General features: G+C 74.6%; 52 protein-coding genes (1 of these 52 only partly in view). 15 read left to right on the plus strand and 37 right to left on the minus strand.

Annotated features, from left to right (window positions below; genetic code table 11):
* Positions 1-84 precede the first annotated feature (84 nt).
* Positions 85-1,215, plus strand: coding sequence for an FAD-dependent oxidoreductase (locus tag QWY29_RS12615; protein WP_300961371.1), 1,131 nt, complete (start codon positions 85-87; stop codon positions 1,213-1,215).
* On the opposite strand, the gene QWY29_RS12620 is transcribed toward QWY29_RS12615, so the two are convergent.
* Together QWY29_RS12620 and QWY29_RS12625 are read right to left on the minus strand one after the other, a co-directional pair.
* Positions 1,167-4,478 (minus strand): ATP-dependent helicase, encoded by a 3,312-nt coding sequence (locus QWY29_RS12620; protein WP_300961372.1) that lies wholly within the window; start codon positions 4,476-4,478, stop codon positions 1,167-1,169. The genes QWY29_RS12615 and QWY29_RS12620 overlap by 49 nt on opposite strands.
* A complete protein-coding gene (locus tag QWY29_RS12625; RefSeq protein ID WP_300961373.1) occupies positions 4,475-7,714 on the minus strand; it encodes an ATP-dependent helicase in 3,240 nt (1,079 codons plus the stop codon). Before QWY29_RS12625 ends, QWY29_RS12620 begins: the two co-directional genes overlap by 4 nt.
* Before the next feature lie 49 nt (positions 7,715-7,763).
* Here QWY29_RS12625 and QWY29_RS12630 point away from each other — a divergent pair, with 49 nt between their 5' ends.
* Positions 7,764-8,360, plus strand: a complete 597-nt coding sequence (locus QWY29_RS12630; protein WP_439117426.1) for a DJ-1/PfpI family protein — start codon at positions 7,764-7,766, stop codon at positions 8,358-8,360.
* Here QWY29_RS12630 and QWY29_RS12635 read toward each other — a convergent pair.
* On the minus strand, positions 8,326-9,906 hold the full coding sequence (locus QWY29_RS12635) for a potassium/proton antiporter (protein WP_300961375.1): 1,581 nt from the start codon (positions 9,904-9,906) through the stop codon (positions 8,326-8,328). The two genes, QWY29_RS12630 and QWY29_RS12635, sit on opposite strands and share 35 nt — an antisense overlap.
* Complete coding sequence (locus QWY29_RS12640; protein WP_300961376.1) at positions 9,893-10,375, minus strand: hypothetical protein; 483 nt, start codon at positions 10,373-10,375, stop codon at positions 9,893-9,895. Before QWY29_RS12640 ends, QWY29_RS12635 begins: the two co-directional genes overlap by 14 nt.
* A gap of 98 nt (positions 10,376-10,473) precedes the next feature.
* Between QWY29_RS12640 and QWY29_RS12645 the strand changes: the two genes are divergently transcribed.
* On the plus strand, positions 10,474-11,430 hold the full coding sequence (locus tag QWY29_RS12645) for a sensor histidine kinase (protein WP_300961377.1): 957 nt from the start codon (positions 10,474-10,476) through the stop codon (positions 11,428-11,430).
* The gene (locus tag QWY29_RS12650) at positions 11,427-12,098 is read left to right on the plus strand and encodes a response regulator (RefSeq protein ID WP_300961378.1); all 672 of its coding nucleotides are present in this window, start codon (positions 11,427-11,429) and stop codon (positions 12,096-12,098) included. Before QWY29_RS12645 ends, QWY29_RS12650 begins: the two co-directional genes overlap by 4 nt.
* Before the next feature lie 134 nt (positions 12,099-12,232).
* On the opposite strand, the gene QWY29_RS12655 is transcribed toward QWY29_RS12650, so the two are convergent.
* The 3 genes from QWY29_RS12655 to QWY29_RS12665 form a co-directional block, all read right to left on the minus strand.
* The gene (locus QWY29_RS12655; RefSeq protein ID WP_300961379.1) at positions 12,233-12,985 is read right to left on the minus strand and encodes an SDR family NAD(P)-dependent oxidoreductase; all 753 of its coding nucleotides are present in this window, start codon (positions 12,983-12,985) and stop codon (positions 12,233-12,235) included.
* Positions 12,986-13,021: 36 nt separating this feature from the next.
* Entirely contained in the window at positions 13,022-14,572 is a 1,551-nt protein-coding gene (locus QWY29_RS12660; protein WP_300961380.1) for a metallophosphoesterase family protein, read from the minus strand.
* A gap of 188 nt (positions 14,573-14,760) precedes the next feature.
* The gene (locus QWY29_RS12665; RefSeq protein WP_300961381.1) at positions 14,761-15,444 is read right to left on the minus strand and encodes a lysophospholipid acyltransferase family protein; all 684 of its coding nucleotides are present in this window, start codon (positions 15,442-15,444) and stop codon (positions 14,761-14,763) included.
* Positions 15,445-15,676: 232 nt separating this feature from the next.
* Between QWY29_RS12665 and QWY29_RS12670 the strand changes: the two genes are divergently transcribed.
* Positions 15,677-17,950, plus strand: coding sequence for an SCO7613 C-terminal domain-containing membrane protein (locus QWY29_RS12670; protein WP_300961382.1), 2,274 nt, complete (start codon positions 15,677-15,679; stop codon positions 17,948-17,950).
* 131 nt (positions 17,951-18,081) lie between these two features.
* On the opposite strand, the gene QWY29_RS12675 is transcribed toward QWY29_RS12670, so the two are convergent.
* The 3 genes from QWY29_RS12675 to moeZ form a co-directional block, all read right to left on the minus strand.
* On the minus strand, positions 18,082-18,393 hold the full coding sequence (locus QWY29_RS12675) for an MGMT family protein (RefSeq protein WP_300961383.1): 312 nt from the start codon (positions 18,391-18,393) through the stop codon (positions 18,082-18,084).
* A 64-nt stretch (positions 18,394-18,457) separates the two neighbouring features.
* On the minus strand, positions 18,458-19,348 hold the full coding sequence (locus tag QWY29_RS12680) for a hypothetical protein (protein WP_300961384.1): 891 nt from the start codon (positions 19,346-19,348) through the stop codon (positions 18,458-18,460).
* Between the two features lie 173 nt (positions 19,349-19,521).
* Positions 19,522-20,730, minus strand: coding sequence for an adenylyltransferase/sulfurtransferase MoeZ (gene moeZ, locus QWY29_RS12685; protein ID WP_300961385.1), 1,209 nt, complete (start codon positions 20,728-20,730; stop codon positions 19,522-19,524).
* 200 nt (positions 20,731-20,930) lie between these two features.
* Between moeZ and QWY29_RS12690 the strand changes: the two genes are divergently transcribed.
* Positions 20,931-21,560, plus strand: a complete 630-nt coding sequence (locus QWY29_RS12690; protein ID WP_439117427.1) for a TetR/AcrR family transcriptional regulator — start codon at positions 20,931-20,933, stop codon at positions 21,558-21,560.
* Between the two features lie 56 nt (positions 21,561-21,616).
* Positions 21,617-21,838 carry a DUF3107 domain-containing protein gene (locus QWY29_RS12695; RefSeq protein ID WP_300961386.1) on the plus strand — a complete coding sequence of 74 codons (222 nt, stop codon included), beginning with the start codon at positions 21,617-21,619 and terminating at the stop codon, positions 21,836-21,838.
* Between the two features lie 123 nt (positions 21,839-21,961).
* On the opposite strand, the gene QWY29_RS12700 is transcribed toward QWY29_RS12695, so the two are convergent.
* On the minus strand, positions 21,962-22,639 hold the full coding sequence (locus QWY29_RS12700) for a ferritin-like fold-containing protein (RefSeq protein WP_439117433.1): 678 nt from the start codon (positions 22,637-22,639) through the stop codon (positions 21,962-21,964).
* Between the two features lie 271 nt (positions 22,640-22,910).
* On the opposite strand from QWY29_RS12700, the gene QWY29_RS12705 reads away from it, so the two are divergent.
* Positions 22,911-24,434, plus strand: coding sequence for a DEAD/DEAH box helicase (locus QWY29_RS12705; RefSeq protein WP_300961388.1), 1,524 nt, complete (start codon positions 22,911-22,913; stop codon positions 24,432-24,434).
* Positions 24,435-24,708: 274 nt separating this feature from the next.
* On the opposite strand, the gene QWY29_RS12710 is transcribed toward QWY29_RS12705, so the two are convergent.
* A complete protein-coding gene (locus QWY29_RS12710; protein WP_300961389.1) occupies positions 24,709-25,407 on the minus strand; it encodes a L,D-transpeptidase in 699 nt (232 codons plus the stop codon).
* A 1-nt stretch (position 25,408) separates the two neighbouring features.
* A complete protein-coding gene (locus QWY29_RS12715; RefSeq protein ID WP_300961390.1) occupies positions 25,409-26,212 on the minus strand; it encodes a ParA family protein in 804 nt (267 codons plus the stop codon).
* Positions 26,213-26,289: 77 nt separating this feature from the next.
* On the opposite strand from QWY29_RS12715, the gene QWY29_RS12720 reads away from it, so the two are divergent.
* Complete coding sequence (locus QWY29_RS12720; RefSeq protein WP_300961391.1) at positions 26,290-27,048, plus strand: SDR family NAD(P)-dependent oxidoreductase; 759 nt, start codon at positions 26,290-26,292, stop codon at positions 27,046-27,048.
* A 10-nt stretch (positions 27,049-27,058) separates the two neighbouring features.
* Here the strand turns inward: QWY29_RS12720 and QWY29_RS12725 are convergent, their stop codons facing one another.
* From QWY29_RS12725 to QWY29_RS12740, 4 genes are read right to left on the minus strand one after another with little or no spacing between them, the layout of a single operon-like run.
* Positions 27,059-27,946, minus strand: coding sequence for a PHP domain-containing protein (locus QWY29_RS12725; protein WP_300961392.1), 888 nt, complete (start codon positions 27,944-27,946; stop codon positions 27,059-27,061).
* 35 nt (positions 27,947-27,981) lie between these two features.
* Positions 27,982-28,167: a hypothetical protein gene (locus tag QWY29_RS12730; protein WP_300961393.1), complete on the minus strand. Its 186-nt coding sequence runs from the start codon at positions 28,165-28,167 to the stop codon at positions 27,982-27,984.
* A gap of 32 nt (positions 28,168-28,199) precedes the next feature.
* Entirely contained in the window at positions 28,200-28,841 is a 642-nt protein-coding gene (locus QWY29_RS12735) for a DUF6758 family protein (RefSeq protein WP_300961394.1), read from the minus strand.
* A 31-nt stretch (positions 28,842-28,872) separates the two neighbouring features.
* Positions 28,873-29,430, minus strand: coding sequence for a histidine phosphatase family protein (locus tag QWY29_RS12740; protein ID WP_300961395.1), 558 nt, complete (start codon positions 29,428-29,430; stop codon positions 28,873-28,875).
* Between the two features lie 109 nt (positions 29,431-29,539).
* Here QWY29_RS12740 and QWY29_RS12745 point away from each other — a divergent pair, with 109 nt between their 5' ends.
* Positions 29,540-30,793 (plus strand): MFS transporter, encoded by a 1,254-nt coding sequence (locus QWY29_RS12745; protein ID WP_300961396.1) that lies wholly within the window; start codon positions 29,540-29,542, stop codon positions 30,791-30,793.
* Here the strand turns inward: QWY29_RS12745 and QWY29_RS12750 are convergent.
* The 14 genes from QWY29_RS12750 to QWY29_RS12815 all read right to left on the minus strand — a co-directional run bounded on the left by QWY29_RS12750 (position 30,708) and on the right by QWY29_RS12815 (position 45,513).
* Positions 30,708-32,171, minus strand: a complete 1,464-nt coding sequence (locus QWY29_RS12750) for a peptide MFS transporter (RefSeq protein WP_300961397.1) — start codon at positions 32,169-32,171, stop codon at positions 30,708-30,710. The two genes, QWY29_RS12745 and QWY29_RS12750, sit on opposite strands and share 86 nt — an antisense overlap.
* A gap of 62 nt (positions 32,172-32,233) precedes the next feature.
* Positions 32,234-32,770, minus strand: a complete 537-nt coding sequence (locus QWY29_RS12755) for a MaoC family dehydratase (RefSeq protein ID WP_300961398.1) — start codon at positions 32,768-32,770, stop codon at positions 32,234-32,236.
* Between the two features lie 98 nt (positions 32,771-32,868).
* The gene (locus tag QWY29_RS12760) at positions 32,869-33,051 is read right to left on the minus strand and encodes a DUF5302 domain-containing protein (RefSeq protein ID WP_300961399.1); all 183 of its coding nucleotides are present in this window, start codon (positions 33,049-33,051) and stop codon (positions 32,869-32,871) included.
* A gap of 276 nt (positions 33,052-33,327) precedes the next feature.
* The gene (locus QWY29_RS12765) at positions 33,328-33,474 is read right to left on the minus strand and encodes a DUF1059 domain-containing protein (protein ID WP_166195053.1); all 147 of its coding nucleotides are present in this window, start codon (positions 33,472-33,474) and stop codon (positions 33,328-33,330) included.
* Entirely contained in the window at positions 33,471-34,496 is a 1,026-nt protein-coding gene (locus QWY29_RS12770) for a hypothetical protein (protein ID WP_300961400.1), read from the minus strand. Before QWY29_RS12770 ends, QWY29_RS12765 begins: the two co-directional genes overlap by 4 nt.
* Before the next feature lie 64 nt (positions 34,497-34,560).
* On the minus strand, positions 34,561-35,760 hold the full coding sequence (locus QWY29_RS12775) for an acyl-CoA dehydrogenase family protein (RefSeq protein WP_300961401.1): 1,200 nt from the start codon (positions 35,758-35,760) through the stop codon (positions 34,561-34,563).
* Between the two features lie 128 nt (positions 35,761-35,888).
* Positions 35,889-36,119, minus strand: coding sequence for a hypothetical protein (locus tag QWY29_RS12780; protein WP_300961402.1), 231 nt, complete (start codon positions 36,117-36,119; stop codon positions 35,889-35,891).
* A 10-nt stretch (positions 36,120-36,129) separates the two neighbouring features.
* Positions 36,130-37,437 (minus strand): DUF6752 domain-containing protein, encoded by a 1,308-nt coding sequence (locus tag QWY29_RS12785; RefSeq protein ID WP_300961403.1) that lies wholly within the window; start codon positions 37,435-37,437, stop codon positions 36,130-36,132.
* On the minus strand, positions 37,434-39,020 hold the full coding sequence (locus tag QWY29_RS12790) for a LicD family protein (protein ID WP_300961404.1): 1,587 nt from the start codon (positions 39,018-39,020) through the stop codon (positions 37,434-37,436). The genes QWY29_RS12785 and QWY29_RS12790 overlap by 4 nt, the downstream gene beginning before the upstream one ends.
* Positions 39,021-39,031: 11 nt before the next feature.
* The gene (locus QWY29_RS12795; RefSeq protein ID WP_300961405.1) at positions 39,032-40,147 is read right to left on the minus strand and encodes an endonuclease/exonuclease/phosphatase family protein; all 1,116 of its coding nucleotides are present in this window, start codon (positions 40,145-40,147) and stop codon (positions 39,032-39,034) included.
* Positions 40,144-42,330 (minus strand): RCC1 domain-containing protein, encoded by a 2,187-nt coding sequence (locus tag QWY29_RS12800; RefSeq protein ID WP_300961406.1) that lies wholly within the window; start codon positions 42,328-42,330, stop codon positions 40,144-40,146. Before QWY29_RS12800 ends, QWY29_RS12795 begins: the two co-directional genes overlap by 4 nt.
* A 141-nt stretch (positions 42,331-42,471) precedes the next feature.
* Positions 42,472-43,875 carry a phospholipase D-like domain-containing protein gene (locus QWY29_RS12805; protein WP_300961407.1) on the minus strand — a complete coding sequence of 468 codons (1,404 nt, stop codon included), beginning with the start codon at positions 43,873-43,875 and terminating at the stop codon, positions 42,472-42,474.
* A gap of 88 nt (positions 43,876-43,963) precedes the next feature.
* Positions 43,964-44,398 carry a hypothetical protein gene (locus QWY29_RS12810; protein WP_300961408.1) on the minus strand — a complete coding sequence of 145 codons (435 nt, stop codon included), beginning with the start codon at positions 44,396-44,398 and terminating at the stop codon, positions 43,964-43,966.
* Positions 44,395-45,513 (minus strand): hypothetical protein, encoded by a 1,119-nt coding sequence (locus QWY29_RS12815; protein WP_300961409.1) that lies wholly within the window; start codon positions 45,511-45,513, stop codon positions 44,395-44,397. Before QWY29_RS12815 ends, QWY29_RS12810 begins: the two co-directional genes overlap by 4 nt.
* Before the next feature lie 58 nt (positions 45,514-45,571).
* Between QWY29_RS12815 and QWY29_RS12820 the strand changes: the two genes are divergently transcribed.
* Genes QWY29_RS12820 through QWY29_RS12835 form a run of 4 tightly spaced genes read left to right on the plus strand, consistent with a single transcriptional unit; the run spans position 45,572 to position 48,925 of the window.
* The gene (locus QWY29_RS12820; RefSeq protein WP_300961410.1) at positions 45,572-46,819 is read left to right on the plus strand and encodes a magnesium transporter MgtE N-terminal domain-containing protein; all 1,248 of its coding nucleotides are present in this window, start codon (positions 45,572-45,574) and stop codon (positions 46,817-46,819) included.
* The gene (locus QWY29_RS12825) at positions 46,812-47,411 is read left to right on the plus strand and encodes a DUF1003 domain-containing protein (RefSeq protein WP_300961411.1); all 600 of its coding nucleotides are present in this window, start codon (positions 46,812-46,814) and stop codon (positions 47,409-47,411) included. The genes QWY29_RS12820 and QWY29_RS12825 overlap by 8 nt, the downstream gene beginning before the upstream one ends.
* An 11-nt stretch (positions 47,412-47,422) precedes the next feature.
* On the plus strand, positions 47,423-48,586 hold the full coding sequence (locus QWY29_RS12830) for an Mrp/NBP35 family ATP-binding protein (protein WP_300961412.1): 1,164 nt from the start codon (positions 47,423-47,425) through the stop codon (positions 48,584-48,586).
* A gap of 3 nt (positions 48,587-48,589) precedes the next feature.
* Positions 48,590-48,925, plus strand: a complete 336-nt coding sequence (locus QWY29_RS12835) for a sec-independent translocase (protein ID WP_300961413.1) — start codon at positions 48,590-48,592, stop codon at positions 48,923-48,925.
* Between the two features lie 13 nt (positions 48,926-48,938).
* Here QWY29_RS12835 and QWY29_RS12840 read toward each other — a convergent pair whose 3' ends face one another.
* The 3 genes from QWY29_RS12840 to QWY29_RS12850 all read right to left on the minus strand — a co-directional run bounded on the left by QWY29_RS12840 (position 48,939) and on the right by QWY29_RS12850 (position 51,982).
* Positions 48,939-49,478: a hypothetical protein gene (locus QWY29_RS12840; protein WP_300961414.1), complete on the minus strand. Its 540-nt coding sequence runs from the start codon at positions 49,476-49,478 to the stop codon at positions 48,939-48,941.
* Positions 49,479-49,559: 81 nt separating this feature from the next.
* Positions 49,560-50,564 carry a cytochrome d ubiquinol oxidase subunit II gene (locus tag QWY29_RS12845; protein WP_300961415.1) on the minus strand — a complete coding sequence of 335 codons (1,005 nt, stop codon included), beginning with the start codon at positions 50,562-50,564 and terminating at the stop codon, positions 49,560-49,562.
* Positions 50,564-51,982, minus strand: coding sequence for a cytochrome ubiquinol oxidase subunit I (locus QWY29_RS12850; protein ID WP_300961416.1), 1,419 nt, complete (start codon positions 51,980-51,982; stop codon positions 50,564-50,566). The genes QWY29_RS12845 and QWY29_RS12850 overlap by 1 nt, the downstream gene beginning before the upstream one ends.
* Before the next feature lie 163 nt (positions 51,983-52,145).
* Here QWY29_RS12850 and QWY29_RS12855 point away from each other — a divergent pair, with 163 nt between their 5' ends.
* Positions 52,146-53,966 (plus strand): N-acetylmuramoyl-L-alanine amidase, encoded by a 1,821-nt coding sequence (locus tag QWY29_RS12855; RefSeq protein WP_300961417.1) that lies wholly within the window; start codon positions 52,146-52,148, stop codon positions 53,964-53,966.
* 52 nt (positions 53,967-54,018) lie between these two features.
* Here the strand turns inward: QWY29_RS12855 and QWY29_RS12860 are convergent, their stop codons facing one another.
* The 3 genes in view from QWY29_RS12860 to QWY29_RS12870 are tightly spaced (at most 60 nt apart) and all read right to left on the minus strand, a layout consistent with a single transcriptional unit that may run on beyond the window.
* A complete protein-coding gene (locus tag QWY29_RS12860; RefSeq protein WP_300961418.1) occupies positions 54,019-55,182 on the minus strand; it encodes a Kelch repeat-containing protein in 1,164 nt (387 codons plus the stop codon).
* Between the two features lie 60 nt (positions 55,183-55,242).
* Positions 55,243-55,728 carry a universal stress protein gene (locus QWY29_RS12865; RefSeq protein ID WP_300961419.1) on the minus strand — a complete coding sequence of 162 codons (486 nt, stop codon included), beginning with the start codon at positions 55,726-55,728 and terminating at the stop codon, positions 55,243-55,245.
* Positions 55,728-57,066, minus strand: the 3' portion of a protein-coding gene (locus tag QWY29_RS12870; protein ID WP_300961420.1) for an APC family permease. 101 nt of this gene lie beyond the right edge of the window; only the last 1,339 of its 1,440 coding nucleotides appear in the window; its start codon lies off the right edge, out of view; its stop codon occupies positions 55,728-55,730. The genes QWY29_RS12865 and QWY29_RS12870 overlap by 1 nt, the downstream gene beginning before the upstream one ends.

Raw genomic sequence — 57,066 nt, forward strand, 5'->3', positions numbered from 1 at the left:
CACCGGCTGCCGCACACCCCCGACGAGGTCGTCGCGACCGAGGGCTGACGGACTAACCGGCCTCCCCCGGGCGTTGAGGACGACGTGGAGACCTACGACGCGGTGGTGGTCGGCGCCGGCCAGGCCGGCCTGTCGGCGTCGTACCACCTGCGCCGGCTCGGCCTGCGCCACGTCGTCCTCGACGCCGACCGCACGCCGGGCGGCGCGTGGCAGCACCGCTGGGACTCGCTGACCATGCACGACGTCCACGGCGTCGCCGCGCTGCCGGACTCCGCCCCTCCCACCGACGGGCACGCCGGGGACCAGGGCTCGGACCAGGGCGACGGGCAGAGCGACGGGCAGGGCCGCGCGAACGTCGTCGTGCCGGCGTACTTCGCCGCCTACGAGCGCACCCACGACCTCCCCGTCGTCCGCCCGGTCGAGGTCGACCGGGTCGAGGACGGCCCGGACCAGGACGGCCAGGGCGGCCTGCTGGTCGTGCACGCCGGCGACCGCTCCTGGACCACCCGCACGCTGGTGAACGCGACCGGCACCTGGCGGCGGCCGTTCGTCCCGCACTACCCGGGTGTGGAGACGTTCCGCGGCGAGCAGTGGCACACCGTCGCCTTCCCCGGCCCCGAGCACTTCCGCGGCCGGCGGGTGGTCGTCGTGGGTGGCGGCGCGTCGGCCGTCCAGCACCTCGGCGAGCTCGCGCCGGTCGCCGACACCCTGTGGGTCACCCGCCGCGAACCGGTCTGGCGCACCGACGACTTCACCCCCGAGCGCGGGCGGGAGGCCGTCGCGCTGGTGGAGGAGCGGGTACGCCGCGGGCTGCCGCCGACCAGCGTCGTCGGGGTCACCGGGCTGGTCCTGCGGCCGCAGGAGCAGGAGGCGGCCCGGCTCGGTGCCTACGAGCGGCACCCGATGTTCACCGCCGTCGAGCGCGACGGCGTCCGGATGCCCGACGGGTCGTTCGAGCGGGCCGACGCGATCCTGTGGGCGACCGGCTTCCGCCCGGCCGTCGCCCACCTGGCCCCGCTGCGGCTGCGCTCCGAGCTCGGCGGGATCCAGCTCGACGGGACGACGGCCGTCGCCGACCCCCGCGTCCAGCTCGTCGGCTACGGCCCCTCGGCCAGCACGATCGGCGCGAACCGCGCCGGGCGCACGGCCGCGACGTCGGTGCGGCGCTACCTCTCCGGCGCGTCCGCCACGCGCAGCAGCCTGGCCAGCTCCTGACGGTCCGGCAGGTCGGCCGGCTCGACGAGCCGGCCGCTGCGCACGAAGTAGAACGCCGCGTGCACCCGCTCGACCGGGACGTCGTGCAGCTCGGCCCACGCCTGGCGGTAGATCGCCAGCTGCAGCGGGTCGGCCTCCCCCGATCGGCCGGTCTTCCAGTCCACGACGAGGTAGCCCTCGCCTTCCGGGGTGTCCTCGCGGTAGACCGCGTCGATCCGCCCCCGGACCACCTGGCCGTCGACCACGAGCGCGAAGGACGGCTCGACCGCGTGCGGGACGCGCTCGGCGAACGTCCCCTCCTCGAACCGCGCGATCAGCTCCTGCAGGTCGGCGTCGTCGTCGATGTCCAGGTCGGCCCGGCCCGGCAGCTCGTCGGGGTCGATGAGCAGCTGCTGGCCGAAGCGCGCCTCGACCCACGCGTGGAAGCGGGTGCCGAAGCGGGCCGCCGACGACGGCTTGCGCGGCATCGGACGGGCCAGGTCGCGGGCGAGCTCGTCGGGGTCGTCGCGCAGCCGGGCCAGCGAGGTCGCCGACAGGCTGCTCGGCAGCGCCACCTCGACGTGCGGGGACCGGTCCCGACGCGCCTCGTCGAGCAGCCGCGCGATCTCCTCGTCCCACTGCTGGACCCGCTCGAGCTCGAGGACGTCCTCGATGCCGTCCTCGATGCCGCCGGCGAGCTCGGCGTCGGTGACCGGGTCGGCCCCGTGGACCCGCCGGGCGGCCTCGATGCGCCGCTCGACCTCGGCGGTGCGGTGCGAGATCGGCCAGGGCAGGTCGGGCGAGCGGTCGGCGTACGGGTTGTCCTCCCCCTTCACGACGCAGTCGGCCCAGCGGTCGGGCTCCGCGCCCCAGGTCGCCATCGCCTCCCGGGTCGCCAGCAGGTACGCCGAGGGGCCCAGGCCGCTCTTGAGCCGCGGCGCCCAGCGCCACGCCGAGACCCACAGCGAGTGGCGCGCGCGGGTCCACGCGACGTACCCCAGACGCAGCTCCTCGAGCGCCTCGTGGGCCTTGACCGCCTCGCCGAGCGCCTTGATGTCCTCGGGCGCGTGGCCGGCGAGCTGGGGCAGGTCGCGGGCGTCGCCACGGAGCGCGGTCGGCATCACCGACGGGACGGTCAGCCAGCTCGACCGCGTGCGGTTGGTGGGGAACTTGCGCTCGGTCACGCCCACGAGGAAGACCGCGTCCCACTCCAGGCCCTTGGCGCGGTGGACCGTGAGCAGCTTGACCGAGTCGGCCTCGGACGGGGTCGCGACGTCGAGGCCCTGGCCGAACTCGTCCTCGGCCTCGAGCCAGGCCAGCAGCGCCGGCAGCGTCACCTGGCCGTCGACGGCCTGGAACTCCGCGACCGCCTGCACGAACAGGTCGAGGTTGTCGCGCCGGGCCGCGGCCGCCGGGCTGACCGAGGAGGCGAGCTCGACGTCGATGCCCGTGGTGTCGACGATCCGGCGGACGAGGTCGAGGATCGGCTCGCCGACGGCCTGCCGCAGCCGGCGCAGCTCCGCGGCCAGCAGGCCGAAGCGCTCGCGTGCCTCGGGTGAGTACGCCAGGTCGCCCGGGTCCTCCAGCGCGTCGCACAGCGAGGCGATCTCGGTGGGGTCGGCGCCCTCGACGGCGGCCGCCAGCTGCGCGCGGACGTCCTCGAAGGCGGTCGCGCCCGACGTGTCGCCGGCCAGCTCGCGGGCGCGGCGGCCGAGCAGCGCGAGGTCGCGCGGCCCGATCGCCCAGCGGGGCCCGGCGAGCAGGGTCAGCAGCGCGGCGTTGGCCGTGACGTCCTGGACCAGGGTCATCGTGGCGACAACCTCCGAGACCTCCGGGAGCCGCAGCAGGCCCTTGAGGCCGACGATCTCGACGGGGATCTCGCGCTCGCTCAGCGCGTCGAAGACCGCGGCGGCGTGGGCGTTGTCGCGGGTCAGCACGCCGATCTCGCGCCAGCACGGGCCGTCCTTGGTCGCCGCGAGCCCCGCGTGGGTCTCCAGCACCCGGTCGGCGAGCCACGCGAGCTCGTCGTCCCACGTCTCGTGGACCACGGCGCGCACCTCGCCGGGCAGGGCCTCCGGCGCGGTCTCCAGCGGCAGCAGGTCGGGCCGGCTGGCGTAGAGGTCGGCGGCCAGGTGGTTGGCGGTGGCGAGGATCCGGGCGTCGGAGCGGCGGTTGACCGTGAGCGGGTAGGTCGTGCCGCGCTCGCCGCCGGCGGCGGGGAACTCGCGGGTGAACTCCAGGATGTTCGACACCGACGCCCCGCGCCAGCCGTAGATCGCCTGGTTGGGGTCGCCGACGGCCATGACGGGGTGACCCTGGCCGGAGGCGGAATCGGGCCCGGAGAAGAGCCGGCGCAGCATCAGCGCCTGGGCCACGGAGGTGTCCTGGTACTCGTCGAGCAGCACGACCTTGAACTTCGCCCGCTCGGCCTCGCCGACCGTCGGGCACTGCTCGGCCAGCCGCGCGGCGAGCGCGATCTGGTCGGAGAAGTCCATGAGCCCGTGGTGACGCTTGAGCGAGCGGTAGGCCTCGACCAGGCCGAGCAGCTCGGCGCGCTTGTCGATGGCGGCGACCGCCTTCTCGTTGAGCGCCCGGTAGGTCTTGCGGTGCTCGGTCGCCATTCCCTCGACCAGGAGCGGACGCAGCCGCTCGTCGTGGGCGCGGACCTCGTCGGGACCCACCAGGTGCTCGCTCATCTCGCCGTCGAGGGCGAGGAGGTACTGCACGACGTGGCGCGGGGAGTCGGTCAGCTGCTCGACGGGGGCGGCGTAGCGCTGCACGGCGCGCGTCGCCAGCTGGTAGCGGCTGGCGTCGGCGACGAGGCGGGTGTCGGGCTCGTGGCCGATGCGCAGGCCGTGCTCGGAGAGCAGCGCCGAGGCGTAGGAGTGGTACGTCGCGACCGTCGGCTCCTCGACCTCCTGCTCCTCACCGTCGGGGCCCGGCGCGCGGGTGCCGCGCTCGGGCAGCAGGCCGGCCTGCCGGAGGCTGTCGCGGATGCGCGTCTGCAGCTCGGCGGTGGCCTTGGTGGTGAAGGTCAGACCGAGGACCTCCCCCGGCGCGACCCGGCCGGTGGCGACCAGCCAGACCACGCGGGCGGCCATCACCGTGGTCTTGCCCGACCCGGCGCCGGCGATGACGACGGCCGGCTCGAGCGGGGCGGTGACCGCGGCGAACTGCTGGTCGCTGAACGTCCAGGTCACGCCCATCAGGTCGCGCAGCTGCTCGGGCGTCGTGATGTCCTGCGCGGCGGGGAGCGTCGCCCGGTCGGGCACGGTCGAGGTCACGAGAGCACCGTTCCTGAGGCCTTGGTCGGACAGATCGCGGTGAAGGCGCACCGCTCGCAGTGGCCGCCGGGGCGGGCGACGAACTCCTCGGCGCGGAGCGCGGCCGCGGCGGCGGCGAGCTGCTCCTCGACCAGGCGCGGCCCCTCCCCCTCGGCCGGGGGCTGGTGCTGCACCTTCGGCTCGACCTCGCCGATGCGCAGCTGCACGAGCTCGGCTCCTCCCGAGGCACCCGGCCCCTCGACGCCGGCGGCGCGCAGGTGCTCGTCGGCGGCGCCGTGGTCGACGGCGAGCTGGTAGAGGCCGAGCTGGGAGTGGCGCTGGACCTCGGGACCGGTGGGCGGGTACTTGCCGGTCTTCAGGTCGACGACGACGACCCGGCCGTCCTCGTCGAGCTCGAGGCGGTCGGCGTACCCGTGCAGGCGGACGACCTGCCCGTCGGGCAGCGTCACCTCGGCGCGCATCCTCGGCTCGACGGCCAGCACGGTGCGCGCGCCCGGGCGACGGTGCCAGGTGAGGAACCGCTGGAGGGCGGCCGCGACCGCCTCCCGCTCGCGGGCCCGCGACCAGGGCGTGCGGAACTCCATCCGGCCCCAGACCTCGTCGACCAGCGGCATCAGGTCGCGCTCGACGTCGACCTCCTCGGCCGGGACCTCGAGCGACCCGGTCGCGAGCCGCTCGGCGACCGCGTGCACGACCTTGCCGAAGCCCTGGCCGCTGGAGCTGACCACCTCGCCGCCGGCCTCGCGCTGCAGGAACCACTGGGCGGGGCAGGTGAGCAGGCCGTCGAGCGCGCTCGCCGAGAGCGTCAGCGGCTCCTCGGGCGGGCGCACGGGCCGCTCCGAGCGGCTGGGCGCACGCAGCCCCCACCAGGTGGCGGGGTCGGCCTGGGGCGCGACCGGGCGGCCGTGGACGTCGAGCTCGGCGAGCAGCCGCAGCCGACGCGCGGCCGCGCGGCGCAGGGCCTCGGGCTCGCCGGGGTCGGCGACGGTGCGGCGCAGCTCGGAGACCAGCCCGGCCATCGACAGCGGCCGCCGGGGCCGGCCGACGCGGTGGACCGGCTCGCGGCCGAGCTCGGTGAGGAAGCGGGAGGGTTGCTCGCCCTCGTCGTCGGGCGACCTGACCGCGGTGACGACCAGGCGCTGCTTGGCGCGGGTGGCGGCGACGTAGAAGAGCCGGCGCTCCTCGGCGAGCATCGCGCCGCGGGTCAGAGGGGGCAGCAGGCCGTCGCTGCCGATCCGGTCGGCCTGGAGCAACGAGTCGCGGCGGCGCAGGTCGGGCCAGGCGCCCTCCTGGACGTGGGCGACCACGACCAGGCGCCACTCCAGCCCCTTGGACCGGTGGGCGGTCAGCAGCCGGACGGCCTCGCCCCGGACCCCGCGGTCGGCGAGCGTGTCGGCGGGGATCTCCTGGGCCCGCAGCGTCGCCAGGAAGCTGCGGACGCTGCGGTGGCCCTGCTGCTCCTCGGTGCGGGCGGCGACCTCGAAGAGCGCGCACAGGGCGTCGAGGTCGCGGTGGGCCAGCCGGGCGCCCTGGCCGCCGGTGGCGGTCGCCTGCCGCAGGCGACGCCCCCAGTCGGTGCCGTCCCACAGCAGCCAGAGCACCTCCTCGGCGGTCGCGCCCTCGGCGAGCGCCTCGCGGGCGCGGGCGAGCAGGTCGGCCAGGCGCAGCGCGCGCCGGGCCGGCTCCCCGTCGAGGCCCGCGACCGCGGTGGGGTCGAGCACGGCGCGTCGGACCAGCTCGCGCGCGGGGGTGCCCGGGGAGAGGGCACGCAGCGCGCGGGTGAGCGCCCGGACGTCGGTCGCGTCGAGGCCGCCGAGCGGCGAGGTCAGCAGCGCCTCGGCCCGGTCGGCGCCGACGAAGTCCTCGTCGGCCGGGTCCTCCACGTCGGCGTCGACGACCACCCCGAGCGCGCCGAGCAGCGGCAGCACCGCCGGCTCGCGGACCAGCGGGGTCTCGTCGGCGGCCACCTCGACCGGCACCCCGGCGGCGGCCAGCGAGCGGCGCAGGCCCGGGATCGAGGCGCGGCCCGAGCGCACCAGCACGGCCATCTCCGACCACGGCACGCCGTCCTCGAGGTGGGCGCGGCGCAGCAGGTCGGCGGTGTGCTCGGTCTCGGCGCGGTGGGTGTCGAAGGTGAGCACCTCGACGCTGCCCGGGCCGTGGGCGTTGTCGGCCGGGGTGGGGTGGCGGAACGCGGCGTACTGCTCGACGGGGATGGAGCCCGTCACGCCGATCGAGGCGGCGATCGACCGCGAGGCGCGCAGCAGCCGCGAGCCGAACCGCCGCGTCGTGCCGAGCGCCACCACGGGCGCCGGGTCGCCGTCGCGGGTGGGGAACTCGCGGGGGAAGTCGAGGATGCCGCGCACGTCGGCGCCGCGGAAGCCGTAGATCGACTGGTCGGGGTCCCCGACGACGGTCAGGTCGCGGCCGTCCCCGGCGATCGCGCGCAGCAGCGCGACCTGGCTGGGATCGGTGTCCTGGTACTCGTCGACGAAGACGTGCCGCAGCTGGGCGCGCAGCTCGTCGCGGTGCACCTGCGCCTCGATGACCGCCCGCGCCACCAGGTCCGGGTAGTCGATCGCCGACTGGTCGCCCATGACGTCGAGGTACTGCCCGAGGAACAGGCCCGCCGCCTCCAGCTCCGGCATCGACTCCGTGCGCCCCAGCTCGACCAGGTCGTCGGGGTCCAGGCCGCGCTCGCGCGCCCGGGCCAGCACCGCGTGCACCTCGCGCGCGAAGCCGCGGGTGCCGACCGCGGCACGCAGGTGGTCGGGCCAGCGCACCGACTCCGGCGCGTCGGTGAGCAGCTCCTGGAGCACCACGTCCTGCTCGGGGGCCGAGAGCAGGCGCAGGGGCGCGGCGTACAGCTCCGCCGGCGCGTAGCGCCGCACCAGCGCGTAGGCGAAGGAGTGGAACGTCGAGGACAGCCCGGTCGCCATCGTGCGGCCCAGGCGGGCCGTCACCCGGTCGCGCAGCTGCTCGGCGGCCTTGCGCGAGAACGTCAGCGCCAGCACCTCGTCGGGCCGCGCGCCCTCCTCGACGCGTCGCACGATCGCCTCGACCAGCGTGGTCGTCTTGCCGGTGCCGGGCCCGGCCAGCACTAGCAGCGGCCCGCCGGGGTGGTCGACGACGCGCTGCTGGTGCTCGTCGAGGGTCGGGACGACGCCGGCCAGCGGGCGGCGCGCGAGCCGGTACGTCGTACCGGTGGGCCTCGTCGGCTGGGCGGTGGCGGTCATGGACCCATCACAACATCGAGCACCGACAGTGCGTCGCAGACCTGCCAGGATGGCGCCCGTGAGCACGCGCACCGTCGCCATCCTGGCCTTCGACGACATGGAGGTCCTCGACTTCGCGGGCCCCTACGAGGTCTTCAACGTCGCCGGCGAGCTCGGCGAGGGCCGGCCGTTCGAGGTGGTCACCGTCGGCCTGACCGGCGAGCCGGCGATCGGCCGCGGCGGCTTCACGGTGCTGCCCGACCACCGCCTCGCGGACTGCCCGCCCGTGGACGTGCTCGTGGTCCCCGGCGGCGCCGGCACCCGCGCGCTGCTCGACCACGAGGAGCTCGGCACCTTCCTGCGCGAGAGGTACGCCGCCGTCGAGCTGCTCATGTCGGTGTGCACCGGTGCGATGCTGCTCGCGCGGGCGGGCCTGCTCGCGGGGCTGCCGGCGACCACCCACCACACGACCTACGACGAGCTGGCCGCGATCGACCCGACCGTGTCGGTCGAGCGCGGTCCGCGGTTCGTGCGGGCCGCCGACCGGCTGTGGACCTCGGCGGGCGTCTCGGCCGGGGTCGACCTCGCGCTCGAGGTCGTCGAGCGGCTGGCCGGTCGGGCCGCCCGCGAGGTCACCGTGGCCGAGATGGAGTGGATGCGGGCGTAGGCGCGTCGGGCCGGGCCGGCCCCGACAGCGCGGCGTACCACCCGGCGAGCCGCCCCTCCAGGCTCACCTGCCGCAGCCGCTCCTCGATGGCGGTCACGTGCGCCACGTCGGTGGCGACCAGGGCGTGGTCGCCGGCGCGCAGCGCGGTCGTCGGCGAGGGGACGAAGAGCTGCCCCTCGCGCAGCAGCAGGGTGACCACTGCGCCCGGCGGCAGCCGCAGCTCAGCGACCTCGACGCCGGCCAGGCGCGACTGGGGCGCCACGGTGAACTGCAGGAGCGTCGCGTCGATGTCCTCCAGCGGCGCGGACTCGATCGAGACCGACCGCGGGTTCTCGTCCGCGGCGGCGCCCGTGCGGCGGGCGACCCACGGCAGGGTCGGGCCCTGGACGAGGGTGAAGACCACGACCAGCAGGAAGACCACGTCGAAGATCCGCTCGGCGCCCGGCAGCCCGACGCTCATCGGGATCGTCGCGAGCACGATCGGCACCGCGCCGCGCAGGCCCGCCCAGCTGATGAAGACCTGGTCGCGCAGCGGCACCCGGAACGGCAGCAGGCAGGCCAGCACCGAGACCGGGCGGGCGACCAGCGTCAGCGAGGCACCGACCACGACGGCCCACGGCAGCGCCTCGAGCAGCCGGCCGGGGCTGGCGAGCAGGCCGAGCAGGACGAAGAGGCCGATCTGGGCCAGCCAGGCCATGCCCTCCACGAAGCCCTCGGTCGTGCTGCGGTGGGGCAGGTCGGCGTTGCCCAGCACGAGCCCGGCGACGTAGATCGCCATGATCGGGCTCGCCCCGACCAGGCCGGAGACCGCGAACGCGGAGAACGCGATCGCGAGCGTCGCCAGCGGGTAGAGGCCGCTGGCGGGCAGCGCGCTGCGCCGCAGCAGCCAGACCCCGGCGAGCGCCACGACGACACCGGTGAGCAGCCCGACGACTAGCTGGTAGCCGATCTGGCCGGTGATGCTCAGCACCCCCGACCCCTCCCAGGCGTCGCTGGTGACCACGCTGACCAGCACGATCACCGGCGGGTCGTTGAAGCCGGACTCGGCCTCCACCAGCGAGCGCAGCCGGCTGCGCACCGGCATCGCGCGGAGCACCGAGAAGACCGCGGCCGCGTCGGTCGAGGACGCGACGGCCCCCAGCACGATCGCGGTGCGCAGGTCGACGTCGAGGACGAGCAGCACGAGCCCGCTGGTGACCGCGACACTGATGAAGACGCCCGCCGTGGCCAGCACGGCCGCCATCGGGGCGACCGGCCGCACGGTCGACCACCGCGTCGTGAAGCCGCCGTCGGCAAGGATCACGGCCAGCGCGAGGTTGCCCAGCACCTGGGTGAGCTCGGCGTCCTCGAACCGCAGCCCGAGGCCGGACTCCCCCAGCGCCAGGCCGATCCCGAGGTAGAGCAACAGGCTCGGCAGGCCCGCGCGCGACGCGAGGCGCACGGCCGCGGCGGCGGCGAGGACCACCAGCGCGGCCACGAGCACCACCGCGTTGAGGTCGGCGGCGTCCAGCCCGGAGTCGAACCCGGCGAGCTCAGCCAGCCCCACGCGCGTGCCCCCGCCCCAGCACGGCATCCACCTCCACCAGCTCGAGCCCCTCCGGCAGCGCGGCGGCCAACCCGTCGACCTCGTCGAACAGCCCGGCCGCGTCCCGCTCGGCGACGGCGGTGACCAGCGCCCGCTCCGCACCCTGCTCGGCCTCCGCGACCGGGTCGGCGTACGCCGTGCCGGTGGCGGGCGGCGGGAGCTCGGCGCGCAGCTGCGCGAGCACCCGCACGTCGGTGCCGTCGCGGGTCGTGGCGCGGGTCAGCAGTGGCAGCACGACCTCGCCGGTCGGCCAGCCGCGGACCTCCTCGAGGCCCGGCAGGTGCGGCACGGGTCCGCAGTCGGCGACCCGCACGACCCGTCCACGGCGCAGCACGGCGACCCCGCGACCGGCGCCGGCCCAGGCGACCGAGGCCCACGCAAGCAGGCCCACCACCGCCAGGGCGAGGACGAGGCCGGCCGGTGTGGTCACGCTTCAAGCGTGACCGACACCCGGCGCGCACCGAATGGGTGCTGGCACCCATCTCGCCGCCAACACCCCAGAAGCACGCCTTCTGGGAGGGTGGACCCGTGCGCGGGCTCCCTCTCTACTGGAAGGTCGTCCTGACCAACGGCGCGGTCTTCCTCGCCGGGACGCTCGCCCTCGCCCTCACGCCGGCCCGGGTCTCCGAGGACGTGCTGGCCTCCGAGGCGGTCGTGCTCGCCGTCGGGCTGACCGTGATGGTCGTCGTGGACGCCTGGCTGCTGCGCTCCACGCTGCGCCCGGTCGACCGGGTGATCCGCGAGATGGAGACCGTCGACCTGGTGCGCCCCGGCCGCCGCCTCGACCAGCCGCCCGCAGGCCCCGGCGCCCAGCTCGTCTCCGGCTGGAACGCGCTGCTCGACCGGCTCGAGGCCGAGCGGGCCGAGGGCTCCGCCAAAGCGCTGGCCGCCCAGGAGGCCGAGCGCCACCGCATCGCCCAGGAGCTCCACGACGAGGTCGGCCAGAGCCTGACGGTCGTGCTGCTCGGGCTCAAGCGCGCCGAGGACCAGGTGCCGCCGGAGCTGGCCGACGTCGCCGACGACCTCGCGCTCGTGCGGGAGAGCGCCCGCGCCGGCCTCGACGACGTACGCCGCGTGGCGCGCCGGCTGCGGCCCGGCGTGCTCGAGGACCTCGGCCTGCTCAGCGCGCTGGCCGCGCTGGCCAGCGACTTCACCGCGCTCGGCCGCGGCCACCTGACGCGCACCACCAGCCCGGGCCTGCCACCGCTGTCGCCGCAGGCCGAGCTCGTGGTCTACCGCGTCGCGCAGGAGGCGCTGACGAACGTGGCGCGGCACGCGGCGGCCACCGAGGTCGCGCTCTCGCTGACCCGCGTGGGCGACGCGGTCGTGCTCGAGGTCCGCGACGACGGCCACGGCACCCCCATCGACGAGCCGGGCTCCGGGGTGCTCGGCATGCGCGAGCGGGCCGTGCTCGTCGGCGGGACGCTCGCCATCGACAGCGTTCCCGGCCAGGGCACGACGGTCCGGCTGGCGGTGCCCGCATGAGCACGCCGGCCGCCCCGGGCGCCCGCACCCGGATCCTGCTCGCCGACGACCACACGCTGGTGCGCCGCGGCGTACGCCTCATCCTCGACGCCGAGCCCGACCTCGAGGTCGTCGCGGAGGCCGGTGACGGTGCCGAGGCCGTCGCGCTGCTGCGCGACGTCGAGGTCGACCTGGTGGTCCTCGACATCGCGATGCCGCGGATGACCGGGCTGCAGGCGGCGCGGGAGATCAGCCGGCGCCCGCACCCGCCGAAGCTGCTGATGCTCTCGATGCACGACAACGAGCAGTACTTCTTCGAGGCACTCAAGGCCGGTGCCAGCGGCTACGTGCTGAAGTCGGTGGCCGACGAGGACCTCGTGGGCGCCTGCCGGGCGGCGGTCCGCGGTGAGGCCTTCGTCTACCCCGGCGCGATGGGGACGCTGGTGCGCGACTACCTCGACCGGCTGCGCCGCGGCGAGCGGGTGCCGGAGACCGTGCTCACCGCCCGCGAGGACCAGGTGCTCAAGCTGGTCGCCGAGGGCGCCTCCACCCGCGAGATCGCCCGGCTGCTGACCATCAGCCCCAAGACCGTCGAGCGGCACCGCGCCAACATCCTCGCCAAGCTCGGCATGAACGACCGCACCCAGCTCACCCGCTACGCCATCCGCGCCGGGCTCGTGGAGCCCTGACGCGGGCGGCCGGGTCCCCGATTGGGGCAAGGTCGGGGCCGGTCGGGGTAGTGACGGTCAGGAACGTCCGTCCAGGGACTCGTGACGGACGTCTCCGACCGTTATTACTACCCCCGCAGGTGCGCCGGCTCCGGTCAGCGACCGCCGCCCACTCGCAGCGTCGTGCCGGTGACGTACGAGGCCTCGGGCGACACCAGCCAGCCGACCGCGTCCGCGACCTCCCGCGGGTCGCCGGCACGGCCGAGCGGCACGGTCGGCCCGACCCGGGCCAGCCGCCCGGGCTCGCCGGCGTCGGCGTGGATGGTGGTGTCGATGATCCCGGGGGCCACGGCGACGACCCGCACGCCGTCGCCGGCCACCTCCTGGGCGAGCCCGACGGTCATCGCGTCGACGCCGGCCTTGGCGGCGGCGTACTGCACGTACTCCCCCGGCGACCCGGTCGTCGCGGCCACGGACCCGATCGTCACGAGCACCCCGCCGGAGCCGCCGCGGCTGGTCGCCATCGCGCGGACCGCCGCGCGGGCGACGTACAGCGCGGAGGTGAGGTTGAGCTCGACGGTGCGGGCGATCACCTCGACGGGGGTGTCGGCGAGCGGGCCGACGTGGAGGGTGGCGCCGGCGTTGGAGACCACGCAGGTCAGCGGCCCGGCCTGCGCGAAGAGCCGCTCGACCTGGTCGGGGTCGACCACGTCGGCGCGCACGAGCGTGCAGGCCGCGCCGAGCGCCTCGACCTCGGCACGGGTGCGCTCGGCGGCGTCCTCGTCGGAGCGGTGGGCGAGCACCAGGTCGTGCCCGTCGCGCGCGAGCCGGCGGGCGACCGCCGCGCCGATGCCGCGGGTGCCGCCGGTGACCAGGGTGCGTGGCCGCTCGGCCGGGGTCTCGTCCACCCGGCCATCCTCACCCATCCGACCGGGGCCCCGGCCTCAGCCGACCGGCCGCAGCACCCCGCTGGAGTCGCGCAGGCCGGCCCGGTCGAGGGTCATCGTGCCGATGGTGAACGGCTCGGGGTCCACGTGCACCACCTTCGGGATGCCGCTGGGCCGGGTCTGCCACAGCCGCGACCCGTCCGGCGCGTCGGCCCACCGCACGTCGAAGTCGCGCAGCTGCAGCTCGAGCCGGTCGGCGTGGACGTCGGCCCGCAGGTAGTTGGTCAGGCCGTACTGGAACATCCCGCCGTGCGTCACCTGCACCACCCCGTCGCGGGCGACCGCGGACACGTCGTGCACCTCGCCGGCGAGGTAGAGGTCGACGCCGTGGTCGCGGAAGGTCCGCCACAGCGCCGAGCCCGCGCCGCCACGGATGCTGAGACCGCTGGAGCCGCGGGCCTTGTCGACCGGCAGGACGGGCGCATGGCCCTGCACGACGAGCCACTCGACACCGTCGCGCTCGGCGCGGTCGAGCACGCGGCGCAGCCACCGCAGCTGGGCCCGGTCCACCTGCACCCGGGCGCGGCGCTCGGTGACGTCGAAGACGTCGAGGGTGACCAGCTGCAGCTCGGGCACCGGCCGCACGGCGTACGCCAGCATCTCGTGCCGTGACCCGCGCGGGCGGTCGCGCCACCGCGGGGAGCCGTCGGGCTTGCGGGCGAACCACCGGGCCCAGGCCTGTTCGTAGGCGGGGACGAGCCGGCGGTCGTCGGCACGCCACGGGTTGTCGCCGAGCTCGTGGTCGCCGACGGCCGGGAGCACCGACAGCCCGCGGGAGCGGAACCGCTCCAGCCACTGCGGGTAGTACGTCGCCGCCGCCCGCCGCACCGCCCGACGCCGCTCGCGGTGGGTGTCGACCGGGCCGAAGACGCGGGCGCCGGTCTTGTCGTCGCCCCAGTGGCCCTCGACGAGGTCGCCCGCGACCAGCACGCTGCCCGGGCGCTCGGCGCGGAAGGCGTCCAGCACCCGGCCCAGCGCGGTGCGGTAGGAGGCGTTGGTGGAGTTCTCCGAGCGGCTCGGGCTCCACGACGTCGGCCCGCGGCGCAGGTCGCCGACGTCGGCGTTGAGGAAGTCCGGGCTCGAGACGAAGCGGTACGCCGCCGGCTCGGCGCGCCCGCCCAGCGACACCAGCCCGGTGGTGACCGCCCCGGTCCGCCCGGCCGCCGCCTCGACCGCGACCTGCTCGCCGGCGCCGGCCGTGACGACGAGCGGCACCACCAGCCGCCGCTCCCCCGGGTGCACCAAGCAGCGCAGCTGGTCGCCGTCGGCGGTGATGCTGGACCGCTCGTGGATGACCGAGCTCGCCGCGCAGCCGTCGGGGACCGCCGTGACCCGGGCGCCGGCCGCGCTCACCAGCAGGACCGTCACCTCGGAGGACACCTCGACGTCGACCGAGGCGACCAGCGCGTCGCCGGCCCGGACCGCCACCACCGCGCCCGACCAGCGGATCGCGACCGAGGCCGGCTCGGCGTGGCCGGGGCCCGCGAGCGCGAGGGTGTTGCACCCGGCGAGGGCCAGGACGGCAGCGAGCAGGCGACGGGGGCGCACGGGACCTCCAGGGAGCACCGGGGAGCACGGACCAGCAGTGCTCCTGGCGGGTCCCGCGGGAGGGCCCGTCGCCGTCGAGCAGCGCTCGGACTTTACCGACGGATCGCGCCTCGTCGCAGGCGAACGGTCGTGTCGCGGACCACGCCCCTGCCGGGTCCGCGCCCGCTTTCAAGCGTCCGGGGCCGCTTTCAGGCGTCGGCGGGGCGCTCGTTGTAGCCCGGCGCGACCTCCTGGCCGCTGAGCCGCTGGATCGCGGCCATCACCTCGTCGGTGAGCAGGCGCCGCGCGCGGCCCAGGGGTACGCCGTCGTACCGCCCGCGCGGGTCGATCGGCTCCCCGAACGCCACGTCGACGTGGACCAGGCGCGGGAGCCGGGCGCCGACGGGCTGGAGCTGCTCGGTGCCGCGCAGCCCCACCGGGACGACCGGGGCGCCGGCGGTCAGCGCGAGGTGGGCGACGCCGGTGCGGCCGCGGTGGAGGCGGCCGTCGCGGGAGCGGGTGCCCTCGGGGTAGATCCCGAACGCGTCGCCCCGCGCCAGCACGTCCAGCGCGGTGTCGAGGCTGGCCATCGCCGCCCGGGTGTCGTCGCGGTCGACCGGGAGCATCCCGAGCCCCTCGAACCACGCCCGCTGCAGCCGCCCGCGCACGCCCGTGCCGGTGAAGTAGTCGGACTTGGCCAGGAAGACCACCGTCCGCGGCACGACGACGGGGATCACCACCGAGTCGGCGAAGCTGAGGTGGTTGCTGGCCAGGATCACCGGCCCGGTCGGCGGCACGTGGTGCAGGCCGGTGACCGTCGGCCGCCAGACGGCGCGAGCCAGGGGCGGCACGACCGCGGAGAGGACGCCGTACACCGACGGTGCGCTGGGCATGCCAGCCAGCATGCTGGTTACCCGCGGGTCGGCCGCATCGCGCGCTGCCGCCGCCCCATGTAACGCGCTGTTCGCCACTGTGTAGGCACGTTGCAGCGTGCCTACACAGCGGCGAACGTTCCGTTACAACGGGGCGGGACCCGGGGTGGCCACGCCGCTGAGCCCGGGTACTCAGCGCGGTTGAGGCCTCGCCCCGATCCGCCGGAGCTCGCTCCCACGGTGGGATGGCGGCATGAGCCCGACCGCCCTCGCCACCTGCCCGACCTGCGGGTCGAACGTGCCCCTCGACCGCCTCCCCCGCGCGCCGCTGCCGACCTACCCCGGCCACCCGGGCCAGCACCCGCCGCTGCCGACCTACCCGGTGCCTGCACCCGCCCCGGCCGCCGGCCCCTCGGCCGGCCCCACGGCCAACCCGGTCGGACCCGGGCGACCAGCACGCCGCGGCCTGTCCGCCCCGTCGGTCCCCGCGCTGCTGCTCGGCCTCGGCGCACTGTGCCTGCTGGTCGCGGCGGTGGCGTTCCTGGCGGTCGCGTGGTCAGCGCTCGGCGTCGGCGGCCGCACGGCGGTGCTGGTCGGGCTGACCGGTGCCGCCGCCGGCCTCGGCGTCGTCCTCGCCCGCCGCGGCCTCCGCATCGCGGGCGAGTCGCTGTCGACGGTCTCGCTCGGCCTGCTCGCGCTCGACGTCGCGGGCGCGGCCTCCGCCGGCTGGCTCGGCGGCGCGGACGGCTCCACCACCGTCGTCGTCGGCGGGCTGGTCCTCGCGGCCGCCGCGCTGACCTGGCTCCCCACGGGCCTCGGCGCCCCTCAGGTCGTCGCTCCGCTCTCGCTCGTCACGGCCGCCCTCGCCGCGGTCGACACCACCGGTCACCCGCACGTCGTCCCCGCGGTCGCGACCGTCGTCCTGGCCGCGGTCGCCTGGCTCGGCGTCACCGTCGGCGCCCGCCTGCTGCCGTGGTCGGCCGGCGTCGCCGCGGTCGTCTGCTGGTCCTGGCTCGCGCTCGCCGGCCTGCTCGAGGCCGCGGCGCACCCCTCGCTGTCCGGCCTCTGGGCCGACCGCCACGCGCTCCCCCTCGTCACCGCCGCCGCGCTCCTCGTCGTCCCGGGCCTGCGCTGGCGACCGGTCCTCGGCGGCACCGCCACCCTGCTGACCCTGGTCGCCGTGCTGCCCGCCCTCGACGAGGGAGGCACCGCGGCCGGGCTCGCCGCCGTCGTCGCGCTCGCGACGTGGGCGGCCCTCGGCGCGCTGACCCGCGCCGGCACCACCGCGCCGGTCCGCCTGCCGCTGCTCGTCTCCGCCGCCGGCACCGTCGTCCTGCTGCTGGTCCTGGTCACCGAGGCGGCCACCCGGCTGCTGTCACTCGCCGGGCCCGCCGCCGTCGACGCCGCCGTGCGCCTGCCCGCCGACCCCGCCCCGGCGACCCCCGCCCTCGCGCTCGCCGCCGCGCTCGCCCTCGTCGCGGCGTACGTCGTCGGGGCGGGCCGTGCCGTCCCGCTCCCGGTCTGGGCGGCCGCCGCCCTCGTCGGCACGACCACCACGCTCGCGCTGCTGCCGGTGCCGCTCGCCGTCGTCGTAGCGCTCCTGGCCGTCGCCGGCCTCGTCGCCGTGCGGGCCCACCTCGTCGCCGGGTTGCTCCTCCTCGCGGCCGTCGTCGTCGCGCTGCCCAGCGAGGTGCTGACCGTCGGCGCCCTGGCCGCGCTCGTCGCCGGCTGCGTCCTCGTGCTGCACCGCCCGGTCGCGGCGGCGGTGCTGCCCGCCGCGCTGGCCGGCCTCGTCTGGACGGCGCTCGCGGTCGCCGACGTCGACGTCGCCCAGCGCGGGGTGCCGGTGCTGCTGGCCGTCGCCGCGGTCGCCCTGCTGCGCCCCCGTCCCGAGCTCGAGGCCGTCGCCGCCGTCTCGGGCGCGGTCGCCGCCGTGCTCGCGGTCACCGGCCCCACGTCGCTGGCCGTGCACCTGACCGTCGCAGGCGCGCTCGTGACCACCCACGCCCTGCTCGTCGCCGACCGCCGGGCGCTCGCGTGGCTCGGCGGGCTGCTGCTGGCGGCCGCGACCTGGGTGCGCCTGGCCGACCTCGGCGTGACCGCGCCCGAGGCCTACACGCTGCCCTCGGCCGCGGCCCTGCTGCTCGTCGGCCTCGCCCACCTGCGCCGACACCCCGACGCCCCCACCGGTCCCGCGCTCACGCCCGGCCTGCTGCTGGCCACGGTCCCCACGCTGCTGTGGGTGCTCGCCCTCGAGCCGGTCTCGCTGCGGGCGGCCCTGCTCGGCGCCGGGTGCCTGGCGCTCGTCCTCGGCGGCACCCACCTGCGGTGGAGCGCGCCGGTCTCGGTCGGCTGGGTGGTCGGCACCGTGCTGGTGCTGCGGGAGCTCGCGCCGTACGCCGCCGCCACCCCGCAGTGGGTGCTCATCGGCGCCGCCGGCACCGCCCTCACCGTCGTCGGCGTCACCTGGGAGCGGCGGCTCGGCGAGCTGCGGCGCGCCCAGTCGTACGTCGGCCGGCTGCGCTGAGCCGTCGGTCGGCCGCGGGCGGGACACATCCGTTCGATGGCGCGGTGGTGGACCGGGGTGAGCGCTGCTCAGCGACATTCCCGCGCAATTGAACGATCGTGGCGCCTGGAGGACCCGGAACCACCGAGGGCTCAGGACTCGACGGACGGCGGCTGGAAGAACGCAGCGACCAGGTCGACCTTGCCCGAGGGCCGCAACGGGGTCCCCTCGGCACGGTGGTGCTCGGTGGCGGTGCCCTCGTGGCAGGCGGGCGGTGAGCCGTCGGCGCGGACGACGCGCCACCACGGCACGGCGCCGCCGTGCTGGGACATCACGTTGCCGACGCGGCGGGGACCGAAGCGGCCGACGGCGTCGGCGATCGCGCCGTACGTCGTCACCCGGCCGGCGGGCACCGCCTCCACGCAGGCCAGGACCGCCTCGACGTAGTCCTCCGGATGCCGCACGGGCCCGACGCTAGCGGCTGGCCGCCGTGCGCCGGGCCCGCGGGCCACCCCCCACCGGGAAGGGTCAGAGGATCGGGTCGAACGGCTCGGTGCCCTCCACCAGCTGCAGCCCGGAGATGCCGGAGTGCTGCTGGGCGAAGGCGAGCTCCTTGCCGAGGTCGCCGATGTTGTTCGACAGCGGCAGCGGGGCCAGTCCGAGCGTGGAGAGCGTGCCGATCGCCTCGCCCTGCTTGTCGACGAACGCGGACCCGGAGTCGCCGGGGACGCCCGGGGTCAGCGTGTAGAGCGGGTGGCTCCAGCCGCCGTCGCCGGCGGTGTCGCCGAGGCTGATGCCGGTCTTGGGCGAGAGCAGCTCCAGGCCGAAGCGCAGGCTGGAGTTGCCGTAGGAGTAGACCTGCTCACCGGCCGTGGTGCCATCGGTGTCGATGCCGGTCGGGCCGCCCCAGAACGGGATCGACGGGTTGACCTTGCCGACGTCCGCGGCGTCCACCTTGACGAGTGCGAAGTCGTTGTAGGCGCAGGTGGTGGCGTCCTTGGTGCCGAGCCGGCGCATCGTGTCCCACGAGGAGTAGACGAGCGTGCCGCCGCCGACCTTGGTCCCCTCGGCGAGCAGGCTGCCGCCCTCGTTGAAGGTGACCTTCGTGCCGAGCGGGAGCGAGGCGGCCAGGCAGCCGTCGGTGTCGGTGGCCTCGCCGGTGCCGGCGCAGTGCGCGGCGTACCCGACGTAGACGTTGCTCGAGGCGTCGGTGAAGACGAAGTTGCCGGTGCACTGCCCGCCCGCGGTGTACATCTGCACGCCGGGGTGGATCTTCGCCGAGCCCGCCGGCGCCCACTGCGGCGCCGCCGAGGCCGGGACCGCGGAGACCATGGCCCCACCGAGGACCGCGCTCGCGAGCAGGGCGAGCACCCCCGAGGCGCGGCGGACGGACCGGGAGGTGGACGGACGTGCCTTCATGCGTGCTGCCTTTCCGAGACGGGACCGGACGCGGACGACCGGTGTGACACCCGGCACAACGCGGGTGCACGGCCGCGGGTTACGTCGGCGCGGTCGCGGAAAGGCCGGACGGCCCGAGTTTTTCCTCGGGCCGTCCGGTGGTGGAGCAGGTGCGACAGCCTGCCGCGGGTGGGTCAGTACGACGGCTGGCTGGGGTCGACCTGGTTGACCCAGGCGACCACGCCGCCACCGACGTGCACCGCGTCGGCGTACCCCGCGCCCTTGACGATCGCCAGCGTCTCCGCCGACCGCACGCCGGACTTGCAGTGCATGACGACCTGCTTGCCCGCGTCGACCGGGGGCAGCTTCTCCAGGGCCGAGCCGTTGAGGAACTCGCCCTTGGGGATCAGCACCGAGCCGGGGATCTTGTTGATCTCGTACTCGTTGGGCTCGCGCACGTCGACGAGGACGAAGTCGCGGCTGCCCTCCTCGCGCTCCTTGAGCATGTGCTCGAGCTGGGTGACCGAGATGGTCGACCCGGCGGCGGCGTCCGCGGCCTCGTCGGAGATCGCGCCGCAGAAGGCGTCGTAGTCGATGAGGCCGGTGACGGTCGGGTTCTCGCCGCACAGCGCGCAGCTGGGGTCCTTGCGGACCTTCAGCTTGCGCCACTCCAGCTCCAGGGCGTCGTAGATGACCAGCTTGCCGATGGCCGGGTCGCCGATGCCGGTGAGGACCTTGATCGCCTCGTTGACCTGGATCGAGCCGATGGCCGCGCAGAGCACGCCCAGCACGCCGCCCTCGGCGCAGCTGGGGACCATGCCCGGCGGCGGGGGCTCGGGGTAGAGGCAGCGGTAGCACGGCGCGTCGTCGGCCATGGTGGGCGCGAAGACCGAGGCCTGGCCGTCGAAGCGGTAGATCGAGCCCCACACGTAGGGGATCCCGAGGAAGTACGCCGCATCGTTGACCATGTAGCGGGTCGCGAAGTTGTCGGTGCCGTCGACGATGAGGTCGTAGCCGCGGAAGACGTCCATGACGTTGTCGTTGTCGAGGCGCTCCTCGTGCAGCACCACCTCGACGTACGGGTTCGCCTCGGCGATCGACTCCTTGGCCGACAGCGCCTTGGACTTCCCGATGTCGGACTGCCCGTGGATGATCTGGCGCTGCAGGTTGGACTCGTCGACCTCGTCGAACTCCGCGATGCCGAGCGTGCCCACGCCGGCCGCGGCCAGGTAGAGCAGCGCGGGGCTGCCGAGGCCGCCGGCGCCGATGACGAGCACCTTGGCGTTCTTCAGCCGCTTCTGCCCGCTCATCCCGACGTCGGGGATGATCAGGTGGCGGCTGTAGCGCCGGACCTCGTCGATGGTCAGCTCGTCGGCCGGCTCGACCAGCGGGGGAAAGCTCACGTCACGCTCCTCGTAGCGGTTCGTCGATCAGTGCCGGGTCAACACCCGCGCACCTCTCGATGTTCCCTCCATGGTCCCTCCGCCCGGGAGCACCGGCGCGGCGGCGTCCCGTCATCCGGACCGAGGTGACCGACGGGTAGAGTCCCGGCACGCAGCGCCGGGCCCGCCGGTGGGTGCACCGGGAGACGGGAGGAGCCATCGTGAGCGCAGGTCAGTACGACGACGGCCCTCGACCCCGCGGCGGCCGGATGCCGCGCCGAGAGCGGCGCGCCCAGCTCCTCGAGTCCGCGCTCGAGGTCTTCGTCGCCCAGGGCTACCACTCGGCCGCGATGGACGACATCGCCGACCGCGCCGGGGTCTCCAAACCGGTGCTCTACCAGCACTTCCCCGGCAAGCTCGACCTCTACCTCGCGCTGCTCGACCGCTCCTGCGACGCGATCATCGACAGCTGCCGCACCGCCCTGGCCTCCACGCAGGACAACAAGCTGCGCGTCGCGGCCGCGGTCGACGCGTTCTACGAGTACGTCGCCGAGGAGTCCGGCGCGTTCCGCCTCGTCTTCGAGTCCGACCTGACCAACGAGCCGGCCGTGCGCGAGCACGTCGACCGCGTCACCACCGAGTGCGCCGCGATGATCGCCGAGGTCATCCAGGCCGACACCGGCCTCCCCGACGCCGCCGCCCGCCTGCTCGCCGTGTCCCTCGTGGGAATGGCGCAGGTCAGCTCGCGGTTCTGGCTCTCCGAGGGCGGCGGCATCACCCGCTCCGACGCCGCGGCGCTGGTCTCCGGACTGGCCTGGCGCGGCATCGGCGGTTACCCGCTCGACCACTGACCCTCGACCCACCCGCTCCCGCGCCCCGGCACGGGACCGACCTGAAGGAGGACCTCGTGGAGGTCAAGATCGGTGTGCAGCACGCCCCCCGTGAGCTCGTCGTCGAGACCGACGAGTCCGCCGACGCCGTCCAGCAGCTCGTCGCCGACGCCGTCAGCGCCGGCACGGTCCTCACCCTGAGCGACAGCAAGGGCCGCAAGCTCGTCGTCCCCGCGGCCAAGATCGCCTACGTCGAGATCGGCGGCGGCGTCGTCGGCCAGGTCGGCTTCCGCAGCTGACCCCCGGGCCGGTCACGGCCCACCCCCGCCTCCCGCCTCGTGCGGCCCAGCGAGCGCTCCTGCGCACGCTGGGCAGCACGAGGCGGACGTGTTCGTGGGGCCAGCGAGTGAGTCGGTCGCAGGTCAGTGCGCGAGGCCGAGCTCGGCCATCCGCTCGGCGTGGCGCTCGGTGAGCCGGGCGAACATCCGCCCGATCGCGGCCAGGTCGAGCCCCGGCCGGTCGACGCCGCCGGCGAGCAGCGCGGAGAGCGCGTCGCGCTCGGCGGCCACCCGCTGGGCCTGGGTGAGCGCCTCCCCCATCAGCCGGCGGCCCCACAGGGCGAGCCGACCGCCGAGGCGGGGGTCGGCGGCGATGGCGGCGCGGACCCGGTCGACCACGAACGCCGCGTGCCCGGTGTCCTCCAGCGAGGCGAGGACCAGGTCGCGGGTGGTGGCGTCGAGGTAGGCCGCGATCTCGCGGTAGAAGTCGTCGGCGAGCCCGTCGCCGACGTACGCCTTGATCAGCCCCTCGAACCAGTCCGCCGGCGCCGTGTGCGCGTGGAAGCGATCGATCGCCTCGCGGAAGGGCGCCATCGCGGCGAACGGGTCCGCGCCGAGCTCGGCGATCCGCGCGTGCAGCCCGGCGACCCTGGCGAACTCCGCCGTCGCCATCGTGGCGACCGCGACCTTGTCCTCCAGCGACGGGGCGAGCGTGCCGTCCTCGACGAGCCGCTCGAACGCGGAGATCTCCCCGTAGGAGATCGCCCCCAGCAGGTCGATCACGGCCTCGCGGTACGCCGCGTCCTCCAGCGCGAGCGGCACGTCCTGCTCGGTGGAGCCGTCCGGGCCGCCTGTCGATGCCGTCACGTGCGCACCCTACCGATAAGGTGGACCTGCACGTGGCCGCCCTCGGCGCCCGTCCGCTCGGATCCGAGCGCTCGCCGGCGGCCCGCACGTATGTGCGCGGCTGACACCCCCAGCGGTCCCCCGGGGACCCCGTGAGTCCGCCGCACCTGGACACCTTCGGTCGAACCGGCCGGAACTCACGAAAGCGACAAAGACCCTGACTTCCACGACCTTCCGCGAGCTCGGGGTGCTGCCTGAGATCTGCGACGCCCTCGAGCGTCATGGCATCACCACCCCGTTCGCCATCCAGGAGATGACCCTCTCCGTCGCCCTCATGGGCACCGACATGATCGGCCAGGCCCGCACCGGCACCGGCAAGACCCTCGCCTTCGGCATCCCGGTGCTGCAGCGCAGCGTCTCGCCGAAGGACCCGGCGTACGCCGACCTCCCGCAGGGCAAGCCGCAGGCGCTCATCGTCGCGCCGACCCGCGAGCTGGCCCTCCAGGTCTCCAACGACCTCCACATCGCCAGCGAGGACACCGGCCTGCGCGTGCTGACCGTCTACGGCGGCGTCGGCTACGACACCCAGCTGGACGCACTCGAGGCCGGCGTCGACATCGTCGTCGGCACCCCCGGTCGCCTCATCGACCTGGCCAACCGCCGCTCGCTGGACCTCTCCCACGTGCACGCGCTCGTGCTCGACGAGGCCGACGAGATGCTGGACCTCGGGTTCCTGCCCGACGTCGAGCGGATCCTGAAGATGACCCCCGAGACCCGCCAGACGATGCTGTTCTCGGCCACGATGCCCTCGGCGATCGTCGCGCTGGCGCGCACCCACATGCGCCACCCGATGAACATCCGCGCGGAGTCGTCGTACGACACCACGATGGTCCCGGCGACCGCGCAGTTCATCTACCAGGCCCACGACCTCGACAAGCCCGAGATCATCGGCCGCGTCCTGCAGGCCGAGGACGCCGAGAAGATCATCGTCTTCACCCGCACCAAGCGGCAGTCGCAGCGCGTGGCCGACGACCTGGCCGAGCGCGGCTTCAGCGCCAGCCCGCTGCACGGCGACATGGCGCAGGTGGCGCGCGAGAAGGCGCTGGCGAAGTTCCGCGAGGACAAGATCCGCGTCCTGGTCGCCACCGACGTGGCCGCCCGCGGCATCGATGTCCGCGGCGTCTCGCACGTCATCAACTACACCTGCCCCGAGGACGACAAGACCTACGTCCACCGCATCGGCCGCACCGGCCGCGCGGGCGCGACCGGCACGGCGATCACGTTCGTCGACTGGGCCGACCTGCACCGGTGGAAGCTGATCAACAAGGCGCTGGACCTGCCCTTCGACGAGCCGGTCGAGACCTACTCCACCTCCGAGCACCTCTTCACCGACCAGGGCATCGCCCCGGGCACCAAGGGCCGCATCGTCGACCCCGCCCCGGTGGAGCGCAAGGAGCGGTCCGACCGCGGCGATCGTGGCGGTCGTGGTGGCCGCGGCGGCGAGCGGTCCGACCGTGGTGACCGTGGTGAGCGGTCCGAGCGCAGCGGCGACCGTCCGGCGCGCAGCCGCAACCGCAGCCGGAGCCGCACCCGCAGCGGCGAGACCGTCGCCGAGGGCACCGGTCCGGAGGCCACCACCGCCGACGCCGGCGCGCACACCGAGGGCTCCGGCGACGGCGCCTCGCGCAACCGTCGCCGCCGCCGTCGCGGTGGCTCGGGCGGCAGCTCCGCCGGCGAGGGCCAGCCCGCCGCCGCCGGCGCCGAGGACTGACCTCCCGCCACGACGTACGACGAAGGGCCGCCCGACCTGCTCGGGCGGCCCTTCGTCGCGTCCGGCTCCGGGTCGGGGCGGTGCGCGGGTTTCGGGGTGTCAGAGTCACCGGTTAACCGGTGACCCCTGCACATATCGGGGCAGATCTCCCCCGATATGTGCAGGACTCCCCCGATATGTCCCGGCTAGGAGGCCCGTTCGCCCGGGTCCGACGAGCAGCGCCGGGGACGAGGACCGGCCGCGCCCAGGATGGCGACGAGCGCGGCGGCCGGCGTCAGGCGGTGACGACGACCGTGGTGCCGAGCGGGGCGAAGTCCCACAGGGCGATGGCGTCGGCCCGGCGCTGGCGGATGCAGCCGTGGGACTGCGGTGTGCCGAGCTCGGCGGCGGTCTGCACCTTCTTGCCGTCGTCGATCGGGATGTCGTGGAAGCCGATGGCCGCCCGCTCGCCCTGGGTGAACCGCACGAAGTACTTCATCGTGCCGGAGTCGTCGATGCCGTAGGCCTGCTCGGAGCGGGAGTACACGGCGTACGTGCCCGGGTCCAGGTTGTCCTCGACGCTGCCGGAGACCAGGTAGGTGCGAACCACCTTCTTGCGGCCCTCGACCAGCCACACCCGCTGGCGGCTCTCGCTGAAGACGACGCGCTTGCCGCGGCCCGAGCCCGCCGGGAGCGTGGTGTCCTCCATCGGGTCGGTCGTGAGCGACCCGTCGTCAGAGTCGGGACCGACCTCGGGGTCGGGGTCCGGAGCGGACGCACCAGCCAGGGCGGACGAGAGCACCTCGTCAGCCGGCGGCTCGGTGACGGCCGGGTCGCGGGCGACCTCGGTGGCCGACGGGCCGGCGGCGGACTCGGAGTCGGGCAGCACGCCGGTGCCGCCGAGGACCGCGACGGAGGTGACGGCGAGCGAGGCGGCGAGGGTGGCGATCCGGCCGTACCGCGGCCGGACGGGTGCTCCCCGGTGCCGGCCCACGTCAGGCCCTCCGGGCGGCGGGCTTCTTCGCCCGCGCACGAGGACGGGCGGCCCGCTCGACGAGGTTGGCGGCGACCTTGCGGTAGGCCTGGGCGCCCTTGCTGCTGCGGCTGGTCGCCAGGATGGAGCGGCCCGCGGCCGGCGCCTCGGCGAACTTGATCGTCTTGGGGATCGGCGGCTCGACCACGTCGAGGGAGTAGGTCTCGGCGATGGTCTCGAGCACCGTGCGGGAGTGGTTGGTGCGCCCGTCGTACAGCGTCGGCAGCACGCCCCAGACCTCGAGCCGCTTGTTGGTGAAGCGGCGTACGTCGTGGACGGTGTCGAGCAGCTGGCCGACCCCGCGGTGGGACAGGGTCTCGCACTGCAGCGGGACCAGGACGCCGTCGGCGGCGGTCAGCGCGGCGACCGTGAGCACGCCGAGGGAGGGCGGGCAGTCGAGCAGCACCCAGTCGTAAGCACCGTCGAGGTCCTCGATGACGCCTTTGACCACGTGCTCGCGCCCGGTGCGGGTGAGCAGGTCGGCCTCGGCACGGGCCAGCTCGATGGTGGCCGGCAGCAGGTCGACGCCGTCCTCGGTGGCGATGACGACCTCGGTCGGGTCGGTCCCCCGGGTGAGCACCTGGTGGACCGAGACCTCGAGGTCCTCGGGGTCGATGCCGAGGGAGAAGGTCAGGCACGCCTGCGGGTCGAGGTCGACCAGCAGCACGGAGTGCCCGAGCTCCGCGAGCGCCGCGCCCAGCGAGGCGACGGTGGTCGTCTTGGCGACGCCGCCCTTCTGGTTGGCGATCGCGAGTGTGGTGGTCATCGCGGCTCATCATGCCCGACCGGCACCCGCGAGGCCGGGCGACACCGCTGTCGGAGGCGGCTGATTCACTGGGCGTCATGCCCACCGCCCTCGTGACCGGCGCGACCGCCGGCATCGGCCACTCCTTCGCCCAGCAGCTCGCCGCCCGCGGGGACGACCTCGTGCTGGTCGCCCGCGACACCGCCCGCCTCGAGGCCGTCGCGAAGGAGCTGACCGCCGCCCACGGCGTCGCCGTGGAGGTCCTGTCCGCCGACCTGGCCGACCGCGCGGGCATGGCGCTGGTCGAGGCGCGGCTCGCCGACCGCGACCGGCCGGTGGACCTGCTGGTCAACAACGCCGGCTTCGGGCTCAAGGAGCGCTTCCTCGACAACGCCGCCGACACCGAGACCGCGATGCTCGACGTGCTGGTGACCGCCGTGCTGCGGCTGACCCACGCCGCCCTCGGGCCGATGACCAAGCGGGGCCGCGGCGGCGTCATCAACGTCTCCAGCGTCGCGTCGTTCCTCCCGCGCGGCACCTACTCGGCCGCCAAGGCGTGGGTCAACAGCTTCTCGGAGTGGGCCGCGAACGAGTACCGCCCCCAGGGCGTCACCATCACCGCGCTGCTCCCCGGCTTCACCCGCACGGAGTTCCACGAGCGGATGGACGTCAGCCAGCAGTCCGCCCCGTCGTTCCTGTGGCTCGACGCCGACGAGCTGGTGCGCACGGCCCTAGCCGACCACGAGGCCGGCAAGGTCTTCTCGATCCCCAGCGCCCGCTACAAGGCGATCGCGACGCTGGCCCGGGCGGTGCCGAGCGGCGTGCTGCAGCGGTTCCAGTCGATGGGGCGCAAGTAGGCCCAGGGCCTCAGCCGCGTACGACGCCGGGCGGGGCGAGCCCGGCAGCCCGGGCGGCCTCGGCGGCACGGGCTGCGGCCTCGACCAGCCGCGCGTACTGCTCCGGGTCGGTGGTGTTGCACCCCAGCTCGTGGTCGATCTTGCCGGTGCCGTGGTGGTCGCTGGAGCCGGTGACGACGAGGTCGAGGTTGCGGGCGATCGCGCGCAGCTTGTCCCGGCTGCCGGGCGTGTGGTCCTCGTGGTCGACCTCGATGCCGCTGAGCCCGACCGCCTGGAGCTCGGCCAGCTCCGGCTCGCCCGGCCACTCCCGCTGCGAGCGGCCCCACGGGTGGGCCACGACGGTCACGCCGCCGGCCTCCGTGACCAGGCGGATCGTCTCGGCGAGCGGAGCGGCGTACCGGTCGACGTACGCCGGCCCACCCGCACCCAGGTAGCGGTCGAACGCCTCGGTCCGGTCGCGGACCGCGCCGACGGCGACGAGGGCGTCGGCGACGTGCGGGCGGCCGGTGGCGGCGGTGCCGGCGGAGGCGCGGGCGACGTCGGCGTCGGTGACCTCGATGCCGAGCGCGCGCAGCCGGGTGAGCATGTCCGGCACGCGCGCCTGGCGGCCCGACAGGACACGGGTCAGCTGCTCCACGAGCGGGGGGTGCGTGGGGTCGGGCAGGTAGGCCAGGAGGTGCACGCCCCGGCCTTGGTGGCGGGTGCTGACCTCCATGCCGCGGACCAGCTCGATGCCGACCTCGAGGGCGGCCTGCTCGGCCTCGGCCCAGCCGTCGGCGGTGTCGTGGTCGGTGATCGCCAGGACGTCGAGCCCGGCGGCCGCCGCGGCCCGGACCAGGTCACCCGGCGCCTGCGTGCCGTCGCTGGCGCGCGAGTGGGTGTGGAGGTCGATGCGCACGGGACCCACCGTAGGGCGCGCCGCTGACGGCCGGCTCAAGGGCGCGGGGCGTCGTCGCTGCCGCCGTTGGTCGGGCAGTCGGGGTTGGTGCACACGCGCTCGTCGACGGTGCTGTCGTTGTCGCCGCGCACGGTGGCCTCGGTCGGGTCCTCGGTGGCCTCGTGCGCCCGCAGGCGCACCTCGGAGCCGCAGACGTCGCACGGTCGGTTGTCCTGGTACACCTCCGGACGGTACCCACCCCCGCCCGCCCGGGTCACCTCGACGGTCGCGGGCCCCCGAACGGCATCTCGACCAGCGGCGGCCCCAGCCCCGACACGTCGCGGAGGATCCAGTCGTCGCGCAGCAGCAGCATCGCCGACGCCGGGCGCATCACCAGCCACAGCCAGCGGCCCCGGGCCTCGCCGGCCACCACCGAGCGGTCCCACTCCCCCGTCGCCGCGCTGGTCGAGACCGGCCACAGCCCGACCGACTGGTTGTCGAGCCGCACCTTGACCGAGGGCGGGCCCTCGCCGACCTCAATGCCGGGGTCGAGGTACGTCGTGCCCGCGCAGCGCGCGCCGAGGCCGGTGCCGGGCTCCTCGGTCACCACCAGCACGTCGACCGGCCCGTCGAGGTCGCTGGTCCCCGAGCAGCAGGTCATGGTGGCCCGGACCCGGCTCGGGTCGCCGCCGACCACGCCGAAGTCGGTGACCGTCCAGCCCGGGCTCATCGGCCACGGGAGGTAGGTCGGGAAGCCACCCGCCGCGCGCAGGTGGGCGACGAACCCGTCGTACGACGCCTCCCCCGGTCGCCACATCGGCTCGACCACCCCGTGGTCGGGGCACGACCAGCCGCCGTCGGCGGCGACCTGCGCCACCGGGGTCGGGCAGCGAGGACAGCCGGCCGAGAGCGTCATGGGTCCATATGCGCCGATCGGCGCGGCCAGGTCAAGCGTTCCAGCGCTCGACGACCGGGGTCTCCCGCTCCCAGCCGAGCACCGAGACGGTCGCCGTCCCCAGCTTGAGGTGGCGACCGTCCGCCACCGGCAGCCCCAGCCAGCGGGCCGCGAGCGCCCGCAGGCAGTGGCCGTGGGCGAAGACCAGCGTGCGTCCCTCGACCTGCCGCGCCCGCTCGACGACGCGGTCGAGACGGGTCGAGACCTCCTCGGCGGACTCGCCGCCGAGGCTCGGGTGCGTCCACACCGTCCACCCCGGCACCGTCTCGCGGATCTCGTCGGTGGTGATCCCCTCGTAGTCGCCGTAGGCCCACTCGACGAGGTCCTCGTCGACCTCGACGTCGGGGAACCCCGCGAGCTCGGCCGTACGCCGCGCCCGCTGCCGCGGGCTGGTGCGCACGACCTCGAAGTCGCCCGGGTGCAACCGCTCGGCCAGCGACCTCGCCACCTCCTCGCCCTCAGGCAGGAGGGGGAGGTCGGTCACCGAGGTGTGCCGGTGGTCCCGGCTCCACTCGGTCTGCCCGTGCCGGACCAGCCACAGCTCACTCATGCCGCGCAGGTTGCCAGGACGGACCGCGCTCACTCGTCCCGCACGCGGACCGGTGGATCTGTCCCGCGTTCGGCCGTACCCGGCCCGCTCCCCGTGCCAGAGTCGCGCTGTGCTCCCGACCGCGCCCCCGACCGTGCTCCCGACCCGCGCCCGAGCGGCGACGGCGGCGGCCTTCGCGACGCAGGGGCTGGTCTTCATCAGCCTGACGACGCGGCTGCCGGACTTCTCCGACAAGTGGGGGCTCTCGGAGGTGGCGCTGTCGGGGCTGCTGCTGGTGCTGGTGCTGGTCGCCGGCGCCGGGTCGGTGGTGGCGGAGAAGGTGGCGGCCCGCCGCGACAGCGCGACCCTGCTGCGCGCCGGGTTGCTGGTGATGGCGTGCGGGCTGCCGACGCTGGTGCTGGCCGGCTCCCAGGCGGTCTTCGTGGCCGGGATCGTCGGCTACGGGTTCGCGCTCGGGCTGGTGGACGCGGCGACCAACATGCAGGGCGTCGCGGTCGAGCACCGCTACGGCCGGCCGCTGCTGCCCTCGCTCCACGGCTTCTGGACGCTCGGCGGGCTCGTCGGCGCCGCCGTCACGCTCGCGACCGCGACGCTGCCGCTCGGCGCGACCGCGGCGCTGGCCGTCGTGCCGGTCGTGGTCGCGGCGGCGCCGTACCTCCCGCGCGTGCACACCCCGCCCGACCCCGACGCCGTCCTCGAGGAGGCCGCGGTGCCGTGGCGGCCGATCGTGCTGGTCGGCGCGGCGATGGTCGTCTTCTACATGGTCGACAGCGCGTCGGCCGCGTGGGGACCGCTCTACCTCGAGGACGTCGTGGCCGCGCCCGAGCGGCTGGTCGCGCTGGCGACCTTCCCCTACCTGCTGGCCAGCCTGGTCGTGCGCCTGGCCGGCGACCGGCTGGTGACGGCGTACGGCGCCGTGCTGGTGCTCCGCGTCGGCGCCGTGGTCGCGGCGGTGGCGCTGGCGGTCGTCGTGGCCGCGCCGACCTGGCCGGTCGCGGTGCTGGGGTTCACCGTCCTCGGCGCGGGCGTCGCGGTCATCGCCCCGCTCAGCTTCTCCGCGGCCGGGCGGATCGCCGGCGGCGACCAGGCCCGGGTCGACGCGGTGGTGGCGCGGTTCAACCAGTTCAACTACGCCGGCGCCCTGCTCGGGTCGGTGCTGACCGGCCTGGCGGGTGCCGGGTCGCTGCGGGTCGGCTTCGCGGTGCCGATGGTGCTCGTGCTGGCCCTCGTGCCGCTCGCGCGGACCTTCGCGGCCGTCTCCGGGCCGGCGCCCGGCGCTACTGCACCCCCGCCATCAGCCGGCGGATCGGTTTCGTCGCCAGCAGGAGCAGCCCACCGACGGCGATCGCGACCAGGCCGATGACGAGGAAGTAGCCACCCTCGTCCTCAGGGTCGTAGTACTCCGCCAGCCGGCCGGCCATCGTCGTGCCGAGCGAGACCGACAGGAAGTACAGCGCCACCATCTGGGTGCGGAACTGTCGCGGCGCGAGCTTGGTCGACAGCGACAGCCCCACCGGCGAGATGAGCAGCTCGGCGATCGTGAAGACCAGCAGGATGCCCGCCAGCGCGAGCACCGGCACCGAGGCCGCGCCCTCCGGGGCGAGCAGGAACAGCAGGAACGCCGCGCCCATCGTCATCGTGCCGAGGCCGAACTTCACCGGCGTCGACGGCTGCCGCGGGCCGAGCTTCGTCCACAGCGCCGCGAAGGCGCCGGCCAGCGCGATGATGAAGACCGGGTTGATCGACTGCACCCACGACACCGGCATCTCCCACCCGAGCAGGTCGCGGTCCAGCCGCTCGTCGGAGTAGATCGTGACCACGGTGAACTGCTGCTGGTAGAGCGACCAGAAGACCGCGTTGACCACGAACAGCGGCACGAACGACCAGACGCGGCTGCGCTCGGTCGCGCTCACGTGCCGGCTGGACAGGATCACCGCGAAGTACGCCACCGCGGCGGCCAGCGTCACCCCCGCCACCCAGTCGTCGAGGTTGTCGACGCTCACCAGCCCCGCCAGGCCCAGCACGACGCCGAGCACGACGACGGCGGCCAGCGCCGCGGCGTACCGCACCGCCTCCGGCCGGGGCAGCGGGTTGGGGACCACGCGGGTCTCCGCCGGCAGGCGGCGCCGCCCCACGGCGTACTGCGCCAGGCCGGCGGCCATGCCGACCGCCGCGAGCCCGAAGCCCCAGTGGAAGCCGACCTCCTCCTGGAGCAGGCCGGTCAGCAGCGGGCCGACCAGCGCGCCGAGGTTGATGCCCATGTAGAACAACGAGAAGCCGGCGTCGCGCCGCTCGTCGCCCTCGGCGTACAGCGCGCCGACCAGGCTGGTGGCCGTCGCCTTGACGCCGCCGCTGCCCAGCGCGACCAGCACGCACCCGAGCGCGACGCCCGCGAACCCGGGCACGACCGCGAGCGCCACGTGGCCGGCCATCACGACCGCCGCCGACCAGAACAGCGTCCGCTCGGGTCCGAGCAGGCGGTCGGCGAGCCACGCGCCGAGGATCGTGGAGAGGTAGACCGAGCCGCCGTAGGCGCCGACGACGCCGGTGGCGGTCGCCCGGTCCATCCCGAGGCCGCCGTCGGTGGCCTCGTAGTAGAGGTAGATCAGCAGGATCCCCTGCATGCCGTAGAAGCTGAACCGCTCCCACAGCTCGACGCCGAACAGGTTCGCCAGCGGCCTCGGCTGGCCGAGGAACCCCCGGTCGACGCTGGTGTCCTGGACGTCGGCGGAAGAAGTCACGGCAGGTCCGGTGCCCCGGACCTGCCGTGACCAGTACTGATCCCTAGGTCACTCCCGGGACGTCACTCGGCGGCGTCGGGGCCGGGCCAGTTCTTGTCCGGATGCGGGACCGGGCGGCCGGGCTGCTCGCCGCCGCGCGCCTCGAGGTAGTTGTCCTTCGGCACCATCACCTTGCGGCGGAAGATGCACACGACCTTGCCGTCCTGGTTGTAGCCGATGGTCTCCACGTGGACCACGCCGCGGTCGTCCTTGGACGTCGACTCCCACTTGTCCAGCACGCGGGTCTCGCCGTAGAGCGTGTCGCCGTGGAAGGTCGGGGCGACGTGGCGCAGCGACTCGATCTCGAGGTTGGCGATCGCCTTGCCGGAGATGTCGGGGACCGACATGCCCAGCAGGATCGAGTAGACGTAGTTGCCCACCACGACGTTCTTGCCGAACTGGGTGGTCTCCTCGGCGTAGTTGCTGTCGAGGTGGAGCGGGTGGTGGTTCATCGTCAGCAGGCAGAACATGTGGTCGTCGAACTCGGTGACCGTCTTGCCGGGCCAGTGCTTGTACGTCGCACCGACCTCGAACTCCTCATAGCTGCGACCGAACTGCACGGGGGCTCCTTCAACGACTCGGGGACGGACCCGGCCATCCTGCCCGTGGTCCGTCCCCGTCGTCACGGCTGCCCGCCGTGGGTTACCTCACGGTAGGTTCACGACCCGCCGCCCCCGGCCTTGCGGCGGTGCATCTTGGGCGCCCCGCCGACCACCTCAGGACCGTGTGCCTTCTCCTTGGCCGGCCGGTCCTTCGGCACGCCGCGGTCGTTGGCCTGCTTCTGCTCCAGGGCCGCCTTCATCCGCGCCTTGAGGTCGTCGTTCGCGTTCGTCGCCGTCATGGTTCCTCCCGAGGGGTGCTGTCGGTCCGGACCCCCACCGTGGCAGTCCTCCGCCGTGGTGTCGACGGGTTAACGCCATCCCGTTGGTCGAGCCGCAAAGGCGTGCGTCCGCTGGTTGCGCCGGGAGGCGCCCCGGCGCCGACCGCGTCGAGACCCCGTGAGGGGCCTGGGGCGGTGGGCACGTCACCGGGTCTCGAGACGGCGCTGGCGCGCCTCCTCAACCAGCGGTGGTCGCCGCCGCGCCTCCTCGACCAGCGGTGGCTACGGGGCGGTGGCTCAGGTGGCCATGAACAGGATCATCTCCCGCTCGTACTCCCGGCCGGGGTGCTGGTCGGCGAGGTGGGCCTGGGCCTTCTCGACGAGCTCGTCCTCGTCGGCGCCCTTGACGACCTCGCCGCAGGGGCAGGTGAGTCGCGTCTTCATGGCCGCACGCTACCGGCCCGCGCGGCGGCGCGCTGGGCGGCCCGCTGGCGGGTGGACGCGGCGAGAGCGTCGACCGCGGCGGCGTACCGCTCCTCGGCCGGCACCGTCGACGGGTCGACGCCGGGCACGACGACCGGTCGCAGCTCGGCGAGGTCGCCGACGACCCGGGCGCCGGTGGCGGCGACCCGCGCCACGACCTCCTCCGACCGCTCGACGAGCCAGGCGGGCGGGGTGAAGCCGATGGCCGGGCCGCCGCGGCCGGCGAGGACCCGCTTGCCGAGGCCGAACTTCACGAGCGTGTGGTAGTCCGTCGCGCCCAGCTCGGCGGCCTCGAGCCGGCGGTTGAGGTCGAGCAGCACGAGCGCGGACGTCGCGTCGAGCGAGGTGTTGGCCGGGCTGACCGCGGCCGCGCCGGAGCCGTCGATGCCGGCGGCCGTGCAGAAGCGCTCCCACAGCAGACCCGACGGCGCACCCGGCGGCGGCACCGTCACGACGGTGGTGCGCGCCGGGCCGACGGCCGCGGACCAGTTGCCGACGATCCGGCCCATCCCCTGCTGGCGCCAGAACGACCGGGCGGGCTTGCGCTTGCCGGCCAACCCGGCGACGTACGTCGCCCAGTCGGTGGTGCCGCCGTTCTGCAGGCTCTCCTGCCACATGGCGGGCACCCCGCGGCCGAGGTCGCGCAGCGTCAGCACCACCTCGACGGGGGTGTCCCCGAACGACCCGACGACCTCCGCGACCCGCTCGGGCGGGGCGGGGCCGAGGAACTCCATGCTGACCACCACCACGCCGTCGTACGCCGCCACCTCGGCGACCAGCGCGGCCCACCGCCCGCGGGCGGCCGGGCCGGCCTGCTTGCGACCGAGCACGTCGGAGACCGCGAGCACCTGGTCGCGCCAGGATTCCCCGGGGAAGAGCACCCCGCGCTCGCGCAGGAGGGTGCGGTTGGCGCCGAGCCGTTGCTGGAGGTAGGAGGTCCCGGACTTCATCAGCCCCACGTGCAGGACCACCCGGCTCGCCACGGCCCCACCGTAGTCAGCGGGAGCGTCGTCGTGGCGGACCGGGTGGCCCGGGGACAGCCGGGGCTCAGGCCTTGAGCTTGTAGTCCTTGAGCAGCGAGCGGCCGATGATCATCTTCTGGATGTCCGAGGTGCCCTCGCCGATGAGCATGAAGGCGGCCTCGCGGTAGAGGCGCTCGATCTCGTACTCCTTGGAGTAGCCGTAGCCGCCGTGGATGCGGAAGGAGTCCTGGACGACCTCGTTGCAGTACTCCGCGGCGAGCATCTTGGCCATGCCGGCCTCGACGTCCATCCGCTTGCCGGAGTCCTTGAGGCGGGCGGCCTTGACCATCATCGCGTGGGAGGCCTCGACCTTGGTCGCCATCTCCGCGAGGCGGAAGAGGATCGCCTGGTGGTCGGCGATCTGCTTGCCGAAGGTCTCGCGCTGCTGGGCGTAGGCGATGGCCAGCTCGAAGGCGCGCAGCGCGATGCCGCAGGCGCGTGCGGCGACGTTGACGCGGCCGACCTCGACGCCGTCCATCATCTGGTAGAAGCCCTTGCCGGGTTCCCCGCCCAGCACCTGCTCGGCACCCACCTGGTGGCCCTCGAAGACCGCCTCGGTGGTGTCGACGCCCTTGTAGCCCATCTTGTCGATCTTTCCGGGGATCGTCAGGCCCGGAGCGGTCTCGCCGAAGCCGGACTCCTTCTCCACCAGGAAGGTCGTCATGTTGCGGTAGACCGAGTCGGCGCCCTCGTCGGTCTTGACCAGCACCGCGATCAGGTTGGAGGTGCCGCCGTTGGTCAGCCACATCTTCTGGCCGTCGATCGTGTAGCCACCGTCGTCGTTCTTCACGGCCTTGGTCTTGATCGCCGAGACGTCCGAGCCCAGGCCCGGCTCCGACATCGAGAACGAGCCCCGGATCTCGCCGGCCGCCATCTTCGGCAGGTACTTCTTCTTCTGCTCCTCGGTGCCGTGCTTCATCAGCATGTAGGCCACGATGAAGTGGGTGTTGATGACGCCCGAGACGCTCATCCAGCCGCGCGCGATCTCCTCCACGCACAGGGCATAGGTCAGCAGCGACTCGCCGAGGCCGTCGTACTCCTCGGGGATCATCAGGCCGAAGATGCCGAGCTCCTTGAGCCCGTCGACGATCTCCTGCGGGTACTCGTCGGCGTGCTCCAGCTCGGTGGCGACCGGCAGGATCTTCTCGTCGACGAAGGTGCGGACCGCCTTGATGATCTCGGTCTGCTCCTCGGTGAGACCCTCGGTCTCGCACAGGCGGCCCATGGCTGCTCCTCGTGTGGTGGGACGGTTCGGCTGATCTGCTCGGGGAGGTTACCGCTCGGTAGGAAGCGGGGGTATGCCCCGGCTCACACCGGCGGACGCACCGGCGGGCACGAGGGCGGCCGGCGTCCTCACTGGTGCCCGGATCGTTCCTCGATGAAGCGCAGGCGGTGCTCCAGCGGAGCCACGAGCGCCTGCTCGAGCTCGGCGACCATCGCGGTCAGCGGCACCTCGAGGGCGGCGTTCTCCTCGACGGCCTCGGCGAGCCGGTCGACCCGCCGCTCGAGCGCGAGCACCTCCTCGACGCCCGTGCCGGCCGCGACGCGCCGCAGCACCTCCGACGAGCGGACCAGGCGCCTCACCGCTCGGCCCTCACAGCGAGTGCCCGCGGTAGGTGTTGAGCGCCTTGGCGGTGACCCGGCCGTCGCTGGAGCGCGGCGGGAGGAGCAGCTCGGTGACCACGTCGGAGAGCTCGGCGACGCGCAGCTGCAGCTCGCGGCTGCGGGCGACCTCGGCCTCGAGCTCGGCGACCCGGGCGCGCAGGTCTTCCGCCCGGCCCTCCACCCGCGGCGCGGTGATCCGGCGGACGACCCCCTTGCCGAGGGCGACCACGCGGCGCTCGTCGGGGTCGCGGTCCAGCGTGCGGCGAGCGGTGTCGCGCTCGTGGGTGCGCTCGCGGACCAGGACGAGCAGCCGGACGATCGTCTCGACGGCCACCTCGAGCAGCTCGGTGTCGGTGGCCTCGCCGGGGGTGCGGGCGTCCGGGCGGGTGGCGCGGAGGTCCTCGAGGTCGCCGTGGACGGCGTACCCGGCCTCGGCGATCGCGCCGACCGCGGCGTCGGCGCGGGCGGTGGCGTCGGCGTACTGCTTGTCGGTCAGGCCGATCGGCTCCCGGCCCAGCTGCGCCAGGATCCCGTGCGCGAGGGTGTCGCGCAGCCACAGCGCCTGCTCGCGGTTGCCGGTGATCGGCTCGCGGACGGCGCCGTTGACCCGGCGCAGCAGCTCCGCGGCTGGCAGGCCGAGCGACTCGTTGACCCGCTCGACGTCGAGCCGCAGGCCGGGCGGGTCGATCGAGCAGGCCGCGGCGAACCGGCGCCACAGCTCGTGCTCGTCGCCGGGCGTCGAGGGGACGGTGACGACGTGGACCCGCTCGGGCGGCAGCTCGGCGCCCCAGCGCGCGGCGACGCCGGCGGGGTCCATCGTGCGCCAGCCCCACTCGGCGCGGACGCCGGCCGACTCCGGCCGCGGGCGCCACTTCTCCAGCGGGGTGGTCAGCGCGAACTTCAGCCGCTCCTGCCACGCCGAGGGCACCGCGCGGCCGAGGTCGCGGGCGGTGATGACGACGTGGACCTCGATCCCGTCCAGGTCGCGCAGCACGCGCGCGACCTGCTCGGCCGAGGCGCCGGCGAAGAGCTCGTAGGACAGGATCGCCACCGGTCCACGCCAGCCGCGCACCTGGGCGACCAGGCGGTCCCACGCGGTCGAGGCGCGCTCGGGCAGCGAGTCCAGGCGCGGGTCCTCGCGCACGACCATCGCGGCGTGGATGCGGTCGAGGTGGGTCTCCCCCACGACCAGCACGCCGGCGTCGGCCAACGGGCCGCGGTTGGCCTCCAGGATCCGCTGCAGGTACGTCGTGCCCGACTTCGGCGCTCCGACGTGCAGGTAGACGCGCTCGGTCACTGGTCCTCCCTGGTGGGCCTGGTGGGCCACTCGACGATCATCCTCCACCGGGCGGGTGCGCCGCCCGCGACGGCGGCCGCGGCGTCGAGGAATCCCTCGCGGTGCACGACCCGGCCCCCGGCACGCACCGCCCGGCCCTCGAGCACGCGCGGGTCGACCGGGTGCAGCCGCCCGCCACCGCGCTCGGCGCGCTGCTCGGCGGCGTCGGCGGGCGAGAGCGCCTGCCCCTCGAGGTACGCCGCCCCGCCGGCGCGCAGCGTCATCGACGCGAACCGCCAGAAGTTCTCCGCGCCGTCCGGCTCGAGGGCCTCGAGCAGGTCGCGGGCGTAGACGACCTGGCGGGCCTTGTCGCGGGCGACGAGCGCCCCGCGGGTCAGCACGTCGCGCAGGTCGTAGAGGTTGAGGTGGTCGAAGTCCGCGGGCAGGTCCTCGCGCCGGGCGCGCCGGGCGGGGGCGCGCAGGCTCTGGCGGGCGTAGTCGAGGGCGAGCACGCGCAGGCCGCGCTCGGCCAGGCGCAGGGCGTCCTGGCCGGTGCCGGCGCCGAGCTCGACCACGCGGAGCTGCTGCTCGCCGGCCTCGGCCAGCCGGTCGGCGACCCAGTCGGCGGTGGCGGAGGGGCCGTGGCCCTCCTCCTGCGCGAGGTCGGCCAGGTAGCGCTCCCAGTCGCGGCGCTGGCGCATGAGGGAGGAGAACCAGCCGTCGAACCGCTCGGTGATCTCCGGGCCCGGCTCGTGGCGGAACGACGGGTCCGGGACGCGCCACCCGGCGCCGTACGACACCGTCAGCATCGTGTCGGGGTCGGCGGGTGCCGGCAGCATCCGGCCCTCGAAGGACAGCTCGGTCAGCGGCAGGATCGCGCTGCGCGGGACCTCCTGGCGCACGGTCGCGGTCTCGTGGAGCAGGTCGCCGACGTAGAAGCAGGTGTAGATGTCGATGCTGGACATGCCGCCGTCGGGCGAGGTGAACAGCACGGTGATGAAGGCGGCGGACTTGTTCAGCACCCGCATGCCGTGGCGGCGCAGGGCGCGGGCGACGTCCCACAGCTCGACGGCCATCTCGGCCGGGGTGGCCTTGTCGGAGAGGTAGGCGAGGTCGACGTCGGAGTCGTGGCCGATGACCGCGCCCTCGCGGGCGGCGCCGAGCAGGGTGCCGAAGGCGATCCAGCCGCGGACGCCGCACTCGGCCTCCATCACCTCGAGGATCCGCTCGGTCATCTCGACCATCTGCTCGATGACGCGGGTGTCGCGGCCGGAGAACGGCCGCTGCAGCAGGCCCCACTTGTCGATCATGACGGGGATGCCGTCCTTGTCGACGAAGCGGACGCGGCCCTCGCCGGTGCCGAACGACACCTCGCCGGCGTACACCTCGCGGCCGGCGGAGACGACCCGCACCTGCGAGACGCCGTCGAGCCAGCGGGTCATCCGCTTGGGCCAGGGGACGAACGGCGAGCCGGGCTCGGCCGTGAACGACCACGCGTGGTGGCCGTCGAAGAGGACGTCGCCGGAGCCCTCGAACCCGTCGGGGAGGTGCAGCCCGGCGTCGTCGACGCGCGGGCGCACGTCGGTCCCCGCCTCGTCCACCACGAGGCGTGAGGCTACGGCACCGTGACCTGGGTCGTGATGACCGCGTGGTCGGTGATGCGCCGCACCGCCGGACCGGTGTCCATGCGGAAGCCGGAGAACTGCACCTCCGGGGTGCCGAAGATCCAGTCCACGCGCATCGGCCGGGGCGGGCGGCACGCGCCGTCGTTCGAGCCGCCGTTGGCCGCACGCATCCCCGCCTCGCCGGTGAAGCGGCAGAAGGCGTCCTCGTGCTCGTTGAAGTCGCCCATGATGAAGACCGGGATGCCGTCCTTCTTCAGCGTGTTCACCGCCGCGACCTCGATCTGCTCGGCCTTGTCGCGCTCGTCCTCGCGGCCCTGGCGGTCCTTGGGCGAGTTGTGGATGTTGAGCACGTAGACCTCCCGGCCGGTCGCGACGTGCTGCAGGCGCACGACCGGCTGCGGGCGGGTGCCGCCCATGAAGGGCACGGTGATCGAGTCCTGGTAGGTCGCCGACCACACCGCGGTGTCCCACATCAACGACTGCGGCACGCCCTTGCCGCCCAGCGCCGTGCCGGGCCAGAACGCGAAGCGCCCGTCGGTCGCCCGAGCCATCGCGCTGAGCTGGTCGGATTGGATCTCCTGGAGGCCCACGATGCTCGAGCCGTACGACGCCACGAGCCGCGCCGCCCACTCGGTGCGCACGCGGCCCGGCGCGAACTCCGCGGCCGCCCCGCCCGGCGCGCTGTGCTGGCTGCCGAGGATGTTGAAGGTGGTCATCGTGAACGAGTAGGGCTGCTCGGTCACCAGTTCCTGGACCTTGTTGCGCAGCTTGTCGGCCCCGCTGGGCACGGCCTGCGGGGCGGCCGACGCGACCTCGCCGCGGTCCAGCAGCGCAGCCTCGGCGATCTCCTGCGGGGTCATCCCGGCCAGCTCCGCGGCGTTCGTGCGGCTCGGCGCGGACGAGGGCTCCTGCGCGGCCGGGGTCGTGCCGTCGCCGCCGCGGGTCAGCAGGTTGGCGCCCACCACGACCAGCACGATCGCCACCACCGCGCCGACGGTGGCCAGCGCCGCGCGTCGCTCGCCGCCGCGCTCGTCGTCGTGGCCGGGCTTGTCCGGGCGGTCCGCGTCGGGGCGGTCCGGGCCGCGCTCGGGAGGTCCTGCGCTCACGAGACTCCCTCCGGCAGCAGTCGGTCGGTCGTGGAGCCGTCGCCGACCTGGCCCAGCTCGTTGTTGCCCCAGCAGGCCGTGACACCGGTGTCCAGCCCGCCGCAGGAGTGGAACCAGCCCGCGTCGACCGAGAGCCAGGGCCGCTCGCTGACGACGAGGGTCGGCACCGTCCTGGTGCTGCGGGACCCGTCGCCCAGCTGGCCGTAGCGGCCGCTCCCCCAGCACCAGGCACTGCCTGCGTTGTCGACCCCGCACGTGGTGGCGTCGCCGGTGGTGATGCTAGTCCAGATCCGGTCGCCGTCGACGGGTCCCGGAGCGGCGCGGAGCCTGCGGGTGGTGTCGCCGAGCTGGCCGCGGTCGTTGTGGCCCCAGCACAGCGCCGCGCCCTCGACCGTCGTGCCGCAGGCGTGCGACCAGCCCGCGTCCAGGCTCGCCCAGCTGGTGCCGGGGCCGACCGGGCCGGGGGTCGGGCGCGGGTCGCCCGCCGGGCTGCCGAGCTGGCCGAAGGTGTTCTGCCCCCAGCACCACGCGGAGCGGTCCGCCTTGGTCGCGCAGGTGAACCAGCCGCCGGTCGCGACGCCCGCCCAGTCCTTGTCCTGGCCGACGCGGTTCGGCCGGGCCCGGCGGGCGAAGGTGCCGTCGCCCAGCTGGCCGCGCAGGTTGGAGCCCCAGCACCACAGGCTGCCGTTGCTGCGGGTGCCGCAGGTGTGGAACCAGCTCGCGCTCACCGACGTCCAGGCCGCGCTCGTCCCGACCTGCACCGGGGTGGACCGGGCCGCGCCCCGGCCGACGCCGAGCTGGCCGTGGTTGTCCAGCCCCCAGCACCACAGCGTGCCGTCGTCGCGGATGCCGCAGGTGGTGGCGCCGGAGGTGCTGATCGTCCGCCAGGTGCTGCCGCCGACGACCTCGACCGGGCGGGTCCGCGTGGTCGTCGAGCCGTCGCCGACCTGGCCGAAGGTGTTGCGGCCCCAGCACCACGCCGAGCCCCCCTCGCGCACGACGCAGGAGTTCTCGCCGCCGGCGCTCACGGCGGCCGGCCCGGCGGGCACGGTCACCACGACGACCCCCGTCGTGGCGGCCGTCGCGGGCCTGGTGCCGCGGACGGCGTACGACACGTTCCAGGTGCCGGGCTCGGTCGGGGTGCCGGCGAGCAGGCCGGTGGGGTCGAGCGCGAGGCCCGGCGGCAGGTTGCGCGGCTGCTCCCAGACGGGGGCGCCGGGCGCGGAGGTCGAGACGGCGAGCCGCAGCTCGAACGGGCTGCCGAGCGGGGCCGTCGCGACCTGCACCTCCGGGCGCGGCACCGGTCGCAGCCGAGCCCGCGCGACCAGCCCGCGGGCGGCCCGGCGCAGGGCGGCGGCGCCGGGGCCGTAGGCGTAGGAACGGTTCTTCTGCAGGGCCTTGGTGGTGCGGATGTCCTGGGGGTCGCAGACCAGGTCGCCGGCGGTGCACACGCTCCAGGCGGCGTACGTCGGGGTGCGGGCCGGCACGTCGGAGACCGCGCCCAGCCGGCGGGCCGCGACGCCGCTGCGGGCGCGGGCGGCCGCGGGGGCTCCCAGGGACGTCGCGCGGGTCCGCGGGCGGCGGTCGGGGTCGGCGACCAGCGCCGCGCCCACGACGTCGACGAGCCCGTCGGGGCGGGCCGCGAGCCGGGGCAGCGCGCGGTGGACGACGGCCGCGCCCTGGGCGTGCCCGACGAGGACGAGCTGCTGGTCGGGGCAGCCGAACGCGTGCTGGTCGACGAGCGCCAACAGCCGGCCCGTGGCGGCCGGCACCGGCTGCATCCAGGTGCGGGCCCGGTCGCGGGTGACGCTGCGGAGGGCCCGTCGCCGGTCCGGTCGCTTCCCGAGGAGGGCCGCGGTCGGCCCGGTGGCCATCGGCACGCGCACCTGCTCGACGGTGCGGTCGGCGGCCAGCGCCTGCCGGGTCAGCGCCCGCGCCAGCACGCCGACGGTCCGCCCGTAGGTCGTGCCCCCGCTCGGCGCCTCGCCCGCGCCGTCGACCCCGAGCAGCAGCAGGTCGGCGCACCCGTCGACGGTCGCGGCCGTGCCGGCACCGAGCACCGCCCGGTCGCGCCGGTCGGCCGGGCCGGGCTGCGAACCGGTGTGCAGGATCGCCGCCACCACCGCCACCGACGTCACGGTGGCGGCCAGCAGCAGGAGGGCCTGCCTGACCCGGCGTCGCACGGGCTCAGGCTAGGTCGCCGACCAGCCCTCGGGGTGGTGCCTCGCGGGTGGACCGCCGCGTTGTTGCGGGTGTGACTGGTGGGGCCAGTGGTGCGGGATGCGTACCACCAATTGGTGGTACGCCTGCAGCCCGAGCCGAGGTCAGTTGACCTGGATGCCGGCGTAGGGGTTGCCGCCGCGGGCGACGAGGGCGCGGCGGGCCGTGGCGGCACGCAGCGACATCTGCTCCTGGACGCGCGGGTTGCGGCTGTACGCCGGCGGGTTGGCGTACAGGTGGTCGACCCAGTCGGCGTACGTCCGGCGCACGCCGGCGTCGAAGATCCGCATCACGATCTCGTCGCTGGCCAGCGCGACGCTGGTCCAGTTGGCAGAGCCGTTCCAGGTGACCTCGACGTCGGTGGCGCCCTTGTAGCGGCCGCTGACGGCCATGTACTTCATGTGCAGGTAGCGGTCGTAGACGCCGTCGAGGTTGAAGTCCTGGGCGATCTGGCGGTGCGGCACGGGCCCGCGGCTGGTGTTGCGCAGGATCTTCAGCACGTTGTTGCCGAAGACGGCGTAGACGATCTTGATGTCGCAGCCGCGCTGCCACATCGTGCGCAGCCGCTCGGCGATCGCCTTGCCGCGGTCGCCGTGCATGGAGGTCTGGGCGATGCGGATCTTGGTCTTGCCGTTGGTGCCGGTGCCGCCGGTCGCGCCCGCGCAGACGATGTCGTCGAGGTCGCGCAGGAGCGGGTCGGCCTCGGTGCCGTCGCCGCGGTAGGGGTAGAAGTACGACGTGTACTTGCCGTGCTCGTAGGACTCGTAGGCCTGCTTGACCGGCTTGTCCCGGCGCATCTGGTCGAAGACGTGCTCGAACTCGGCGTAGATGTTCGGCTTGCCGGTGATCGTGTAGACGTCGTTCCACTGGCCGTGCGCGGCGAGGTCGGTGGCGTTGTTGGAGCCGTAGATGACGACGTTCTTCGCCTTGCCGGCCTTGCTGAAGAGGAAGAACTTCGTGTGCGCGATGCCGCCGCGGTTGCGGCAGGAGCTCACGCACTTGCGCACGTCGCTCTTCATCGCCGGCTTGCGGTTGTACTCCTTGGTCTTGAGCACCGCCTGCAGCCGGTTGACGCCGTCGTTGACGTTGCTCTTGTTGGCGTTGAGCCGGTCCATCACGACGCGCACGGACACGCCGCGGCGGTGGGCGGCGACCAGCGCGTCGATGAGGTCGTCGCTGCGGATGTTCCAGCTGGCGATCCGGATCTTCTCGCGGCCGGGGACGCTCTGGATCGTGCGGATCAGGTGCCCGATGATCCGGCGGCGCGCCGCACGGTCGCCGAGCGGGTTGTTGACGCGCACGCCAATGGTCGGCGTGTACTTCAGCGGCGCGGGCTTGGGCTTGGCAGCGACGGGCCGGGCGGGCGCCGTCGTGCGGACCACCGCCGCGGCGGTGTCGCGGGCGGGGTCACCGGCTGCGGTGGCGGAGGACAGGGGCAGGGCACCGAGCAGCCCCGCGAGCAGCACCAGGCTGGTCGCGAGGACGGTCGCGGCGGACAGACGACGCACGCGCGTTCACACTCCGAGGATCGAGCCGGGACGGGTCACGGGTGGTGTGGCCGACCGTCCCGCCCGAGGAGGCTAACCCCGCGAGCGCTCAGCCGCTGCACTTGCGCAGCGCGTCCTTGTACGCCGCGTCGTCGAGGAGCCGCCCCTCCGACTCGCCGATCCGGCCGCCGGGCACCGCCCAGAACCGGTCGTCGTAGGTGATCAGCGGCTTGCCGAACTCGCAGTAGCGCCCGTCGGCCTTGACCCGCTCCCCGTCGCGGTCGCACTCCTGGTAGCCGCGCGGCAGCGTCCCGCCGGCCACCCAGGTCGTCGCGCAGTCCGGTCCCTGGCCGCCGGCCGACGGGGAGCCGGACGCGGAGCCTGATGCGGAGCCCGACGCCGAGTCGGAGGCCGAGGGCGACGCCGAGGTGGTGGTGCCGGGGTCCGTGGCGACCTGGTCGCCGTCGTCCCCGCCGCAGCCGGCGAGCAGACCGGCGCACAGCACCAGCGGCGCGATCAGGGCGGCTGTCCGGGAGCGGCTCATCCCCGCACCATACGCCGCAGCAGCCCCCGTCGACGCGGGCCGCGGGCGCGGGCGACGAGGTCGTCGGCGATCCGCACCGGGTCCTCCCCCGGCGGCGCCGGCGCGTCCGGGTCGGGGTCGTCCGGCCCGCCCAGCACCGGCCGCAGCTCGGCGAGGTCGCCGTGCACCGGGTGGTCGGTCGCAGCGAGCTCGGCGAGCCACCGGTCGGTCACGCCGTCGAGCAGCCCGTGCAGGCGGTGTGGCGCCCGCGGCCGGTCCCCCGAGCCCGCGCCAGAGCCCGAGCTCGAGCCCGGGCTCCCGCCGGACCCGCGCGCGGCGAGCTCGCCCTCGGCGTACTCCTTCTTCACCACGCGCAGGTACGTCGACCGGTCGAGCCGGTCGGCGAGCCCGGCGTTGACCGCGCGGAGCAGCGCGACCTCCGCTCGCCCGAGCGAGGGGTTGGCCGGCGGGACGGCGGCGGCGTCGACGAGGCCGGGGTCGATCCGCGCGGCGGCGGCGAAGCGGCGCCACAGCTCCGCGGGCTCGCGGCCCGGCCCGGGGCAGACCACGAGGTGCACCCGGTCGGCGGGCACGGCGGTCGACCACCGCTCGAGCGCCCAGGACCAGTCCTGCGCGTGCCAGAAGTGCGGGCGGCTGCCGCCGGCGTCGGGCCCGAGATCGCGCCCGGTGTCGGCGCGCAGCTCGCCGGCCTCGAGGTCGGCGAAGGACCGGGTGTCGCCGAGCTTGACCTCCTCCTGCCAGTGCGCGGTCGCCTGCCGGCCGAGGTCGCGGGCGGTGACCACGACGTCGACCTCGACGCCCTCCAGCGGGGCGAGCGCCGCCGCGACCTGGTCGGGCGTGGCGCCGGCGAGGACCTCGTGGCCGAGCAGCACCGGTCCGTCGTGCTCCCGGGCCCGCGCGCACAGGGCCGCCCAGGTGCCGGCGACCTCGGCCTCGGCCAGGCCGAACTTCGCCGCCGACCCCCGCAGCTCGACCGCTGCGTGGAACATCGCGCCCGGCCGCAGGAACGGGTGGAGCACGCCGCCGGCCCGCAGCGCGTCGCGGTGGGTCGCCAGCAGCGACTGGAGGTACGTCGTGCCCGTCTTGGGCAGACCGACGTGGAGGACGACCCGCACGCGCGTCATCCTCGCACCGGGGCGTCCCGCGCGTCCCGGGCCGCTAGCCTCGACCCTCGTGAGCACCACCCCTGCGCGCGTCTACGCGGCCCGACTGGTCGGACTGCCGATCTTCGACCCGCAGGGCGACCAGGTGGCCAAGGTGCGCGACCTCGTCGCGGCCGTGCGCTCGGAGGTCAGCCAGCCGCGCGTGCTCGGCATGGTCGCCGAGGTCTTCGGCCGGCGGCGGATCTTCGTGCCGATGACGCGGGTGACCCACATCGACGCCGGGTCGGTCTACACGACCGGCCTGCTGAACATGCGCCGCTTCGAGCAGCGCTCCACCGAGACCCTCGTCATCGGCGAGATGCTCGACCGCGAGGTGTCCATCCCCTCCAGCGAGGTGCGGGGCACGGTCTACGACGTCGCGATGGAGCAGGCCCGCAACCGCGACTGGGTGCTGAGCCGGGTCGCGGTGCAGGAGCCCGCCAAGGGGCTGCGCCGCCGCGGCCAGACCCACGTCGTGGAGTGGCGCGACGTGGACGGGCTGACCCGCCGCGAGGAGACCCAGGGCGCCACCCACCTGGTCCACGCGCTGAACGAGATGCGACCCGCCGACGCGGCGAGCATGATCCACGACCTGCCCCGCGAGCGCCGCACGGCCGTGGTGGCCGCGCTCGACGACGAGCGCCTCGCCGACGTCCTCGAGGAGCTGCCCGAGGAGGACCAGGTCGAGATCCTCAGCCACCTCGACTCCGAGCGCGCCGCCGACGTGCTCGAGGAGATGTCGGCCGACGACGCCGCCGACCTGATCGCCGACCTCTCCCCCGAGACCGCCGAGATCCTGCTCGACCTGATGGAGCCGGCGGAGGCCGAGGACGTGCGGCGGCTGATGTCGTACGTCGAGAACACCGCCGGCGCGATGATGACGCCCGAGCCGGTGATCCTCGGCCCGGACGCGACCATCGCCGACGCGCTCGCCCACGTGCGCAACCCCGAGCTGACCCCGTCGCTGGCCGCGCTCGTCTACGTGTGCCGCCCGCCGCTGGAGACCCCGACCGGGCGGCTGCTCGGCGTCGCCCACATCCAGCGGCTGCTGCGCGAGCCCCCCTCGACCCTCGTCGCCGGCGCGCTGGACGACTCGATGGAGAACCTCAAGCCCGAGGCCACGATCGACCAGGTCGCGGCCCACCTGGCGACGTACAACCTCGTCGCTGCGCCCGTCGTCGACGAGAACGGCCACCTGCTCGGCGCCGTGACCGTCGACGACCTGCTCGACCACATGCTCCCCGAGGGCTGGCGCGACCGGACGGTGCGCCGTGGCTGAGCCCCGCTCGGCCCGCGCCCGCCTCGACACCCCCCGCGAGGCGCGCCGCCGCTCGATCTTCAGCCGCCGGCCGTCGTACGACGCCGACACCTTCGGAATCTTCGCCGAGCAGTTCGCGCGGTTCATGGGCACCGCGCGGTTCCTGCTCTACATGACCGGCTTCGTCGTGCTGTGGGTGCTCTGGAACGCCTCCGTGCCCGGCGAGAGTCGCTTCGACGACTACCCGTTCATCTTCCTGACGCTCATGCTCAGCCTCCAGGCGTCGTACGCCGCGCCGCTGATCCTGCTGGCGCAGAACCGCCAGGAGCAGCGCGACAAGGTGATCGCCGAGCAGGACCGCCAGGCCAACGCGCGGGCCCACGCCGACATGGAGTTCCTCGCCCGCGAGGTCGCCTCGCTGCGCATGTCGGTCGGCGAGATGGCCACCCGCGACTTCCTGCGCTCGGAGCTGCGCGCCCTGCTCCAGGAGCTCGACGAGCGGGCCGAGGCGGGGGCGCTCGACCGGGCCGACGAGCACGCCGACCGGACGCAGGCGCGTGAGCCTCGTCCCACCCCGACTGCGGATGAGGGGTCGGACTCACCCGCGACCTAGACTCGGGGATCATGAGCACCGGGCTTGTCGACAAGGTCAACGCAGCTCTCGCGACGGTCAACGACCCCGAGATCAAGCGGCCGATCACCGACCTGGGCATGGTCGACTCCGTCGAGGTCGACGGCGCCGGCGTGGCCAAGGTCCACGTGCTGCTGACGGTGGCGGGGTGTCCGCTCAAGGACACCATCAACCGCGACGTCACCGCCGCGGTCGGCCAGGTCCCCGGGATCACCGGCGTCGACCTCTCCCTCGGCGTGATGACCGCCGAGCAGCGCGCCGGCCTCAAGGACGTCCTCAGCGGCGGCCAGGCCCAGCGCGAGATCCCCTTCGCGCAGCCCGGCAACCTCACCAAGGTCTTCGCGATCGCCTCCGGCAAGGGCGGCGTCGGCAAGTCCTCGGTCACCGTCAACCTCGCGCTGGCCATGGCCGGCCAGGGGCTGAAGGTCGGCATCGTCGACGCCGACATCTACGGCCACTCGGTCCCCGCCATGCTCGGCGTCGCCGACGCGCGCCCCACCCAGGTCGACGACCTGATCATGCCGGTGCCCACCGCCAGCGGCGTCTCGGTCATCTCGATCGGCATGCTCAAGCCCCGCCGCGACCAGGTCGTCGCCTGGCGCGGCCCGATGCTCGACCGGGCGCTCGTGCAGATGCTCTCCGACGTCTACTGGGGCGACCTGGACGTGCTCCTCCTCGACCTGCCGCCGGGCACCGGCGACGTCGCGATCTCGCTGGGCCAGCACCTGCCCGGCGCCGAGGTCGTCGTCGTCACCACCCCGCAGGAGGCCGCCGCCGAGGTCGCCGAGCGCGCCGGCACGATGGCCTCGATGATGCACCAGCGCGTCGTCGGCGTCGTCGAGAACATGAGCTACCTGCCCTGCCCGCACTGCACGCCTGAGGGCAAGGACCACCGCCTCGAGGTCTTCGGCGCCGGCGGTGGCGACCGCGTCGCGCAGACGCTGTCGTCGCGGTTCGGGTACGACGTGCCCGTCCTCGGCCGGATCCCCCTCGACATCTCGCTGCGCGAGGGCGGGGACGCGGGCAAGCCGATCGTCGAGGCCGACCCCACCGCTCCGGCCGCGAAGGTGCTGCACGGCGTGGCCTCCACCCTGTCGGGCCGCGGTCGCGGTCTGGCCGGCATGCAGCTGGGGCTCACGCCTGCCGCTAGGTTCTGACCCGTGTTCGGAGTCGGGCTGCCGGAGTTCGCGGTCATCGCGTTCGTCGCGGTGCTCGTCTTCGGCCCCGACAAGCTGCCCGACCTCGCCAAGCAGGCCGGCCAGTTCCTCCGCAAGGCCCGGCAGTTCGCCAACTCCGCGCGCGACGAGCTGCGCAGCGAGCTCGGCCCCGAGTTCGCCGACCTCGAGCTGCGCGACCTCGACCCCCGCGCGATCGTGCGCAAGCACGTGATGGAGGCGATGGCCGAGGCCGAGGAGGAGGCCGCCCGCCCCAAGCGCCGGGGCCTGCGCCCGCTCGCCGACGGCGAGGTCCCGCCGTACGACGTCGACGCGACCTGACCCTCCGCCCCGCTCAGGAGTCGCGGGACTGGACCGCCGCGAGGGCCGGGAAGCCCACCAGCGCGAGACGGCCGGTGGAGCCGGTGCGCACCTCGACGAAGTCCGCGCCGACGCGGGCGAGGGTGCCGTCGTGGGCGCCGCCGTCGACGGTGCGGACGACGCACCGCTCGCCGGCGTCCGCGAGGCGACGCAGCGCGGAACCGACGGTCAGCCGCGACGTGGCCGGCCAGGCGACCTCGGGCACCGACCGCGCCGAGGCGCCGTGGACGGCCGCCACCGCGGGCAGGTGCACGACCCACTCCTGACCCGGCCCGCGCAGGTGGCACCAGCCGGTGGCGACGCGCTCCAGGGTCCCGGCGAGCAGCCCGGCCCCGCGCACGTCCAGGCCGACGTCGGCACCCACGGAGGCGACGAGCCGGGAGGCGAGGGTGACCTGCTGGTACTCCGCGCGGCTGCGGTCGGCGAGCTCCGCGGCGCGCTCGAGGTCGTACGCCGCCTCCGCCTGCTGCTCGAGGTCGTCGAGGACCCCGAACAGCTCGCGCTCCCAGCCCATGCCCGCGGACCCTAGCGCCCCCGGAGCGGTGGCCGGCGGGTCCAGCGGCCGGCCCAGGGGCCTCAGTAGCTGGGCTCGGGCTCAGTGGTCGGGGCGGGACCACGCCTCGGTCTGGGTGAGGCGGTAGAGGTAGACCAGCGCCGGCAGCACGACCGCGGCCGCGATCCCGACCGCGACGAGCAGCGCCTGCAGGGTGGCCCGCGCGCCGGCCGCGTCGGCGATCGTCACCTCGTCGACGAGGAGCCAGGGGTACTGCCCGACGCCCCAGCCCGAGACGACCGCCGCGACCGCGACCACGGCCGTCAGGCGGGCCACCGCGTAGCGCCGGCGCCACAGGAGCACGAGCGTGGCCACCCCGGCCAGCGCGGAGGCGGCCACCAGCGGCGCGGCCTGCGTCTCGAGGCCGTCGGCCAGCGTCGGCGCGTCCAGCTCGAGCGGCACCAGCGCCGCGAGCACGACGGCTCCGGTGACCAGGCCGACCCCCAGGGTGCGTCGCCGCAGCTGACCGGCCAGCCGCTCCTGCCCGCCGCGGGAGGCGTCCGCGGCGAGGAAGCAGCCGGCGAGGAAGGCGCACGTCCCGACCGCGATCACCCCGCCGAAGAGCGAGGTCGGGTTCAGCCACGAGGTCCACAGGTCGCCGCGGCCCTCCGCGGGCACGCGCCCGGAGGCGATGCCGCCGGCCACGGTCCCGAAGAAGAACGGCGTCACCACCGACGAGGTCGCGAAGACCACGCCGAACAGGCGCGCCTGCGCCAGCGACGCGGCGTACTTGCGGAAGGCGAAGCTGGCCCCGCGCAGCACGATGCCGAGCAGGGCGAGCAGCATCGGCAGGATCAGCGTCGACATCGCCGCGGCGAAGGACTCCGGGAACGCCGTCCACCACGTCACCAGCACGTAGACCAGCCACACGTGGTTGGCCTCCCACACCGGCCCGATGCTGTGGTCGACCAGCGTGCGCAGCTCGGCGCCCCGGCGGCTGCCGCCTGCGGTGAGGTCGTAGAAGCCGGAGCCGAAGTCGGCGCCGCCGAAGAGCGCGTACGCCAGCACGCCGACGAACAGCGCGGCGGCCACGGTCGTCTCGAGCATCAGCGCACCGTCCCCATCGACGTGGTGCCGGCGTCCTCGGAGCCGGCGGGGTCGGGGGCGTACGGGCTCGGCAGGTCGGCCTCCCCGGCCCGCCAGCGCCGCGCCATCGAGCGCAGCACCACGATCGCGCCGATGGTCATCGCCGTGTAGACGACGGTGGTCGCGCCGAGCAGCCACCACAGCCCCGGGTTGTCCCCGGCCGCCTCGGGCGTGCGCATGACGTCCTGGACGATCCACGGCTGGCGGCCGACCTCGGTGGCGATCCAGCCCGCCTCCATCGCGACGACCGACAGGACGCCGCCGGTGGCCATGAACCGCAGGAACCACCGGTGGTCGGTCAGCTCACGACCACGCCAGCGCATCACCCAGTAGACGACGGCGACGAGCGCCAGCAGCGTGCCGATGCCGACCATCACTTGGAACGACAGGTGGGTGATGTTGACTGGCGGGTGGGTGTCGACGGGGAACTCGTCGAGGCCGACGACCGGCTCGGTGAAGGAGTTCCGCGCGATCAGCGAGCCGAGGTAGGGGATGTCGAGCGCGTACCTCACCTCCCCGTCGATGAGCACGCCACCGAGGCGCAGCGGCGAGGGGCTCTCGGTCTCGGTGGCCAGCTCGAACGCCGCCAGCTTGGCCGGCTGCCACTCCGCGAGCCGCCCGCCGAGCAGGTGGCCCACGAACGGCTGCACGACGGCCGAGACGCTCGCGAAGGCCATCGCCACGGTGAAGCCGAGCCGGTGCCGCTCGTCGCGACGGCCGCGCAGCATGCCGACGGCGTACACCGCGGCGATGGCGAAGCCGGCGACCATGTACGCCGCCAGCCACATGTGCAGGAACTGCCAGAAGCCCGCGGGGTTGAACAGCACCGCCCACGGCTCGATGTCGACGACCTCGCCGTCGACGATGCGGAAGCCGGTGGGGACGTTCATCCAGGCGTTGACCGCGATGACGCAGTAGGTGCCGACGACGCCGGTGATCGCCATCGGGACGACCATCAGCAGGTGCTGCTTGGCCGGCATCCGCCCCCAGCCGTAGAGGTAGATGCCGAGGAAGATCGCCTCCAGGAAGAACGCCAGCCCCTCGAAGGCGAACGGCAGGCCGAGCACGTCGCCGAACGTGCCCATCAGGCCGGGCCACAGCAGCCCCATCTCGAAGCTGAGCACCGTGCCGGAGACCGCGCCGATCGCGAAGAGCACCGCCGAGACCTTGGCCCAGCGCTGCGCGAGGGTGAGCGCATGCTCGTTCCCTCGGCGCAGGCCGATGAGGTGCATCGTGAAGATGATCGCCGGGAAGGCGACGCCGAAGCAGGCGAGCACGATGTGCCAGCCGAGCGAGAGAGCCATCTGCTGACGGGCCGGCAGGAGGCCGGCGGGATCGGCCTCGGCAGCGGCGGACAGGAGCACGTCCATGGGCACCATGCCTCCGACGGTAGGCCGGGCCAGACCGGAAACCGAGGGTTTGTGAAAGTTTTCACGAAGTGCCTCGTGGTACGTCGGCCGGGGTGGTCCTAGGACCATCGGGCGACAGGCCGAGGGACCCGGGGACGTGATTTCTGGGGGTGGTGTGACGGATGATGTCTCGGTGACGACGACCCGACGCCGCCCGCTCCTCCTGGCCCTGGCCGGGGGAACCGCAGCCGTCGCCGGCATCGGCACGGCCGCCCGCACCGGACTCATCGGCGGGGACGACGGTCCCGCCGGCGGCCGGCTGCAGCTCAGCGCCGGCGACATGGGGGTGGAGTCGCTGACGCTGCCGCTGGACGACCAGGTCCTCGTGGAGGGCTCGCCCGCCACCGGTGGGCCTGCGGCCCGCCGCGGCACCGGCAAGCTCGCGACCACGACGTACTCCATGGTCGGCTTCACCTGGACCCGCGGCGACGTCGAGCCCGTGCTCGAGGTCAGCGTGCGCCGCGGCTCGGCCTGGGAGCCCTGGCAGCGGGCGCCCGCCGCCCACGAGGCGCCCGACCCGGCCAGCAACGCCCCCGGCACCACCACCGGCACCGACCTGATGTGGGTGGGTCCGACCGACGGCGTGCGCGTCCGGGTCGTCGGTGAGCGCCCGGCCGACCTCTCGCTCGTGCTGCTCCACCCCACTCCCCTGCCCTCGGACCAGGACACGCTGCACGACGACCCCGACGTCGACCCGTCCGCGCCGGTCGAGCGGCGGGTCGCCCCGCTGGGCAGGACATCGGCCGGGGCATCGGCGAAGGAGACGGCCGCCGCCGCGACCAGCGTGCCGCGGCCGACCATCCGCAACCGCAAGGACTGGGGCGCCAACGAGAACCTGCGGCAGAAGCCGCCGTCGTACATCGAGACCATCCAGCAGGTGCACGTGCACCACACGGTCAACAGCAACACCTACTCGCGCGAGGAGGTGCCGGCGCTGATGCGTGGGATGTACGCCTACCACACGCAGTCGCTGGGCTGGTCCGACATCGGCTACAACTTCCTCGTCGACCGCTTCGGCCGGATCTGGACGGGTCGCGCCGGCGGCGCCGCCAAGAACGTCAAGGGCGCCCACACCCTCGGCTTCAACCACCAGTCCGCGGGCGTCTCGGTCATCGGCAACTTCGACCAGGTCAAGCCCCCGGCCGAGGTCATCGCGGCGATCGCCCGGGTGGCCGCGTGGAAGCTCGACAAGTTCGGCCGCGACCCGATGGGGAGGACGACCGCCGTCAGCCAGGGCAGCGACAAGTTCCGCTCGGGCAAGAGCGTCTCGCTGCCGGTCATCGACGGGCACCGCGACACCAACGACACCTCCTGCCCCGGGTCGAACCTGTACGCCGCGCTGCCGCAGATCCGCCAGAGGACCAAGAAGCGCATCGACAACTTCCACGACCGTGACCGCGAGGTAGCGGTGTCGATCACCGCGCCCTTCGCCGCCGCCGGCCGGGTCGTCTTCGGCAAGAAGGTCACCGTGCGGCCCGGCACCTGGACGCCGGCCGAGGCGACCCCGACCTACACCTGGCTGCGCGACGGCAAGCCGATCGGCAAGGCCCGCGGCTCGGACTACACGATCCGCCGCGGCGACATCGGCTCGCGCATCTCCGTGCGCGTCGAGGTCGCCGCGCCCGGCGCCGAGACCGCCACGCAGACCGTCTCGTGGCCGATGACCGGCCGGGCCGGCGTCGACCTGACCGTGCGCGCCTCGGGCCGCAAGGGCCGCGCTCTGGTCACCGTCGTCGCGTCCGCGCCCGGGCTCGCCGCAGGACACCCCGACGGCGAGGTCGTCGTCAAGCTGGCCGGCAAGAGCGTCACGATGAAGCTCCGTGACGGCCGCGCCGAGCGGCTCGTGCGCGGGCTCGAGCCCGGCACCCACCGCGTCCGGGCGGTCTTCCAGCCCACCGCCCGCGCCGCGAAGGCCGTCGCCACCGACACCGTGCGGGTCAAACCCGTCGACTGACACCCGCTGACCTCGCGCGGCGGACCCCGACCCGCGGCGCGTCGCGAGTCACTCAGCCGTGCCGGTACACCCAGACGTCGGTCGACCACACGTCCGCCGCCGACCGCCGACCCGGCGAGAGGTCGTCGGCCCAGTCGGCGCCGCCGTGGACGAGCAGGACGTCGCCGGCCCAGACGGCCGACCCGGGTGCGGCGGGCGCGCCGGCCGGCCGGGCGAGGCGGGTCCAGCTCTCCCGCGCGTCGTCGTACACCCAGCCACCGGAGGCGACCAGCCGGCCGCCGACCGCGCTGACCGGCCACGCCGACTTGTCGGTCCAGTCCTCGCGCGGCGCGTCGGGCAGCCGTGACCAGCGGCCCGCGGCGGGGTCGAGGCGACCGCCGTACGGGATGGTCCGGCCGTAGCCGTTCACCTCGCCGCCGTCAGCGCCGCCCAGCGTCGCGTCCACCAGGCGGGTCCCCGACCAGGACCAGTGCCAGCCGCCGAGCTGGTCGGAGCCCGGCAGCGTCCGCCAGGTCGCGGCGCCGGGCTCGAGGAGGGCGGCCTGGACGAGCGCCGGGTCCGCCGGCTGCCCGTCCGCCCCGATCGGCTTGGCGGTGAGCACCAGGCCCGCGTCGGTCGGCACGATCGTGCGGTCGAAGGCGGGCGCGATCGGGTCCGCCGGCAGCTCGGACCACGTCCCGGTCCGGGTGTCCAGGACGCGGTCGGGCACCCGGCCCACCTCGTCGCTGCCGGACACGACGAGCAGCCGGGCCGCGTCCGCCACGAGGGCGGCCCACTCGTTCCGCCCGGGCACGGACATCTCGTCCCAGGTGTCGTCGGCAGAGTGCCAGACGAGCAGCTCGCCGTCGACCAGGACGTACAGGTCCTCACCCACCACGGCCCGCGAGGACGACGGCGGAACCGGGCGCGGTGCGTCCGGGATGCGGCGCCAGGTGCCCGAGGCGAGGTCGTACGCCGCGCCGTCCCGCTCGGGGTCCTGCGCGTAGGAGCAGGCGGCCGTCGGCGGGCAGGGCGGCCCCGCGTGACCGCCGACCAGGACCACCTCGTCGCCGACGTGCGCCACGACCGTGCCCTCGCGCGGCGACAGCGGCGCCGGTCCCACCCGTTCCCACGCCCCGGCCCCGGCGCCGGACGGCGCCGACCTCTCGCCTCCCTGCTCGCCGCACCCCGACAGGACGGACGCGAGCAGGACGAGGGCGAGGAGAGCGGCGCGCACGGTGGTACGACGCGGCGCCGGCCGCCGGGGTTCCGCGTCCGGGTCGTGTCGGGCCCGCCCTCAGGTACGAGCGGTCTTCCTGGCCGTCTTCGGCGACTTCCGGGGCCGCGGACGGACGACGAGGACCGGGCACGGCGCGTAGTGCTGGACGCGCTGCGCGGTGCTGCCGACGAGCACGCTCTCGCTGATCCCCCGGCCCCCGGAGGCCACGACCACCAGCCCGGCGTCGTACTGCTGGGCGACCTTGATGATCTCGTTGGCCGGCGAGCCCGACCGCACCCGCTTGTGCACCTTCGGTCCCCACCCGTCGAACTCCGCGGCAACGGTCGCGACGGCGCGCTCCGCCGCGGCGCGGAAGGACAGCGTGTCCCACGCCGGCCGCGCCTGGGCGTCGGAGAGCTCGTCGGCGAAGGCGACGGCGGCCAACGGCCGGATGACCGCCACCACGGTGACGTCGGTGATCCGGGCGGGGTCCGCGAAGGACTTCAGGTGCCGCGCGGCGGCCAGGGACTGCTTGGAGCCGTCGGTGGCGACGATGACGTGCATCAGTGGTTCCCCAACCTGTCGGAGGTGTCGGCCGGGCCGGAGGTGCCGGCGGGCCCGGACCGGTGGCCGAAGACGAGCTCGAGCACGTAGAGCACCCCGCCCACGGCCAGCAGCGCCGCGCACCAGAGCAGCGACGCCGGGTCGTCGTAGATGACGTAGTAGAGGATCGCGAGGTTGCCGAGCAGGCCCAGGACGAGCAGCGGCGTGTTGGCGCGGAAGGCGCGCTCGTCCTCGTCGCACCCGCGCAGCTTCAGGCAGGTGCCGATGACGAGCGCGTAGATCGCGAGCAGGAAGACCACGGTCACCAGCGCCAGGCGGTTGACGAGGTCCAGGCTGCCGCCGGCCTCGAGGACGAGCGTGCCGGCGACGAGCAGGGCGCCGACGACCGCGCCGCTGAAGAGCAGGCCGACCCACGGGCTGCGACGGGTCGGGTGCACCTTGGCGAAGACCCCGGGGACGACGTCCTCGTGGGCCATGCCGTAGAGAATGCGCGGCTGGGTCACCAGCGTGACCAGGGTGGTGTTGGTGATGGCGACCAGGGCGATGACGGTGAAGATCGTCGTCATCGCGTCGGTGGAGAACGGCAGGATGCCCTGCTTGACGACCTCGAGCAGGGCGACGTCGGAGCCCGCGAGCTGGTCGATCGGCACGGTCAGCGCCGCCGCCATCGAGACCAGCACGTAGACGACGCCGGCCACCACCATGCCCCCGACGAGGGAGCGCGGGAACGACTTGTGCGGGTCGATGGTCTCCTCGGCCACGTTGGCGGTGTTCTCGAAGCCGGTCATGGCGAAGAAGGAGAGCGCGACGCCGGCCAGCACGGCCAGCGCGGGGTTGCCGGCGACGCTGATGTCGGTGAGCGTCGCGAAGTCGGCATCGCCCTGGGCCACGAAGTAGATCGCGATCCCGATGACGATGATCAGCCCGCTGAGCTCGACGAAGGTCATCAGCATGTTCATCACCACCGACTCGGTGATGCCGATGTAGTTGATGAGCACGAGGACGGCGACGAAGACCAGCGACACCAGCAGCGCCGGCGGCCCGGCCCACAGCTCGCTGAAGTACGACGCGAAGCCGGCCGCCAGCGAGCCGCTCGCCGCGAAGCTCGCCGAGAGGAACGAGACGGTCACCAGGAAGGTGAGCGCCCGGTTGCCGAAGGCCCGCTGCACGTACAACGAGGAGCCGGCGGCCTGCGGGTACTTCGTCACCAGCTCGGCGTACGCCGATCCCGTGATCGCCGCGACCGAGACGCCGGCGGCGAACGCCAACCAGAACGCCCCGCCCACGGCGGCGGCGACCAGGCCGATGAGGACGTAGACCCCCGAGCCCAGCACGTCG

Origin of the sequence: Nocardioides abyssi (assembly GCF_030412915.1) — a bacterium.
Classification (GTDB): domain Bacteria; phylum Actinomycetota; class Actinomycetes; order Propionibacteriales; family Nocardioidaceae; genus Nocardioides; species Nocardioides abyssi.

Excerpts from the sequence above, each read along its gene's own strand:
- QWY29_RS12715 (WP_300961390.1), bottom strand. The coding sequence starts at position 26,212 with ATGACCACCACACTCGCGATCGCCAACCAGAAGGGCGGCGTCGCCAAG.
- QWY29_RS12680 (WP_300961384.1), bottom strand. The coding sequence starts at position 19,348 with ATGAAGGCACGTCCGTCCACCTCCCGGTCCGTCCGCCGCGCCTCGGGG.
- QWY29_RS12735 (WP_300961394.1), bottom strand. The coding sequence starts at position 28,841 with ATGACGCTCTCGGCCGGCTGTCCTCGCTGCCCGACCCCGGTGGCGCAG.
- QWY29_RS12810 (WP_300961408.1), bottom strand. The coding sequence starts at position 44,398 with ATGAGCCGCTCCCGGACAGCCGCCCTGATCGCGCCGCTGGTGCTGTGC.
- QWY29_RS12760 (WP_300961399.1), bottom strand. The coding sequence starts at position 33,051 with ATGACGGCGACGAACGCGAACGACGACCTCAAGGCGCGGATGAAGGCG.
- QWY29_RS12830 (WP_300961412.1), top strand. The coding sequence starts at position 47,423 with ATGAGCACCGGGCTTGTCGACAAGGTCAACGCAGCTCTCGCGACGGTC.
- QWY29_RS12775 (WP_300961401.1), bottom strand. The coding sequence starts at position 35,760 with ATGGGCCGCCTGTGCGAGACCGAGGGTCTCACCGAGGAGCAGACCGAG.
- QWY29_RS12765 (WP_166195053.1), bottom strand. The coding sequence starts at position 33,474 with ATGAAGACGCGACTCACCTGCCCCTGCGGCGAGGTCGTCAAGGGCGCC.
- QWY29_RS12845 (WP_300961415.1), bottom strand. The coding sequence starts at position 50,564 with ATGCTCGAGACGACCGTGGCCGCCGCGCTGTTCGTCGGCGTGCTGGCG.
- QWY29_RS12840 (WP_300961414.1), bottom strand. The coding sequence starts at position 49,478 with ATGGGCTGGGAGCGCGAGCTGTTCGGGGTCCTCGACGACCTCGAGCAG.
- QWY29_RS12630 (WP_439117426.1), top strand. The coding sequence starts at position 7,764 with ATGGCGCCCGTGAGCACGCGCACCGTCGCCATCCTGGCCTTCGACGAC.
- QWY29_RS12650 (WP_300961378.1), top strand. The coding sequence starts at position 11,427 with ATGAGCACGCCGGCCGCCCCGGGCGCCCGCACCCGGATCCTGCTCGCC.
- QWY29_RS12720 (WP_300961391.1), top strand. The coding sequence starts at position 26,290 with ATGCCCACCGCCCTCGTGACCGGCGCGACCGCCGGCATCGGCCACTCC.
- QWY29_RS12850 (WP_300961416.1), bottom strand. The coding sequence starts at position 51,982 with ATGGTGCCCATGGACGTGCTCCTGTCCGCCGCTGCCGAGGCCGATCCC.
- QWY29_RS12865 (WP_300961419.1), bottom strand. The coding sequence starts at position 55,728 with ATGCACGTCATCGTCGCCACCGACGGCTCCAAGCAGTCCCTGGCCGCC.
- QWY29_RS12625 (WP_300961373.1), bottom strand. The coding sequence starts at position 7,714 with ATGACCGCCACCGCCCAGCCGACGAGGCCCACCGGTACGACGTACCGG.
- QWY29_RS12665 (WP_300961381.1), bottom strand. The coding sequence starts at position 15,444 with ATGCCCAGCGCACCGTCGGTGTACGGCGTCCTCTCCGCGGTCGTGCCG.
- QWY29_RS12740 (WP_300961395.1), bottom strand. The coding sequence starts at position 29,430 with ATGAGTGAGCTGTGGCTGGTCCGGCACGGGCAGACCGAGTGGAGCCGG.
- QWY29_RS12670 (WP_300961382.1), top strand. The coding sequence starts at position 15,677 with ATGAGCCCGACCGCCCTCGCCACCTGCCCGACCTGCGGGTCGAACGTG.